The 56,182-nt window shown below is 70.8% G+C and carries 55 protein-coding genes, 2 tRNA genes and 3 pseudogenes (1 of these 60 cut by a window edge); 42 read left to right on the forward strand and 18 right to left on the reverse strand.

The features are described 5' to 3' along the window. A partial coding sequence (locus tag AB4030_RS18675; protein ID WP_442280716.1) for a hypothetical protein occupies positions 1–312 on the forward strand: 312 nt, incomplete at its 5' end. 109 nt (positions 313–421) lie between these two features. Here the strand turns inward: AB4030_RS18675 and AB4030_RS18680 are convergent. Then, a complete protein-coding gene (locus AB4030_RS18680; protein WP_442280717.1) occupies positions 422–940 on the reverse strand; it encodes a MarR family winged helix-turn-helix transcriptional regulator in 519 nt (172 codons plus the stop codon). A gap of 25 nt (positions 941–965) precedes the next feature. Here AB4030_RS18680 and clcA point away from each other — a divergent pair, with 25 nt between their 5' ends. Beyond that, complete coding sequence (gene clcA / locus AB4030_RS18685; protein WP_442280718.1) at positions 966–2,456, forward strand: H(+)/Cl(-) exchange transporter ClcA; 1,491 nt, start codon at positions 966–968, stop codon at positions 2,454–2,456. On the opposite strand, the gene AB4030_RS18690 is transcribed toward clcA, so the two are convergent. From AB4030_RS18690 to AB4030_RS18705, 4 genes and pseudogenes are all read right to left on the reverse strand, one after another. Then, positions 2,373–3,680 (reverse strand): cation:proton antiporter, encoded by a 1,308-nt coding sequence (locus tag AB4030_RS18690; protein ID WP_442280719.1) that lies wholly within the window; start codon positions 3,678–3,680, stop codon positions 2,373–2,375. The genes clcA and AB4030_RS18690 overlap by 84 nt on opposite strands. A 28-nt stretch (positions 3,681–3,708) precedes the next feature. Further along, on the reverse strand, positions 3,709–3,843 hold the full coding sequence (locus AB4030_RS18695; protein ID WP_442280789.1) for a hypothetical protein: 135 nt from the start codon (positions 3,841–3,843) through the stop codon (positions 3,709–3,711). A gap of 52 nt (positions 3,844–3,895) precedes the next feature. Then, a pseudogene (locus tag AB4030_RS18700) lies at positions 3,896–4,294 on the reverse strand (GAP family protein); the annotation flags it as partial. A 34-nt stretch (positions 4,295–4,328) separates the two neighbouring features. Next, positions 4,329–4,568 (reverse strand): annotated as a pseudogene (locus AB4030_RS18705) (DUF7144 family membrane protein); the annotation flags it as partial. 596 nt (positions 4,569–5,164) lie between these two features. Between AB4030_RS18705 and AB4030_RS18710 the strand changes: the two are divergent. Continuing rightward, a complete protein-coding gene (locus tag AB4030_RS18710; protein WP_442280720.1) occupies positions 5,165–5,449 on the forward strand; it encodes a hypothetical protein in 285 nt (94 codons plus the stop codon). A 79-nt stretch (positions 5,450–5,528) separates the two neighbouring features. Here AB4030_RS18710 and AB4030_RS18715 read toward each other — a convergent pair whose 3' ends face one another. After that, the gene (locus tag AB4030_RS18715) at positions 5,529–7,379 is read right to left on the reverse strand and encodes a glycoside hydrolase family 15 protein (protein WP_442280721.1); all 1,851 of its coding nucleotides are present in this window, start codon (positions 7,377–7,379) and stop codon (positions 5,529–5,531) included. Positions 7,380–7,767: 388 nt separating this feature from the next. Between AB4030_RS18715 and crcB (AB4030_RS18720) the strand changes: the two genes are divergently transcribed. Both crcB (AB4030_RS18720) and crcB (AB4030_RS18725) read left to right on the forward strand, forming a co-directional pair. Next, positions 7,768–8,211 carry a fluoride efflux transporter CrcB gene (gene crcB / locus AB4030_RS18720; RefSeq protein ID WP_442280722.1) on the forward strand — a complete coding sequence of 148 codons (444 nt, stop codon included), beginning with the start codon at positions 7,768–7,770 and terminating at the stop codon, positions 8,209–8,211. Next, positions 8,208–8,585, forward strand: coding sequence for a fluoride efflux transporter CrcB (crcB, locus tag AB4030_RS18725; protein WP_442280723.1), 378 nt, complete (start codon positions 8,208–8,210; stop codon positions 8,583–8,585). The genes crcB (AB4030_RS18720) and crcB (AB4030_RS18725) overlap by 4 nt, the downstream gene beginning before the upstream one ends. 29 nt (positions 8,586–8,614) lie before the next feature. Here the strand turns inward: crcB (AB4030_RS18725) and AB4030_RS18730 are convergent, their stop codons facing one another. Then, complete coding sequence (locus AB4030_RS18730) at positions 8,615–9,163, reverse strand: universal stress protein (RefSeq protein WP_442280724.1); 549 nt, start codon at positions 9,161–9,163, stop codon at positions 8,615–8,617. 256 nt (positions 9,164–9,419) lie between these two features. On the opposite strand from AB4030_RS18730, the gene AB4030_RS18735 reads away from it, so the two are divergent. After that, complete coding sequence (locus AB4030_RS18735) at positions 9,420–10,934, forward strand: alpha/beta hydrolase (RefSeq protein WP_442280782.1); 1,515 nt, start codon at positions 9,420–9,422, stop codon at positions 10,932–10,934. Between the two features lie 111 nt (positions 10,935–11,045). Further along, positions 11,046–12,182, forward strand: coding sequence for a M24 family metallopeptidase (locus AB4030_RS18740; RefSeq protein ID WP_442280725.1), 1,137 nt, complete (start codon positions 11,046–11,048; stop codon positions 12,180–12,182). Positions 12,183–12,485: 303 nt separating this feature from the next. Here the strand turns inward: AB4030_RS18740 and AB4030_RS18745 are convergent, their stop codons facing one another. From AB4030_RS18745 to AB4030_RS18755, 3 genes are all read right to left on the reverse strand, one after another. Further along, entirely contained in the window at positions 12,486–12,875 is a 390-nt protein-coding gene (locus AB4030_RS18745; protein WP_442280726.1) for an SHOCT domain-containing protein, read from the reverse strand. Between the two features lie 128 nt (positions 12,876–13,003). Next, entirely contained in the window at positions 13,004–13,222 is a 219-nt protein-coding gene (locus AB4030_RS18750; protein ID WP_442280727.1) for a hypothetical protein, read from the reverse strand. Positions 13,223–13,330: 108 nt separating this feature from the next. Next, complete coding sequence (locus AB4030_RS18755; RefSeq protein WP_442280728.1) at positions 13,331–15,931, reverse strand: LuxR C-terminal-related transcriptional regulator; 2,601 nt, start codon at positions 15,929–15,931, stop codon at positions 13,331–13,333. A 130-nt stretch (positions 15,932–16,061) separates the two neighbouring features. Between AB4030_RS18755 and AB4030_RS18760 the strand changes: the two genes are divergently transcribed. From AB4030_RS18760 to AB4030_RS18770, 3 genes are all read left to right on the forward strand, one after another. Next, the gene (locus tag AB4030_RS18760) at positions 16,062–16,292 is read left to right on the forward strand and encodes a hypothetical protein (RefSeq protein ID WP_442280729.1); all 231 of its coding nucleotides are present in this window, start codon (positions 16,062–16,064) and stop codon (positions 16,290–16,292) included. 104 nt (positions 16,293–16,396) lie between these two features. Next, on the forward strand, positions 16,397–16,858 hold the full coding sequence (locus AB4030_RS18765; protein WP_442280730.1) for a DUF6325 family protein: 462 nt from the start codon (positions 16,397–16,399) through the stop codon (positions 16,856–16,858). Positions 16,859–16,919: 61 nt separating this feature from the next. Then, a complete protein-coding gene (locus AB4030_RS18770) occupies positions 16,920–17,207 on the forward strand; it encodes an SHOCT domain-containing protein (RefSeq protein WP_442280731.1) in 288 nt (95 codons plus the stop codon). Positions 17,208–17,286: 79 nt separating this feature from the next. Here the strand turns inward: AB4030_RS18770 and AB4030_RS18775 are convergent, their stop codons facing one another. Further along, entirely contained in the window at positions 17,287–18,117 is an 831-nt protein-coding gene (locus AB4030_RS18775; protein WP_442280732.1) for a class II glutamine amidotransferase, read from the reverse strand. A 115-nt stretch (positions 18,118–18,232) separates the two neighbouring features. Here AB4030_RS18775 and AB4030_RS18780 point away from each other — a divergent pair, with 115 nt between their 5' ends. The 10 genes from AB4030_RS18780 (at position 18,233) to AB4030_RS18825 (ending at position 23,647) form a co-directional block, all read left to right on the forward strand. Beyond that, complete coding sequence (locus AB4030_RS18780) at positions 18,233–18,559, forward strand: putative quinol monooxygenase (protein ID WP_442280783.1); 327 nt, start codon at positions 18,233–18,235, stop codon at positions 18,557–18,559. A 96-nt stretch (positions 18,560–18,655) separates the two neighbouring features. After that, positions 18,656–18,728, forward strand: a tRNA-Gly gene (locus AB4030_RS18785). 102 nt (positions 18,729–18,830) lie between these two features. Next, positions 18,831–19,799 carry a non-homologous end-joining DNA ligase gene (ligD, locus tag AB4030_RS18790; RefSeq protein WP_442280733.1) on the forward strand — a complete coding sequence of 323 codons (969 nt, stop codon included), beginning with the start codon at positions 18,831–18,833 and terminating at the stop codon, positions 19,797–19,799. 61 nt (positions 19,800–19,860) lie between these two features. Then, positions 19,861–20,343, forward strand: coding sequence for a glutathione peroxidase (locus tag AB4030_RS18795; protein WP_442280734.1), 483 nt, complete (start codon positions 19,861–19,863; stop codon positions 20,341–20,343). A 16-nt stretch (positions 20,344–20,359) separates the two neighbouring features. Further along, the gene (locus AB4030_RS18800) at positions 20,360–21,412 is read left to right on the forward strand and encodes a chorismate-binding protein (RefSeq protein WP_442280735.1); all 1,053 of its coding nucleotides are present in this window, start codon (positions 20,360–20,362) and stop codon (positions 21,410–21,412) included. A 52-nt stretch (positions 21,413–21,464) separates the two neighbouring features. Next, the gene (locus AB4030_RS18805) at positions 21,465–22,310 is read left to right on the forward strand and encodes an aminotransferase class IV (RefSeq protein WP_442280736.1); all 846 of its coding nucleotides are present in this window, start codon (positions 21,465–21,467) and stop codon (positions 22,308–22,310) included. Further along, on the forward strand, positions 22,307–22,798 hold the full coding sequence (locus AB4030_RS18810) for a TIGR02611 family protein (RefSeq protein WP_442280737.1): 492 nt from the start codon (positions 22,307–22,309) through the stop codon (positions 22,796–22,798). The genes AB4030_RS18805 and AB4030_RS18810 overlap by 4 nt, the downstream gene beginning before the upstream one ends. Before the next feature lie 111 nt (positions 22,799–22,909). Beyond that, positions 22,910–22,986, forward strand: a tRNA-Val gene (locus tag AB4030_RS18815). A gap of 60 nt (positions 22,987–23,046) precedes the next feature. Next, positions 23,047–23,349, forward strand: a complete 303-nt coding sequence (locus AB4030_RS18820) for a methyltransferase domain-containing protein (protein WP_442280738.1) — start codon at positions 23,047–23,049, stop codon at positions 23,347–23,349. Between the two features lie 94 nt (positions 23,350–23,443). Next, entirely contained in the window at positions 23,444–23,647 is a 204-nt protein-coding gene (locus AB4030_RS18825) for a hypothetical protein (RefSeq protein WP_442280739.1), read from the forward strand. Between the two features lie 93 nt (positions 23,648–23,740). Here AB4030_RS18825 and AB4030_RS18830 read toward each other — a convergent pair whose 3' ends face one another. The 3 genes and pseudogenes from AB4030_RS18830 to AB4030_RS18840 form a co-directional block, all read right to left on the reverse strand. After that, entirely contained in the window at positions 23,741–25,198 is a 1,458-nt protein-coding gene (locus AB4030_RS18830; RefSeq protein ID WP_442280740.1) for a DUF2252 domain-containing protein, read from the reverse strand. Between the two features lie 132 nt (positions 25,199–25,330). Beyond that, positions 25,331–25,912: an EamA family transporter gene (locus AB4030_RS18835; protein ID WP_442280741.1), complete on the reverse strand. Its 582-nt coding sequence runs from the start codon at positions 25,910–25,912 to the stop codon at positions 25,331–25,333. 55 nt (positions 25,913–25,967) lie between these two features. Then, positions 25,968–26,396, reverse strand: a pseudogene (locus AB4030_RS18840) (DMT family transporter); the annotation flags it as partial. On the opposite strand from AB4030_RS18840, the gene AB4030_RS18845 reads away from it, so the two are divergent. The 3 genes from AB4030_RS18845 to AB4030_RS18855 all read left to right on the forward strand — a co-directional run bounded on the left by AB4030_RS18845 (position 26,395) and on the right by AB4030_RS18855 (position 30,651). Next, positions 26,395–27,429, forward strand: coding sequence for a hypothetical protein (locus AB4030_RS18845; RefSeq protein WP_442280742.1), 1,035 nt, complete (start codon positions 26,395–26,397; stop codon positions 27,427–27,429). The pseudogene AB4030_RS18840 and the gene AB4030_RS18845 sit on opposite strands and share 2 nt — an antisense overlap. 129 nt (positions 27,430–27,558) lie before the next feature. After that, positions 27,559–28,209 (forward strand): peptidoglycan-binding protein, encoded by a 651-nt coding sequence (locus AB4030_RS18850; RefSeq protein WP_442280743.1) that lies wholly within the window; start codon positions 27,559–27,561, stop codon positions 28,207–28,209. A gap of 9 nt (positions 28,210–28,218) precedes the next feature. Further along, complete coding sequence (locus AB4030_RS18855; RefSeq protein WP_442280744.1) at positions 28,219–30,651, forward strand: hypothetical protein; 2,433 nt, start codon at positions 28,219–28,221, stop codon at positions 30,649–30,651. A 17-nt stretch (positions 30,652–30,668) separates the two neighbouring features. Here the strand turns inward: AB4030_RS18855 and AB4030_RS18860 are convergent, their stop codons facing one another. Further along, the gene (locus AB4030_RS18860) at positions 30,669–31,556 is read right to left on the reverse strand and encodes a ZIP family metal transporter (protein ID WP_442280745.1); all 888 of its coding nucleotides are present in this window, start codon (positions 31,554–31,556) and stop codon (positions 30,669–30,671) included. Between the two features lie 156 nt (positions 31,557–31,712). Here AB4030_RS18860 and AB4030_RS18865 point away from each other — a divergent pair, with 156 nt between their 5' ends. Together AB4030_RS18865 and AB4030_RS18870 are read left to right on the forward strand one after the other, a co-directional pair. Next, positions 31,713–32,063: a hypothetical protein gene (locus tag AB4030_RS18865; protein ID WP_442280746.1), complete on the forward strand. Its 351-nt coding sequence runs from the start codon at positions 31,713–31,715 to the stop codon at positions 32,061–32,063. Between the two features lie 40 nt (positions 32,064–32,103). After that, positions 32,104–32,625: a flavin reductase family protein gene (locus AB4030_RS18870; protein ID WP_442280747.1), complete on the forward strand. Its 522-nt coding sequence runs from the start codon at positions 32,104–32,106 to the stop codon at positions 32,623–32,625. A gap of 45 nt (positions 32,626–32,670) precedes the next feature. Here the strand turns inward: AB4030_RS18870 and AB4030_RS18875 are convergent, their stop codons facing one another. Next, entirely contained in the window at positions 32,671–34,659 is a 1,989-nt protein-coding gene (locus AB4030_RS18875) for an acyl-CoA dehydrogenase family protein (RefSeq protein ID WP_442280748.1), read from the reverse strand. 22 nt (positions 34,660–34,681) lie between these two features. Beyond that, positions 34,682–35,377 carry a TetR/AcrR family transcriptional regulator gene (locus AB4030_RS18880; RefSeq protein ID WP_442280749.1) on the reverse strand — a complete coding sequence of 232 codons (696 nt, stop codon included), beginning with the start codon at positions 35,375–35,377 and terminating at the stop codon, positions 34,682–34,684. Between the two features lie 98 nt (positions 35,378–35,475). On the opposite strand from AB4030_RS18880, the gene AB4030_RS18885 reads away from it, so the two are divergent. From AB4030_RS18885 to AB4030_RS18940, 12 genes are all read left to right on the forward strand, one after another. After that, complete coding sequence (locus AB4030_RS18885) at positions 35,476–36,771, forward strand: acetyl-CoA C-acetyltransferase (protein ID WP_442280750.1); 1,296 nt, start codon at positions 35,476–35,478, stop codon at positions 36,769–36,771. 2 nt (positions 36,772–36,773) lie between these two features. After that, complete coding sequence (locus AB4030_RS18890; RefSeq protein WP_442280784.1) at positions 36,774–38,093, forward strand: 3-oxoacyl-ACP reductase; 1,320 nt, start codon at positions 36,774–36,776, stop codon at positions 38,091–38,093. Positions 38,094–38,100: 7 nt separating this feature from the next. Continuing rightward, entirely contained in the window at positions 38,101–38,958 is an 858-nt protein-coding gene (locus AB4030_RS18895) for a MaoC family dehydratase (protein WP_442280751.1), read from the forward strand. Between the two features lie 395 nt (positions 38,959–39,353). Further along, on the forward strand, positions 39,354–41,330 hold the full coding sequence (gene thrS / locus AB4030_RS18900) for a threonine--tRNA ligase (RefSeq protein WP_442280752.1): 1,977 nt from the start codon (positions 39,354–39,356) through the stop codon (positions 41,328–41,330). A gap of 373 nt (positions 41,331–41,703) precedes the next feature. Next, on the forward strand, positions 41,704–44,985 hold the full coding sequence (locus AB4030_RS18905) for a GH92 family glycosyl hydrolase (protein ID WP_442280753.1): 3,282 nt from the start codon (positions 41,704–41,706) through the stop codon (positions 44,983–44,985). Positions 44,986–45,414: 429 nt separating this feature from the next. Next, a complete protein-coding gene (locus AB4030_RS18910; RefSeq protein ID WP_442280754.1) occupies positions 45,415–45,969 on the forward strand; it encodes an HIT family protein in 555 nt (184 codons plus the stop codon). A 94-nt stretch (positions 45,970–46,063) separates the two neighbouring features. Continuing rightward, positions 46,064–46,687, forward strand: coding sequence for a phosphatidylinositol phosphate synthase (gene pgsA / locus AB4030_RS18915; protein WP_442280755.1), 624 nt, complete (start codon positions 46,064–46,066; stop codon positions 46,685–46,687). Continuing rightward, complete coding sequence (locus tag AB4030_RS18920) at positions 46,684–47,676, forward strand: phosphatidylinositol mannoside acyltransferase (protein WP_442280756.1); 993 nt, start codon at positions 46,684–46,686, stop codon at positions 47,674–47,676. The genes pgsA and AB4030_RS18920 overlap by 4 nt, the downstream gene beginning before the upstream one ends. Continuing rightward, the gene (locus AB4030_RS18925; RefSeq protein ID WP_442280757.1) at positions 47,673–48,845 is read left to right on the forward strand and encodes a glycosyltransferase family 4 protein; all 1,173 of its coding nucleotides are present in this window, start codon (positions 47,673–47,675) and stop codon (positions 48,843–48,845) included. Before AB4030_RS18920 ends, AB4030_RS18925 begins: the two co-directional genes overlap by 4 nt. Next, positions 48,842–49,393 (forward strand): hypothetical protein, encoded by a 552-nt coding sequence (locus AB4030_RS18930; RefSeq protein WP_442280758.1) that lies wholly within the window; start codon positions 48,842–48,844, stop codon positions 49,391–49,393. The genes AB4030_RS18925 and AB4030_RS18930 overlap by 4 nt, the downstream gene beginning before the upstream one ends. A gap of 77 nt (positions 49,394–49,470) precedes the next feature. Then, entirely contained in the window at positions 49,471–50,409 is a 939-nt protein-coding gene (gene pdxS / locus AB4030_RS18935; RefSeq protein ID WP_442280785.1) for a pyridoxal 5'-phosphate synthase lyase subunit PdxS, read from the forward strand. A 105-nt stretch (positions 50,410–50,514) separates the two neighbouring features. Next, positions 50,515–51,615, forward strand: coding sequence for a DUF4037 domain-containing protein (locus tag AB4030_RS18940; RefSeq protein ID WP_442280759.1), 1,101 nt, complete (start codon positions 50,515–50,517; stop codon positions 51,613–51,615). On the opposite strand, the gene kynU is transcribed toward AB4030_RS18940, so the two are convergent. Next, positions 51,608–52,861 (reverse strand): kynureninase, encoded by a 1,254-nt coding sequence (kynU, locus tag AB4030_RS18945; RefSeq protein WP_442280760.1) that lies wholly within the window; start codon positions 52,859–52,861, stop codon positions 51,608–51,610. The genes AB4030_RS18940 and kynU overlap by 8 nt on opposite strands. A gap of 127 nt (positions 52,862–52,988) precedes the next feature. On the opposite strand from kynU, the gene pdxT reads away from it, so the two are divergent. From pdxT to ruvB, 5 genes are all read left to right on the forward strand, one after another. Continuing rightward, on the forward strand, positions 52,989–53,693 hold the full coding sequence (pdxT, locus tag AB4030_RS18950) for a pyridoxal 5'-phosphate synthase glutaminase subunit PdxT (RefSeq protein ID WP_442280761.1): 705 nt from the start codon (positions 52,989–52,991) through the stop codon (positions 53,691–53,693). Next, positions 53,690–54,451, forward strand: coding sequence for a YebC/PmpR family DNA-binding transcriptional regulator (locus AB4030_RS18955; protein WP_435985936.1), 762 nt, complete (start codon positions 53,690–53,692; stop codon positions 54,449–54,451). Before pdxT ends, AB4030_RS18955 begins: the two co-directional genes overlap by 4 nt. A 142-nt stretch (positions 54,452–54,593) precedes the next feature. After that, positions 54,594–55,268: a crossover junction endodeoxyribonuclease RuvC gene (ruvC, locus tag AB4030_RS18960; RefSeq protein WP_442280762.1), complete on the forward strand. Its 675-nt coding sequence runs from the start codon at positions 54,594–54,596 to the stop codon at positions 55,266–55,268. Next, positions 55,265–55,867, forward strand: coding sequence for a Holliday junction branch migration protein RuvA (gene ruvA / locus AB4030_RS18965; protein WP_442280763.1), 603 nt, complete (start codon positions 55,265–55,267; stop codon positions 55,865–55,867). The genes ruvC and ruvA overlap by 4 nt, the downstream gene beginning before the upstream one ends. Further along, a protein-coding gene (gene ruvB / locus AB4030_RS18970) for a Holliday junction branch migration DNA helicase RuvB (protein ID WP_442280764.1) crosses the window boundary here: on the forward strand, positions 55,864–56,182 show its start. Its footprint extends 827 nt past the window's final position; only the first 319 of its 1,146 coding nucleotides appear in the window; it begins with the start codon at positions 55,864–55,866; its stop codon lies off the right edge, out of view. The genes ruvA and ruvB overlap by 4 nt, the downstream gene beginning before the upstream one ends.

Raw genomic sequence — 56,182 nt, forward strand, 5'->3', positions numbered from 1 at the left:
CATCGAGGAGAGGATCAGGCCATGGGCTGCCTGTTCGTGCTGTTGGCCGGCGTGTTCCCGCGACTGGCCCTGCTGATCGTCTGGATCGCCCGACCGGCCATGGTCAACGCCGCCTTCACTTCGTGGATCTGGCCGCTGCTCGGTCTGCTGTTCCTGCCGTTCGCGACCCTGATGTACGTCATCCTCTGGCGGGCCGGTGGCCTGAGCGGTTGGGACTGGTTCTGGGTTGCCATCGCCGCGCTGCTCGACCTGAGCCACTGGGGCGCTGGCGCGGCCCAGCGCCGCGCGTCGACCTCGGCCACCACCGCGTAGCCGTGCTGTCCGGCCAGGTCGGACAGCCAGGTCGGACAGCCAGGTCGGACAGCCAGGTCGGACAGCCAGGTCGGACAGCCAGGTCGGACAGCCAGGTCGGACGACCTGGCTACCAGCCGAGGCGATAGGCCTGGTCGGTGCCGGCGGCGGGCTCGTCGGCTGCCGCCGCGAAGGCCTCCAGGGCTGCGATGAGTGCTGGCCGGTCGGCGCCCGGCAGGTCGCGCACGATCCGGGCGATCGCCTCCCTGCGACGCGCGGTGACGGCGTCGACCAGGGCAGCCCCGGAGCCGGTCGTAACGATCACGACCTCACGTCGGTCACTGGCGTTCTCCCGCCGGTCGACCAGTCCCTCCCGGACCAGACGGTCGACCTGGCGCTGCGCGGTGGAGGCGTTCACCCCGAGGCGGCCGGCCAGCTGGACCAGAGTGGTCTGGCCGTGTGCCGCCAGCACCACGAGCACGCGGAACTGGGCGATGGTGACGGTCTCCTCGACGTCCGCCAGAGAGCGCGCCGACACGCCCACGAGGGCCCGGGACGCCGTGAGCAAGGCCGTGACGAACTCGTCCTCCTCCGCGCCGCCGCTACCGCTGTCGGAGGTGGGACGGCCGCCTCGGCGATTTTCTTGCATAGAGCAATCATTGCATAATGCGTGCATGAAGCGAGGACGAGCTGGACGCCGCGGCCGCCCCAGGGCTCTGTGGAACCAGGCCGTCACCGGCCGGCGGTTCCGCACGCGTGGACCGAGCCGCCGCGATCTCCAAGACACCCCCGGAGGGCAGCTGGCGTTCGCTGCGGCTGCGGCGGTCGTCGGCGCGCTGACCGGCCTGACCGCGGGGACGTTCCGTCTCCTGCTCGAGCACGTCGGGCAGGCTCGGATCGACCTCGTGCGCTGGGCCCACGGCAGCCCGGTCCTGGGATTCGCACTCGTCATCCTGTGCTGCGCCGCCGCCACCAGCGCGGCCGCGTGGCTGGTCCACCGCGTCGAGCCGCACGCCGAGGGGAGCGGCATCCCACGAGTCGAGGCGGTCGTCGAGGGGCGCACGCCGCCGGGGCGCTTCCGCATCCTCCCGGTGAAGTATGTCGGGGGTGTGCTGTCCATCGGCTCGGGCCTCGCGCTCGGGCGGGAGGGGCCCTCGGTGCAGATGGGCGGCACGATCGCCGTCATCGTGGGCAGCGTGCTGCGCCGCAACCGGTCGGATGTCCGCCTCCTGGTCGCCGCAGGCGCGGCCGCGGGTCTCGCGACCGCATTCAACGCCCCCATCGCCGGTGGGGTCTTCGTGCTGGAGGAGCTGGTGAAGCGGTTCGACCCACGCACCACCCTCGCCACCCTGCTGGCGTCCGCCGCAGGCTTCGCCAGTGCGCACCTCCTCCTGCATCCTTCTGCCGCAGCCGATTTCCGGGTGCCTGCCCTGGCGGACCCGACCTTGGCCCAGGCCCCCTTGGTCATCGTCGTCGGCGTGACCAGCGGCCTCCTCGGTGTCGCCTACAACGCCGCGGTGATGAAGGGTCTGCGCGTCGCCGACACCAGCCGGTGGCCGGTCGTGGCCCGTGCCGCCCTGATCGGCAGCCTCGTCGGAGCGCTCGGCTGGATCGCCCCCGGGGTCGTCGGCGGCGGGGACAACCTCACCCAGCAGGCCCTGCTCGGCCAAGGCACCATTGCCGCCGTCACCGGCCTGCTGGTGCTGCGCTTCGTCCTCGGAGTTCTTTCGTATGCCGCCTGCACCCCGGGCGGCCTCTTCGCACCGATGCTCGTGCTGGGTTCGCACCTCGGCCTGCTCGTCGGGCTGGTCGGCCACCTGGTGGCGCCACACCAGACGCCCGAGCCGGCCGCCCTGGCACTGATCGCAATGGCGGCCTTCTTCACGGCATCCGTCCGCGCGCCCGTGACCGGCATCGTGCTGGCGACCGAGATGACCGCGTCCACGACCCTCCTGGCGCCCATGCTCGGCGCCTGCGCGCTCGCGATGCTGACGGCCAACGCCTTCAGGTCCACGCCGATCTACGACCAGCTGACCCAAAGGGCCGTCTCCGCCTTCCGAGTGAACACGGTCGAAGCCTCGTCAGTCGGGGCCCGCGGGGCCCGCGGGGGTGGTGTCGTCGACTCGTCCTCTCACCCGGCTGCGAGCAGCGGCCCCCGGGCGTAGCTCTATGACATCGACCGGGCCGCCGGGCTCCGGACCCGCTGCGGCTGCAGTCCTTCCGTATCGCGCGGCCAAGGGGGCCGCACTGACGCCGTGGGCCAGCACACTGAGCAGGACTGTTGTTGCGACGACGGCGACCGCCTCGTCGGCGACCGGCCCGAGAGCCTCCAAGGCGAGCAACGCGAAGACGAGCGACGCCAGCCCCCTCGGACCAAACCAGCCCACGAACAGCACAGTCCGGCGGTCGAGACCGCTGCCGACCAAAGACAGGGCCACTGGCAGCATCCGCACCAGGGTGAGGCTGATGGCGGCATACAGCAGCATGAGCGCGTCGACACGGTCGAGCATGATCGGGATGGCGATGGCTCCGAAGGCCAGCCACACCAGTGCCGAGACGAGTTCACCTGTCTGCTCGAGGTAGACGAGCTCCGCCGGCCCCCGGCGGCCGGCGCAGGCGCCGAAGGCCAGACCACCGCAGAACGCGGCGACGAACCCGTTGCCGCCCAGGACGAGCGCGGCGGAGTAGGCAAGCAGCCCCAGCGCAAGGACTGCGATGCCGGTGAAGTCCTCGGCGGCCAGGTCGCGCCGTCGGGCCAGTCGCAGGAGCCAGCCACCCCCGGCGCCGACTGCAGATCCGACCACGACCCCCAGGGCCAGCTGCACGACGGCGTGGCCGGCACCCTCGTGACCCTCAAGGCCGGCTGCGGCCGCCGCGCCGGCGATGGCGACCGTGACGATCGGGGTGGCGATCCCGTCGTTCAACCCGCTCTCGACCGTGATCAGCTGACGGATGCGGGACGGGACGACGGGATTGGTGACCACCGGGATCCCGAGCGCAGCGTCGGTCGGCGCGAGGGCGGCGCCCACGAAGAGTGCCAACCACAGCCCCAGCCCGGGCCAGAGCCACGCGGCCAGAGCCCATCCGAGCAGGACCGTCAGGGGCAGTCCGACGGCGAGCAGACGCAGGTAGCGCCACACGTCGCGGCGCAGCTCGCGCATCGGCAGGTGGGCAGCATCCGAGAAGAGCACCCAGACCAGAGTGATCTCGACGAGCGGGGTGAGCGTCGCCGACTCGTCGGGCCCGTCGACCAGCCCTGCCCACGCGAGCGCGGCGCCGACGACGACGAAGACGATCGGCGCCGTCAGATCGGCGCGCGCCAGCCGCTTGGAGACGAGCCCCCAGGCGAACAGGGTTGCCGCGATGAAGGCGATCGCGCTGACGTGCATGGCCGTTCCTTCTGCGGGAGTCGAAACATCACGTGAGGGGCGGGATGCCCTTCGAGACGAGGTTCACGCCCAGCACGAGGAAGAGCACCGTGTTGACGGCATCGTTGTGAAGCGCGAGCCATTCCTTGGTCGCGTCGAGGGTGGTGCGGGCGGGACTCACCACCGACCAGGTAGTAGGTCACCGGGCCGGCGATCGTCAGGCTCGCGACGACGACGAAGACCAACAGGGAGAGAACGGCGTTCGTCGTCGGCAGCGCCAGACCGGCAACGGCCGCACCAGCGCCGGCGGCGAGAAGGAGGTTCTTCGGGTTGACTCCCGCCAGCAGCAGCCCGAGCGTGAGGGCCTTGCCAGGTGAGAACGAGTCGATGCCGGCCATCCACTTCGGCGGCTCGTGCTGCGCCCCGGGCGCCGGGCCCTTCTTCCACGTGCGGGCCGCCAGGACCAGGAAGACGGCGCCGAAGAGAATCTGGGACCACGAGACCCCGACAGTGGTGGCGCTGTCCGATGCCGCGTCGCCGGCCACGACGACGATCCCGCTGACGACAGCAAGTGCCACGGCCCGGCCGAGGGCGAACATCGGACCGTTGACCTTGGCTCGGCTCGAGAACAGCATCAGGATCACCGCGATGATCGGGGCCGAGCAACAGATGCGCCCATCCCCACGTCGTGTAGCTCGCGCCAACGAGCAGCCCACTGGAATCGACTGCGTAGTACGTGTGACGGAAGAGTGCGGTCAGTCCTTCGATCGCCTGGAAGATTCCGAGCACGATCATCATCAGGCCGGCGGACACCACCCAGCCCGTCCAGCGGCTCTTGGCCGCTGGCGGGACAAAGACTCTCTCGCCCATGGAGTTCGGCGAAGCGTCGCCCTGACCGGTCTGGCTCATCCCAGTCTCCTTCTCCGACCGTCCCCGTCACGTTCAGGCTAGGTAGGCCGTGGATGCCGCGCCTCATCCGCGCGGGATGACCAGTGGAGGTGCTCCTCGGGAAGGGCCGGCGCGCACTCGCAACAGCTGCGGTCGGGCCGATCGCACGGTTGCCGAAATCGCCTCCCTTGAGACGTCCCTCTGGTCGATTGGTGGAGAGCCCTTCCGCCAGGGCGGGCCGGACTGTGCAGGAGGCGCACCGTGCAAGGTCCTCGTGGCGGTCGTTTCTCCCGCGCGCCCCTGATGGATCAGGTGGTCAGCAGACACAGGCTGTACGACCGGCTGGCCGCTCGTTCGACCGTGCTCCTTCTGGGACCGGCGGGATATGGCAAGTCCCTGCTCCTCTCGTCGTGGCTCGCTGAGTCCCCACCGCAGGGAACGGTTGCCTGGCTGACCTTGGACCCGTCGGACCGGGACCCCGGACGGCTGGCGGCGGACCTCCTGACGGCCCTGCGAAGATCCGCCGCTGGGACCCTCGGGGGTATGCTCGAGCGACTGGAGGACCCACCTCTCTTTGCGACCATCTGGCCTTCGTCGACGCCCTCCACCAGGTGTTCGTGGACGAGGAGATCGCGCTGACCCTCGTGCTCGACGACCTCCAGCACCTCGATGGCTCAGGGCGCGCCCTGGAGATGCTCGACCACTTCATGACGTGGGCGCCGCCTTCCTCGAGGGTCCTGCTCGCGTCACGGTCGATGCCTCGACTCCGGCTGCAGAAGCTGCGTCTCGATAGCACCCCTCCCACGACGGTCAACGACTGGGGAGACACCCTCACCGAGCGCGAGCAGACCATCCTGCGCTACCTCGGGCTGCCCACCGCCGAGGCACACGGCGCGCTCTGAACCCGGCGATCGGCCCCCGGCCGGAGCGGCATGGGGGCAGCGAACGGCATACGGGCTCGGACCCCGCTGGGCGTGTCACTCAGCGTCGGGACGGTGCCTGCGCCGCGTCGAGCTGCCGGTCGAGGGTGATGGCCGCGTCGATGAGCGCGAGGTGCGTGAACGCCTGCGGGAAGTTGCCGATCTGCTCACCGGTGAGCGCGATCTCCTCGGAGTAGAGGCCGACGTGGCTGGCATACGTCAACATCTTCTCGAACGTGATGCGCGCCTTGTCGAGCTCGCCGGCCCGGGCGAGCGAGTCGACGTAGAGGAAGGTGCAGAGCGAGAACGTGCCCTCCGAGCCGCGGAGCCCGTCCGGCGAGGCGGCGGGGTCGTAGCGGTAGACCAGGCTGTCCGTCACGAGCTCGGCGTCCATCGCCTCGAGGGTCGAGGTCCACCTCGGGTCGGTCGGGCTGATGAAGCCGACCGACGACATCCGCAGCAGGGAGGAGTCGAGGACGTCCGTCTGGTAGTGCTGCACGAAGGCCTTTCGGTCGGTGCTCCAGCCCCGGGTCATGATCTGGCCGTAGATCCCGTCACGCTCCTCGCGCCACCGGTCCATGGGGGCAGGCCGCCCGTGCTTCACAGCCAGCCGGATCCCGCGGTCCAGGGCCACCCAGCTCATGAGCCGGCCGTACGTGAAGTCCTGCCTCCCGCCCCGGGTCTCCCAGATCCCCTCCTCGGGCTGGTCCCAGTTGGCGCAGAGCCAGTCGAGCATCTCGGACAGCTTGAGCCATCCGGCGTGGCTGCCGGGCAGTCCGTGCTGGTCGCCGAAGTAGAGGCTGTCGACCGCCTCGCCGTAGATGTCGAGCTGCAGCTGGCCGGCCGCGCCGTTGCCGATGCGCACCGGTTTCGAGCCGCGGTAGCCCTCCCAGTGCTCGAGGACCTCCTCCGTGAGGTCGCTCGAGCCGTCCACCCGGTACATGATGTCGAGCGGCGTGCCTCCCGCGCCGGACCTCTCCCGCACGCGGTCGGCGAGCCAGCCGGAGAAGGCGGCCGCCTCCTCCCGGAAGCCCATTCCGAGCAGGGCGTAGACCGAGAAGGAGGCGTCCCGCACCCACGTGTAGCGGTAGTCCCAGTTCCGCTCCCCGCCGACCTGCTCCGGCAACGCTGCCGTGGGTGCGGCCACGAGACCCCCGCTCGGCGCATACGTCATGAGCTTGAGCGTGATAGCCGAGCGGTGCAAGGTCTCGCGCCAGCGCCCCGTATAGGTGGACTGCGCCAGCCATCCCTTCCAGAAGGCGACCGTGTCGTCGAACATCCGCTGGATCTCGGCAACTCTGATCTCGCGAGCCGGGCCGGCCGTCCCGGTCTCCAGGAGCAGGCCGCGCATCATGCCGGCCCGCAGGGTGACCTCGGCACGGACGTCGCCGCGGTCGTCGACATGGGTGTGCGCGAGGCGCTCGTCCTGCGGCTCGCGCACCAGGTGGATCGTCATCGAGGTGCGCGGGCCGGCGAACACGGCACCGCTGTCCGAGAGGTGTGTCTCGTGCTGCTCGCGCCCGTAGTCGAAGCGTGGTGCCACGTGCAGGGCGAACGTCATCTCGCCGCGCACGCAACGGACCATCCGTGCGATGCGGTGCGTGTCGGCGGCGATCGTGCTGTTGCTGGTCGGCATGAAGTCGACGACCTCTCCGACGCCGGCCTCCGTGAGGAAGCGGGTCACGAGGATGGCCGTGTCGGGGAAGTACAGCTGCTTGCTCGTGAAGACCTCGGCGGTGGGCCGCAGCCGGAAGTGTCCGCCGCGTCCGTGGTCCAGCAGCGCCCCGAAGATGCTCGGCGAGTCGAAACGAGGAGCGCAGAACCAGTCGATCGCCCCCTCCGTCGTCACGAGTGCTGCGGTCTGGAGGTCACCGATCAGCCCATGGTCTGCGATGAGTGGGTAGTCGTCCATGTCGCGTCGTCCCTTCTCGTTGCCCGGGCCCGGAGCGGGCCGATGGGCGCCGTCCGGCGCGGAGGCGCTCCCTTCCTTGGTATCGACCCACGCATCCCGGCGCGTCATCCGGCGCGGGTGATGCCAGCCCTCGTCCGGCGAGCGAGGGCTCGTGAGTGAGCCAGGGATCGAAGACGTGGCGCGCACCGACCAGGAACATGCGTCAGTCCGGCTCGGCAGGTGCGCTGCCCCGACGGCTCGGTCCGGGCCCGACGCGATGGCGCTGAGCGTGTCACGATGTCGCCTGCGTTTCTCGAGTCGGTATCGTGGCGGTCGATGGCGGTGGGGCTCGCCGACAACCGCGACATCCCGTCGCCAACAGTCCCTACCTGAGACAGGTAGGAGAGCCATGCCCGCAGACCGGCCCAGGGCGCCGCGTCTCTTCCGGGGACGCGGAGACGTGCTCGCGGTGATCGCGCTCGGAGGCGCGGTCGGCAGTACGTCCCGGTATGCCGTGGCCCTGCTCCTCCCGCATGCGCCGGACCGCATCCCGTGGTCGACCGTCACCGCGAACCTGACCGGAGCCTTTCTGCTCGGCGTGTTGATGGTCTTCGTCAACGAGGTCTGGCCCACGAACCGGTACGTGCGCCCGCTGTTGGGCGTCGGTGTCCTCGGCGGGTACACGACCTTCTCGACGTACATGCTCGACGCCCACGCCCTCGCCGCGGCCGGCGCGCTCGGAGCCCTCGCCGCCTACGTTCTGGTGACCCTGATCGGCGGCCTGATCGCGGTACGGCTCGGCGCAGCCTTCGGTCGCCTCCTGACGCGACCGCGTGGCAGGGAGACGACGTGACGTTCCTCTTCGTGGTCATCGGCGGCGCGGTCGGCGCGCCCCTGCGCTACCTCACGGACCTGTTCGTGCAGTCGAAGCACGACACCGCCTTCCCGTGGGGCACCCTGACGGTCAACGTCGTCGGCTCAGCCGTGCTCGGTGGGGTCCTGGCCGCGGGGTCGGTCGGACACCTGTCCCCGGATCTCGTCGCGCTGTTGGGGACCGGGTTGTGCGGCGCGCTGACGACCTTCTCGACGTTCGGGTTCGAGACCGTACGCCTGATGCAGGAGGGTTCCGCCGTGGCGGCGGGGCTCAACGTGACCATCAGCCTGGCTGCGGGCTTCCTCGCCGGCGCCGGGGCGTGGGCGCTCACCCTCGCGCTGATCGCCGGCTGAGGAATCCGCCGTTCGCACCGGTCGCGGGGTCACTCCCACGGCGCGGGTGCGTGCCAGTCGACGACGGTCAACGGCACTACGATCACGGGGCGGTGCTGGCGGTGGGCCAACTGCATCGACAGGGACTGCGCCGCGAAGTCGTGCATTCGCTGGTGACGACGCCGCTGCGTGCCGACGACGAAGGCAGCGGCGTCGACGGCGCGGGCCAGGTGCGTCAGCGCCCGGTCGGCGCGTCCGGCCAGATACCGGAAGTGCCACGGCACGTCGGTCCCGCGCAGCTCCTCGTCCAGCCACGCGAGGATGCGCTCCTGGCGTTGCGGCCACAGGTCGTCATCGCCGAGGTCGGGGTCGACGGGGTGGTGGCGCACGGTTCCGTCCGGGTGCTCCTCGTCGACGAACCGGGCGGGGTCGGCGAAGGCGAAGTACAGTGCCGGCGCCCTGGTGGCCCGGGCCAAGGACAGGGCGGTGAGGACCACGAGCGGCTCGGGATCCGGCGACACCGCGACGACCAGGGGGTGCCCGGCGAAGTTCGTCATCCGCGACGGGTCCGGTTGCGGTGGCAGGTCGGGACGGGGCATGTGCAGCTCCCTTCCGGAAGGATCCTTCGCCCGCACCCACAGTAGCCAGAACGGCTGCCGCCAGCTGCTGATCTGGCCCTCAGAGGACGATGCGCCGTCAGTCCCCAGGCAGCACCGTGAGACGGGTCAGGGACGAGGATCCCGGTGACCCAGCACTCACGCCGACTGGAACGAGCAGGCATGACTGAAGAGGTGTCTGACCCTCCACTCACCAGCGACCGGCAGGTCGCAGCCGAAGCGGCGTCGCCGGAGCGGGATCACTGCCGCCATCGGCTACGGCCTGGGGGTCCTCGTCGCATGGCTCTGGCGCGCCTACGCAGACCGGGACGCCAGAGTCCCGAAACCGTCGTCCTGGCGCGCCTTCCTCATCATCGCCGGCGTCCTCATTGTTGTCTTCTTCGCACTCGGGCAGTACTGGCAGCACCAGATCCGGGCGCTGATGGGGGTGACGGAGTACAACATCGCGCTGGTCGTGCTGTCGCCCTTCGTCGCGATGTTCTTCTTCGCGCTGTTCCTCGCCGTCGGCCGGGGCATCCGGCGCGCCTACCACTGGGTCGCAGACCTGCTCGCCCGCCACGTCGGCCGGCGCGCAGCCGCGGCGACCGGCTGGGTGCTGGTGACCGCGACCGTCTACCTCGTCGTCAGCGGGGTGCTCATCGACGGGCTCGTCAGCGCGATGGACGAGGTCTTCTCGGTGAACAACACGATCACGCAGGAGGGTGTGGTCCAGCCCACGACCGGCCTCCGCTCGGGCGGCCCCGGCTCGAAGGTCGCCTGGGACTCCCTCGGCCGCGAGGGACGGACCTTCACGGGCACGGGTCCGACACCGTCCGACATCGAGGCCATCGTCCACCACTCCGCCAAGGAGCCGATCCGCGCCTACGCGGGTCTCGACTCGGCGGACGACACGGAGCAGCGTGCGGCGCTCGCCGTCGACGACCTCGAGCGGGCGGGCGGCTTCCAGCGGGCGAACCTGCTCGTCGTGACGACGACGGGCAGCGGCTGGGTCGACCCGGCACTCGTCGCACCCTTCGAGTACCTGAGCGGCGGCGACGCGGCCAGCGTGGCCATCCAGTACTCGTACCTGCCGTCGTGGCTCTCGTTCCTCGTCGACCAGTCCAAGGCGCGGGAGGCCGGCCGGGCGCTCTTCGACGCGGTCTACGACCGGTGGTCGAAGCTGCCCCCGGACCAGCGTCCGAAGCTCTACGTCTCGGGCGAGAGCCTGGGCACGTTCGGCGGCGAGACCGCTTTCAGCGGCGAGTACGACCTGCGAAACCGCACCGCCGGCACGGTCTTTGCGGGGCCGCCCAACTTCAACACGCTGTTCCGCGAGTTCAGCGACCACCGCGATCCCGGCACCCCCGAGATCCAGCCGGTCTACAAGAACGGCCGGACCGTACGGTTCGCGAGCGACGCAGCCGCCTCGATCCCGCCCGAGAGCCAGCCCTGGGACGGCACCCGCGTCATCTACCTCATGCATCCCTCCGATCCCATCGTCTGGTGGTCCCCGCACCTGGTGTTCACCGAGCCCGACTGGATCAGGGAAACCGCCGGGAAGGACGTGCTGCAGGGCATGTTCTGGATGCCGTTCGTGACGTTCTGGCAGGTCACGGCCGACCTGCCGTTCTCCACCGGGGTCCCGGCCGGTCACGGCCACAAGTACACGACGGAGTACGTCGACGGTTGGTATGCCGTGATGCGCCCCTCCGGCTTCACGCCGGCTGACCTTGCCGCGTTGAGGACGGCGATCGCCGCCCTCAACATCCCGTGACAGGCGCCCGGTGGAGCGGGGACAACACCGCCGCCGAGGTGTCACCCTCATCGGATGACCATCACCTGGCACCCGCGGTCCTAGCCTGAACGGGACCGAAGGGAGACCGCCATGAGCTCTGCAGCGGTGCAGGCGCCACCACCGTTCACCGTGGACGACTACCTCGCGCGGGCGCGCCGGGTCGTCGAGGCCGCCTCGGAGCGTGGCCTCTCGGGCGTCCTCGTGACGCCCGGACCCGACCTCGTCTGGCTCACCGGCTACCAGCCCACCGCGATCACCGAACGGCTGACGATGCTCGTGCTCGGGCCCGACCAGGAGCCGACGCTGGTCGTGCCGGCCCTCGAACGGCCCGATGCCGTGGCAGCGGAAGGGGTGCGCGGCATGAAGGTCGTCGACTGGGCCGACGGCACCGACCCCTACCTGGCGGTCGCCCCGCGGCTACGGCCCGACGGCACCTACGGCATCTCGGACTCTGCGTGGGCCATGCACCTCCTCGGCCTCCAGAAGGGTCTGCCCGGCACGACGTACCAGTCGCTGACCGTGGGGCTTCCGATGATGAGAGCAGTGAAGGGACCCGACGAACTGGCGCGGCTCACCGCCGCAGGGGCCGCGGCCGACGCGGCATACGGCGAGATCGTCAAGGTCCGTTTCGCCGGACGGCGGGAGACCGACGTGGCCGCCGACCTCGCTGGGTTGCTGCGCCGCTTCGGGCACGAGCAGGTCGACTTCACCGTCGTCGGGTCCGGGCCCAACGGGGCCAATCCCCACCACGAGGCCGGCGAGCGGGTGATCCAGCCCGGCGACGCGGTCGTGCTCGACTTCGGGGGCCTGATGTTCGGCTACGGCTCCGACACGACCCGGACGGTCTGTGTGGGCGAGCCGACACAGGAGATCCGCGACGTCCACGAGATCGTGCGGCGTGCCCAGGATGCCGGTGTCGCGGCGGTCCGACCCGGCGCGACCTGCCAGGACGTCGACCGTGCCGCCCGGGCGGTCATCACCGATGCGGGCTACGGCGACGCATTCATCCACCGGACCGGCCACGGGATCGGGGTCACGACCCACGAGCCCCCCTACATGGTCGAGGGGGAGGAGCAGCCGCTCGTTCCGGGAATGTGCTTCTCGGTCGAGCCCGGGATCTATCTCGCCGGGCGATTCGGCGTGCGCATCGAGGACATCGTCACGGTGACGCAGGACGGGGGCCTGCGGCTGAACAACACCGACCACGGGCTGGCGGTCGTCGAGTGACGTCACACGCCCGGGAATAGCCCTTTCCGAGCGACGCCGACCACCCGCGCCCGCCGCAGTCTGGTGACAGGCGGAGTGAGGTCGTCGAGGGAAGGCGCGGTCGTGATGGCTCTTGACCTGAGGGTTCGAGGCACACCACGGGACCCCCGCCCCGGTGGGTGTGCTCCCGCGAGACATGGTCGGACTCCTTCCGCCGGGCACGGCCCCGGCGTACTCCCCGGATCCAGGAGCAGCGTCACGGCACGAGAGTCACTCGTCGGTCGACCACGCCCGTCGGCCGCAGGGCGGCGGCGGGGACCGGCGTCACGCGAGAGCCTTGGCCTTGATCGCGGCGAACTCATCCTCGGTGATCGCACCGCTGTCGAGCAGTGCCTTGGCCTGGGACAGCTGCTCCACGGTCGAGGACGTCGAGTCGGATGTGGCCGTCACACTGCGGATGTAGTCCTCCTGCTCGGCCATCCGCCGGCTGGTGCTTTCCATCTGCCGCTCAGCCATGCCCTTGCCGCGGACGATGATGTAGACGAGCGCGGCCAGCAGTGGGAAGACGAACAGCGCCACGACCCACACGACCTTGGCGAACCCGCCGAGCTCCCGGTCCCGGAAGATGTCCCCGAAGATGTGGAAGAGCATCATCAGGTAGGCCACGAACAAGAAGGACCAGACGAGAAGCCAGAAGAAGCTCCAGAAGTCCATGGTGGGCCGTTCCTTTCGTCGTCGCGACTCGTCGCGATGGAGTGGCAACCCTCGTGCCGAGGCCTAGACTCGTCCGACTGCCGAACGCCGGCATCGCTCTCTGCGAGGGAGATCCGCGGACGGACCCCTCATGCGGTGCCGCCCTTGGCGCCCGGCTCGTCGACGAGGTGCGTGGAGGTGACCTCCAGCCCGAGGTCGGTCAGAGCAGCGAGGACACCGACGAGCTCCTGGCTATCGTGCACCCGGACCGTCAACGTGGTGCTCGTCCCGTTGCTGTCGGACCACACGGCATACGGCCAGACGTCGCGTTCGTCCACTTCACCGGCTACGACAACGACGGCTCGCATACCTGTCCGCCTCGGGTGAGTAGGGAATTCACGTCGCGTCCAGCATGTCGCCGTCGGGGACGCGAGCGCGTCACTCCTTTGGGAGGAGACGAAGCGTCGGGCCAGGCCTCAGTAGAGCTCCAGCTCGGCGGCGCGACGGATCGCGGCTCGACGGCTGCTGACACCCAGCTTCTGGTAGATGTGGGCGATGTGGGTCTTGGCCGTGTGGAGCGAGATGTACTCCGCCTCGGCGATCTCCGCGTTGGTGAGGTTGGTGGCGAGGTACTGGAGGATCACTCGTTCCCGGTCGGTCAGCCGCTCGCCCCAGCCGGTGATGTTCTGGTGCTGTCCCTCGACGATGCGTCCGAGCACGTGGGTCACTGCTGTGGGATGAGCAGTGCCGTGGCGCAGGTGGGTCTTGAGCAGATCCGTCATGGCATCGCCGGCGCCGAGGAAGGGCCCGTAGAGCTGGTCCGGCTCGGCTGCCGCGAGGGCGAGCTCGAGTGACACGTGGGCCGCGTCCACGTGCCCCAGGGCTGCATGCGCCTGTGCCCCGATGCACCGCGAGAGGCACTCGATCTGCACGAAGCCGTCGGGGGCCGGGACCCGGTCGAGCTCGGCCAGTGCCAGCTCGGGGCGGCCGGCAAGCAGGAGCACCTTGGCCCGGAGGGTGGGTGCCAACCGGTACTCCGGTGAGCTGGGGGGCCGGGTGGCGAGAGCCACCGCGTCGCTGATGTCTCCCTTCGCCAGGAGGATGAGCCCCTCGAGGCCAGCCAGCATGGAGGGCCACGACGGTGCCAGGTGACCGGCCTCGATCATGGACGCGATCTCCGCTGCGTTGCGTCGCGCTGTGCGCAGGTCGCCCAACGACAGGGCGGTCTTGGTGAGGAAGTTCAGGACGAGTCCCCGCAGCTCCCAGTCGAAGGGGAGCACCATGGACAGGCTTCGCTGCAGCAGGACCTGCGCGTCGCGCAAGTTGCCACGCCAGTACTCGAACCAGCCGAGATAGGCGACAGCAGGGGCCAGCGTCACGAGGCCCACCCAGCCGCGTTCTTCGGCCCGCGCGAGCACGCCGGCGGCGAGGTCGTGGACCTCGGTCAGGTTTCCCTCGCCGATGGCAGGGATGCACGACTCGGCGAGGGCTGTCAGCTCGAGGGCCAGCAAGCCGGCCTCGTGTGCCGTGGCGGCTGACGATCGGAGCATCTCCAGGGGGAGCTTGGGATGGCTCTGCAGCCGCGCTTCTCCCATACCGACGAACACCTGGACGGTGGCCCGGATGGCAGGATCGGGCGCTCGTTGACTCCGGTCCAGCCGGTCGAGCAGAGCGGCACCGGACTCGACCGCGGAGCCGAGCCCCCGGTCGTACCCGGCGCGGAGCAGCTCGACGATCGCCATTCGGTCCTCGAGTCGAGCCCGTGCGGTCTCGGGAAGGAGGTCTGCGGCACGCCGCGCGGAATCGAGCTCCGAGCGGGCAGCGTCATGGCTGCCACGCTGTCCGAGGATCAGGGCCTTCGCGAGGTGTGCCTCGCTGGAGTAGACAGCAACCTCCGGGAGCTGGTCCACCGCGTCGAGCACCGCGTCGACGCGTCCCTCGAGAAACAGATCGGACCAGCGGTCCGCGAAGATCCTCGAGGCCGTCTCCTCGTCGCCGGCCGCCATCGCATGTCGGATCGCGGTGGGCGGGTCGACAGGGGCCCACCACTCCGCAGCAGCCGCGTGCAGTGCCACGGCACGCTCGGGCAGATCGGTCGCCAGTCGACGACGGATGTGCGCCGCAAAGAGCGGGTGCCAGTGGTACCAGGCTTCCTCGGCCGAGACGTCACCCCGGGTGAGGAACAGACCATCAGCCAGACACTGTTCGAGGTAGGTCTCCGCGCCGAACGTGCCCCGGATGGTGTCGATGAGCGACGGGCACACCTGTTCGTCGAGGCAGCTGTCGAGGACGAAGCTGCGGAGGTCCTCGCTGAGGGAGGCGAGAACTTCCGTGGCGAGGTAGTCGGCCAGCGCCTGGTCCCGTCGCAGCTCCATCGGGACCTGACGGGGTCTGCCGCTCTGGCGGGCGGCGAGGATCGCCATGCGGACGCCCGCCGGCCAACCGTCCGTCACACGGTGGATCGTGTCGATCGTGTCGGCGTCCAGGCGCAGGCCGGCGGCCCGGACGGCCTCAGCAGACTCCTCCCGACTGAAGGCGAGCTCGTCGTGCGCGATGTACTCGAGTCGGTCCTCCAGACGAAGACGTTGCACCCGCAGCGGAGGGACCACCCGTGCCGCGATCGCGATCCGCATGTTGGCGGGTGCCCACCGGAGGACGTGGTCGATGACACGCACCGAGGCCTTCGACTCGGCGAGGTGCTGGAGGTCGTCGAGGATCAGCGTCAGCGGCACAGCGGTGTCGTAGAGCAGCTCGAGCAACGAGTCGACGAGGGTCAGTGGCTCCGCCCGCAGCGCCGATGCGCGCAATGGCTCGAGACCTGCGCCGAGCTCGTCGAGCCCCGACAGGCTGGCTGCGGTCAGGAGGTCCGAGACGAGACGCACGGGCTCGCGGTCGGACTCGTCGACGGTCAGCCACAGTGCTGCGCCACGGGCGGCGTGCCGGCGGGCGGCGGCGGCGAGGAGCGTCGACTTGCCGTAGCCGGCCATGCCTGCGAGCACGACCACCGGTCGACGGTCGACCAGGGACAGCAGGTGCGGACGATCGATCAGCCCCGGCGACGGCGAGGGAGTCGACATGCGAGCGTGACGCGGGCCGACCATGTCACCCCCGTAGGTGGATGCGTATTGGCCCCTGACACTTCGAGGCTAGTCATGGGTGGTCGGGGGCGTCAGCGAAAACTCAGGGTTCACAAAAGTGAGGTGTGCCATGCGGGAGTACGAGGTCATCCTCGACGGCGAGCTGGCCACGGATCTGACCGACTCGCCGGTGCCGTTGCAGCGCCGCAACATCGGCGGAGCGACGATCCTGCGCTTCCCCATGGGCCCCGAGGACACCCTGTCGCTCGTCCTCTCCCTGCTGGAGTCCTTGGGCATCGGCGTGACCGCCGTCCACCAGGTGGACGACGCCGACGCCCCTGACCAGCGCAGCGGGATCTAGGCGTCGCCGCCGTGGCGTTCACTCATCCTCGAGGAGCGATGCGGCCGCCACCCGCCGGCGGCGAGGGTCGAGGTGTCAGTGGAGAGCCACCAAGGAGGCAGGACATGAGCGTCAACGTCGATGTCGGACCGATCGACTACCTCGCACTGGAGTTCCCCGGTGCCAGGCTGACCGGCGAGGGGTTGGCCGTCCTCGTCGACCTCGTCGACCGAGGGATCATCCGCGTCCTCGACATGAAGGCTCTCGTCCGGGCGGATGACGGGACCGTCACCGCCATGGCCATCTCCGACCTCGACGGTGACGGCACCCTCGATCTGGCGGTCTTCGAAGGTGTCGAGTCCGACCTGCTCGACGAGGACGACCTCAAGGAAGCAGCCTCCCTGGTCGAGCCCGGGAACGCCGTGGCCCTCCTGGTCTACGAGAACACGTGGGCCGGGCCCTTCGTCTCGGCCATGCGCCGGGCGGGTGCCGAGGTCGTGGCGAGTGTCCGCATCCCGGCTGACACCGTCATCGCCCGCCTCGAGGAGCTGGAGGCGGCCGAGGCGTCGGCGGGTGCCGCCCAGTAGCTCCGATCCCGATCCGAGCGTCGACCTGAACGTCAATCACGTACGTACGAAGGAGCACACGATGGGACTCATCGGTGGAATGGCCAGGACTGCCGTCGTCGCCGGGACGGCCACGGCGGTGTCGAACCGCGTGTCGCGCCGTCAAGCTGGGCGCTGGGCGGCCAAGGAACAGCAGCCGCCAGAGGAAGCGTATGAGCCGGCGCCGGAGCAGGACTCCGCCCCGCCACCGCCACCTCAGGACACTGGTGTCGACCTCGACAAGCTCAAGCAGCTCGGGGAGCTCCGGGACTCCGGCGTCTTGACGGACGCGGAGTTCCAGACACAGAAGGCCCGCATTCTCGCCGGCTGATTGCCGGCTGGTTGCCGGCTGGTTGCCGGCTGGTTTCGGCTGGGCATCGTCCGCGCGGACGATGCCCATCCGACATGACTCAGGCGACGTGAACGGGAGGGATCGGCGCGAACGCACGGATCTCGTCGTCGCCGGGCTGGATGATGCCGCAGGACGACTCCGGCACCTCACGCCACGCCCCCGGCAGGTCACGGAGTGGTTCGGACACGACGAGGCGTGCCTCGGGACTCAACGTCCTCAGCATCTCCACCTCGGGGTGCAACGCGCGCAGCTGGGTCACGTCCGTCGAGTGGAACAGCGTCCGGCTCTGGTGCTGGGTGGAGTACCGGAACGCCCAGACGGACTCACCGTTGCTGGTCGCCATCGTCGCCTGTATCGGATTGGCCACACCGCGCCGCTCGGCGAGGTCCTCGACGAAACCGACGGCCCGGGCCACGCCCGTCAGGGGGTCGTCCTCCAGGCCGAAGGTCAGGGCGAGGAAGAAGAGCGTCTCGGAGTCGGTCGACCCCTCGACGTCGGCGTAGAGCGACGGGTCCACCGCGAACATCAGCTCCCGCTTCAGCTGGTGGAAGCCGAAGACCGCCCCGTTGTGCATCCACAGCCAGTTGCCGTGCCGGAACGGGTGACAGTTGCTGCGTTGCACCGGCGTTCCGGTCGAGGCGCGCACGTGGGCGAACATGAGGGGGGTCCGCACCTGCTTGGTCAGCTCGCGGAGGTTCTCGTCGTTCCAGGCGGGGTCCACGCTCTTGAAGATCGCCGGGACGGGACCCTCGCCGTACCACCCGATCCCGAAGCCGTCGCCGTTCGTCGTCGTCGCCCCCATGCGTGAGTGGAGACTCTGCTCGATGAGCGAGTGCTGGGGCTTGAAGAGGAGGTCCTCGGCCAGGACCGGGTCACCTGAGTACACCATCCATCGGCACATACGCCCATCGAACCGGCGGCCGGAGGAGCAGGTCATCACTCGTTCGGGATGACGACCCTAGGCTGTCGACGAAACCATCCTCGAGCCTCCAGGAGTGATCCCCTTGATCTTCATCACCGCGAAGTTCCCCGTGAAGCCCGAGCACGCCGACGACTGGCCCGAGATCTCCCGGGCCTTCACCGAGGCCTGCCGCGCCGAGGAGGGCTGCCTGTGGTTCGACTGGTCGCGCAGCCTCGACGACCCGAACGAGTACGTCCTCGTGGAGGCCTTCCGTGACGAGGACGCCGGGGGTGCCCACGTGCAGAGCTCGCACTTCGCCGAGGCCACCTCGACACTGCCCGCCTACCTGTCCGCGACGCCGAAGATCGTCAACACGACGGTCGAGGGGACGCAGTGGTCCGAGCTCGGCGAGATGGCTGTCCAGAAGTAGCCGAACGGCCACTCGGAGAGTGGGTTTCACACTCCGGTCGACCGTCCGCTATGGTCTACCTCGCACCCACGGGGCTCCGGCTCCACGGGGTGGCAGGCGGACGTAGCTCAGTTGGTAGAGCGCAACCTTGCCAAGGTTGAGGTCGCCGGTTCGAGCCCGGTCGTCCGCTCCGCTGGAAGGGCCCGTCGACTCACGTCGGCGGGCCCTTCGGCTCGTTCCCCTCGTCGGCCGAAGGCCGTATGCCGTCCCGGGTGTCCGTAGGCTGTCGCTCATGGCTGCGGCGAGCAAGGCACCGGCGGTGGAGATCGAGGTGGGCGACCACACCGTGCGCCTCTCGAGCCCGGACCGGGTCTACTTCTCCGAGCGCGGCGAGACCAAGCGCGACCTCGTCGACTACTACCTCTCCGTCGGCCCGGGCATCGTCAACGCGCTGCGCGAGCGGCCGTGCATGCTGCACCGGTTCCCCAAAGGCGTCGACGGACCCAAGGTGCACCAGAAGCGCCTCCCCGCCGGGGCTCCGCCCTGGGTGGAGACCGTGCGGCTGCACTTCCCCCGCTACGGCCTGCACGCGGACGAGCTGTGCGTGACCCGTCTCGCCGACGTCATCTGGGCCGTGCAGATGTCGACGGTCGAGTTCCACCCGTGGAACAGCCGCCGGGCCGACACCGAGAGTCCCGACGAGTGGCGCATCGACCTCGACCCGATGCCCGAGTGCGGGTTCGAGAAGGTGCGCCGGGCCGCGGCCACGACCCACGAGATCCTCGACGAGCTCGGCGCCGTCGGCTGGCCCAAGACGTCGGGCGGCTCGGGCCTGCACGTCTACGTCCGGATCGCCCCGGACTGGGGCTTCAAGGACGTGCGCCGCGGCGCGCTCGCCTTCGCCCGAGAGGTCGAGCGGCGCCTGCCTGACGACGTGACGACGACGTGGTGGCGCAAGGACCGCTCGCCGAAGGACCTCTTCGTCGACTACAACCAGAACGCCCGCGACCACACCATCGCCGCGGCCTACAGCGTGCGGGGCAACCCGCGTGGCACGGTCTCCGCGCCGCTCGCGTGGGACGAGATCGCCGACGCCGAGCCGCAGGACTTCACCATCGCGACGATGCCCGAGCGCTTCGGCCGCCTCGGTGACCTCCACGCGGGCATCGACGACGCGGTCTTCGACTTCAGGGCGCTCCTCGAGTGGGCAGACCGCGACGAGCGCGACGGAAAAGCCACGCCGCCCGAACCCGACGAATGACCCATCTCGACCGAGCACCGCTCCGAACCAACCACCGACACCGGACCACAGAGGAGACACCGTGACCGCCCTGCACGACTTCAAGGCCACCGCCATCGACGGCAGGGAGGTGTCGCTGGATGAGTACGCAGGCGACGTCGTCCTCGTCGTCAACACCGCGAGCGCGTGCGGCTACACCCCCCAGCTCGGTGGCCTCGAGCAGCTCTACGAGACCTACCGCGCCCAGGGCCTGACGGTGCTCGGCTTCCCGTGCAACCAGTTCGGCGGCCAGGACCCCGGCAGCGACGAGGAGATCGGGGCCTTCTGCCAGAAGAACTACGGCGTCACCTTCCCGATGTTCTCCAAGATCGACGTCAACGGCTCCGACGAGCACCCGGTCTACACGTGGCTGAAGTCCGAGCAGGGTGGCCTGCTCGGCAAGAAGATCAAGTGGAACTTCACGAAGTTCCTCGTCGGGCGTGACGGCACCGTCCTCGGCCGCTACTCGCCGACGACCGAGCCCGCCGACCTCGCCGGCGACATCGAGCAGGCCCTCTCGGCCTAGGCCCTACGATCTGCGGGTGGACCACGCCCGCTTCGCCGACCGGGACGCGCGCGGAGTGCTCGACGTCCGCCACGGCCCCGAAGCCCTGGACGCGATCACGCGCGAGGGCTTCTGGGCCGTCGTGGCCACCTTCGAGGGCGCCGTCACCGCGGTCCGCTTCGCCGAGGTCACCCCGAGGTCGTATGCCGTGGGCCCCGGCCTCGCGCGGCCGCCGGCTCCCGCCGTGGGCTGGGAACCGCTCGACCGCCACTGGCGCACCTCACTCGACCGGACGGCATACGTCGGCGCCGTGGGGGAGGTGCGAGAGCGGATCGCTGCGGGCTCCGTCTACCAGGTCAACGTGTGCCGGGTGCTCAGCCACCAGCTGCGCGACGACGCTGACCTGGACGGCCTCGATGCTCTTCTGCGACAGGGCAACCCGGCCCCGCACGCGGCTCGTGTCCGGTGCGACGCCGCTGACCTCGATGTCGTCAGCGCGTCTCCCGAGCTGTTCCTCTCGCGTCGCGGCGGCCGCCTCGTGACACGGCCGATCAAGGGCACGGCGACGACGGCGGAGGAGATGCTGCCCAAGGACTACGCCGAGAACGTCATGATCGTCGACCTCATGCGCAACGACATCTCCGGTGTCTGCGAGCCCGGCACCGTCTCGGTCGACGAGCTCTGCGCACTCGAGACGCACCCCGGCCTCGTGCACCTCGTCTCCACGGTCAGCGGACAGCTCCGGGACGGCGTGGGCTGGGCGGACATCTTCGCGGGCGCCTACCCGCCCGGCTCCGTGTCCGGCGCCCCGAAGTCCAGCGCCCTGGCCGCCATCCGCGACCTCGAGACGGTGCCCCGCGGTCCCTACTGCGGCGCCGTCGGCTGGGTCGATGCCGATGCCGGCGAGGCGGACCTGGCCGTCGGCATACGCACGTTCTGGGCCGAGCGCGACGAGGCCGGCCGGCGCTGGTTGCGGTTCGGGACGGGCGCCGGGATCACGTGGCAGTCGGACGCCGCGGGGGAGTGGGCCGAGACCGAGCTCAAGGCCGCGCGGCTCATCGGGCTGGCGGCGGGCACTGTGACACCATGAGGGCTCCCGTCGGGCGCCTTCCGGGCGGCCGCCGAGCCACCGGGAAGGGACCATGAGCACCACCACGCGCGTCTGGGTCAACGGCGATCTCGTCGACCCGACCGGCCCCTCCGTCTCCGCCCTCGACCACTCGGTCACGGTCGGCGACGGGGTCTTCGAGACCGCCAAGATCGCGGCCGGGCAGCCCTTCGCCCTGACCCGCCACCACCGGCGACTCGAGCGGTCCGCGGTCGGGCTCGGCCTGCCCCCGCTCGACTTGGCCATCGTCGACAAGGGCGTGGCCGCGGTGCTCGACGGGCCCGCGATCGACTTCGGCCGGCTGCGCTACAGCGTCACCGGCGGCATCGGGCCACTGGGATCGGACCGGCATGAGGCCTCGCTCACCTACATCGTGGTCGCGGCGCCGCAGGCGCTCCCGCCTGTCAGCGGGAAGCTCACCGTCGTCCCGTGGACGCGCAACGAGCGCTCGGCCGTCGTCGGCCTGAAGACGACGTCCTACGCGGAGAACGTCGTCGCCCTCGCCCGCGCCAAGGAGCAGGGGGCCATCGAGGCGGTCTTCGGCAACACGCGGGGCGAGCTCTGCGAGTGCACCGGTAGCAACATCTTCGTCGTGGTCGACGGCGTCGTGCTGACGCCACCGGCCGAGTCGGGCCCGCTCCTCGGCATCACCCGCGAGCTCACCATCGAGTGGGGACGGGCCGCCGGCATCGAGATCCGTGAGGCCACCCTCCCGCTCGACGTGCTCGAGAATGCCGAGGAGGTCTTCATCACCAGCTCGACGAAGGACGTCCTGCCGGTCCACGCCGTCGACGACCGCACTCTTCCGGCTGACCGGCCCATGTCGACCGAGCTTCAGCGCATCTTCCGGAGCAACGCCGAGCGGGACTCCGACCCGTGACCGAGCCGAACCGCGCTGGCGACCCGCGACCCGACGGGGCGCCCAACCCGGTGGACTACTCGGACCGCAATGCGACGCTCGACGCCGACGAGGACCGATGGGCGTGGCGAGCCCGACTGCGCCGCAACCGCCTCACTCACGCCATCTGGCGCACGGTCGTCGGAGTCGTGGGCGGCGTCGTGACGATCGCGGGCCTCATCATGGTCCCCGCCCCCGGTCCGGGCTGGCTGGTCGTCTTCTTCGGACTGCTCATCCTGGCCAGCGAGTTCGAGTTCGCGCAGCAGTGGCTCGATGTCGCCAAGCGGCAGGTGGGCCGGTGGAACGACTGGATCATGCGACAGGCGATCTGGGTGCGCGGCGTCGTCGCGCTCGGAACCCTTCTCATCGTGTGGGGCGTCATCTGGGGATACCTCGCCTGGGCTGGGATCCCGCACTTCGTGCCCCAGTGGGCCGAGCAGCTGCTGACACGGGTCCCGGGGGTCGACTGACCCGCTCGTTCGGCGCCGATCGCACGGAGAGGGCGCCGATTACCGCCACGGCGCCCGCACCGGCTATTGTTCCCTGCGTCACCCCGACGGCCTGTGGGCACAGGGGTGCCCGGACGTGTAGCTCAGTTGGTTAGAGCGCTCGCTTCACACGCGAGAGGTCAGGGGTTCGAGTCCCTTCACGTCCACCACACCGAGGGTGTCGCCTGGTTCCAGCTCACCCCGCCGCCGTCATGGCACAGTGACCTGACATGACGTCCGAACTGCAGGCCGCTGCGCAGCAACCAGACCACTACGACGCCTTCGCTGATGCGTACGCACGGGCGAACGAGAACGGCCTGTTCAACCGGTGGTACGCCCGCCCGGCGGTGCTGAACCTGCTTGGCGACGTCGCCGGAAGGCGGATCTTGGACGCCGGCTGCGGTTCCGGGCCGCTCCTGGCCGACCTGACCGCGCGAGGCGCAAGCGTGGCTGGTTTCGACGGGAGCCAGGCGATGATCGCGCTCGCTCGGGAGCGGTTGGGAGAGGAGGCTGGGAGCGGTACCAGATCGTGAGTGTGGCGCAGACTCCGTCGAAGTCGTACTCCTCCGACTTGGGCACGGTCGCGAAGTAGTTCATCTCCGGATACCCCACCGGCGGGATCGTCGGGTGGTTGACCACCACGACCAGCCGACCGCTGGGCTTCACCTGAGCGCGATGTCGGAGTCGTTCACCGCCGCGGGCTTCAGGATCTCGGCGATCAGCGAGCCCCCAGTGGCGCCCGACACTCCGCCCGAGCTGCTGCCGACGAGCGAACTCGACCCCACCCGCTTCATCGGCTTCATCTTCTTCGCGCTCGAAGCCGTCGCCTGAACATCGCCCGCGAATCGTGCGCAGCTGGTCACAGCTGAAGGTGTCGTGGGCTCGACATGGGCGAAGTCGCCTCTCGGTGGAAAAATCCGGAAGTCACAGCCCCATCTCGGCCTCCAGTCGGCCGGACTTCACGGCTTGGACGACGGCGTCGTAGTCACGCTCGTTCTGGTCTGCGTAACTGACCGCGAAGTCGGCGATGGCCCGGTCGAAACTGTCACCCTTGCCGAGGTAGGACGCGATGGCGATCCGGTCGCCGGAGCGAGCATGGGCGCGGGCCAGGGTCGCCCCGCACATCCGCGAGTAGGCGGTCATCCCCGAGGGAACCATGGCCTCGATGTCCGCCGACCCTTTCCAGTCGCGCAGCTGGCGGACATAGAAGTCGCGCTCCTCGCCGTCGAAGCCGGTCACGTGCTCCCAGCCCAGGAAGATGTCGCTCACCGCCTGCATCAGGCGTTGCCCTGCGACGACGCGCTGGCCGTGGTTGCGGTACTTGCTCTTGCCCACGAAACGCTCGAGCACCGACTCCTGTGCCTCCTTGGCCTGCAGGAACAGCGGGTCCTGGCCGTCTCGGCCCAGCAGCAGCAGGATCCAGGCGCGAGTGCCGACACTGCCGACGCCGACGACTTTGCGGGCCGCGTGCACGTACTGGAAGCTCTCGAGCAGCTCGCGCCGGTCGGTCTCCAACGTGCGGCGGTAGGTCCGGATCAAGGCATGGAACTGCTCGTTCAGGGCATTGCTGTCCGACTCCGACGTCATGAGATCCTCGACCGGTACGACGAGGGGAGGGTCGGACACGATCCTGCGTTGGCCGTCGACCACGTGGGTCAGCTTGCTGAAGGCCTGCATGCTGTCCCGGGTCCGGGCCTTGGCGACGTTGGCCTCGGCCCTCTTCCGTTGTTTCTTGGTGACGCTGCCCGAGAGCTCCTCGAAGAGCTTCGAGATCTCGATGTGCGCGTACCACACGTCGAGGTTGCGGGCGGCGGCGAGCTGGAGCATGCGAGTGCGGTATTCGGCGACACCGGACTGGACGACGCTCCGCCGGTCCTCGGGCGCGAATCCGCGGTCGCGACCGGCGATCTCGAAGCTGGCCGCGAGCCGTTTGACGTCCCACTCCCAGGGGCCCGGGAGCGTCTCGTCGAAGTCGTTGATGTCGAACATCAGCTGCCGCTCAGGTGAAGCGAACACGCCGAAGTTGGACAGGTGGGCGTCACCGCACAGCTGGGCGTTGAGTCCCGAGCGTGCGGTGGCCGCGAGGTCCGACGCCATGATCAGGGCGGCCCCGCGGTAGAAGGTGAACGGCGAAACCAGCATCCGCCCGTAACGCAGCGGCACCAGTTCGGGGACCCGGGTCGCCGCCTGCTCCTCGAGCAGCGCGATCGGGTCGGGGCGGCTCGTCGCCGGACTCCAGTGTCCGTGCCCACTGCGAGGGCATTCGTTGCGGGCGGCGTGGCCCCGGGCCTTCCGCTCTTCCGGGGTCAGCCGGTTGATCTTCCTCGGGCCGGCCGGAGCCCTGCTGCGGCCGTCGCGGGGGGTGAGTCGTTCATCGGTCATGATGCGCTCCTAGGTCGGACGCCTCGTGCCGGCACGCGTCGCCTGCACCCGCCGACCGTCGCACCGCCGGCCCGGCCGCGCACCACTCGTTGCGAGCGATGTTCGTCCATCGCTGCGACGAAGGTCCAGCCCTCAACAGCACTCCAGCCGCGGCGCAGCGGCGTCGCAACAGGCGCGCGGTCCGAGCTCAGCCACGCCCATCGCGACCACCAGGACCACCCCGCCGAGCCAGGCGGTCAGGCCCAAGGACTCACCGCCCAGGCCAACGGCCAGCAGGGCGGCGAACACCGGCTCCATCGTCATGATCACCGCCGCCGACACGGCGGACAGTGCCGCCTGCGCCCAGGCCTGGATCGCGAGTCCGAGGCACGTTGCGACCAGGGCCACGTAGACCACCGAGGTCCAGGCCTGCGTCGACGGTGGCGCCGAGAGGTCGCCGGTGACGGCGGCCGCCAGTGTGCACACCACCGCCGCGACCGTCACCGACACGGTCGTGATGCCGACGGAGTTGACCGGCGTGGCCCACTCACTCAGGGCGGCGATGTGTCCCGCGAAGCCGGCTGCCCCGGCAAGGGTCAGCAGCGCACCGGCAGTCAGGGGAGCGCTCGGCCCGCTCGTGAGGAGCACCAGACCCACGCCACTGAGCCCGACCGCGATCCAGCCGGTCCGGGTCACCGGACTCGCGAAGGCCGCGGACGCCGCGATCGGCACCATCACGACCGACGAACCGGTCAGGAAGCCCGACAGCCCGGCCGAGGTGTGCTGCAGCGGTGGTCTGGAGGAGAAACCCGACCCCGAGGAAGAGACCCAGCGCCGCTCCTCGCCGTAGCTCCCTCGGATCCAGGGCGAGCGTCCGGCGGAGGGACGCGAGCAGAAGGACGATCGCGGCGATGCCGAAGCGCCACGACAGGAACGACGCCGGGGCCAGAGCGTCCAGCGAGGACTTCGTGACGACGAAGGTGGAGCCCCAGGCAGCTGTGGCCAGCAGGAGGGCACCGGATGCGGCCAACCGGTTGGGCAGCGCGACCGTCGCAGCGGGCACACCCCCATTCTGCTCGCGGTGTCGGCGGGTGCCGAGCGCCTGGGGCGCGTAGTGGGTACGAGTCACCAATCGACGGGGTGGGCACACTCCAGCGGCACCCCGCCCCTGGGGGAGAGCAGCCCACGTTGCCCCGGTGGACCAAGGAGGCGGCCCCATGAGCTCCAGCACCGGTGACCGGCCCGCGGGCCCTTCCACCTGGCTCACGACAGCGGCCGCCGTGCAGGCGGCCGCGATCGGGTGGCTGGTCTCCCTCGGTCATGCTGGTGCATCCGTGTCGCGTCCGATAGGAGGGCCGCGCACGGCGGGCGCTATCACCTCGGCCTCGGCCACGGCACACGTGAGCTTCGGGGTGCCGGTGACGCACATCACGGCGCTGGAGGACCTCGTGGCCGACGCGCGCAGCCCTGAGCTCGGGTTGATCCACTTCACCTCCGGCAGCTACTCGGAGGAGGCGCTGGAGTATGCCGACAGGTTCGGCCTGGCCCTGTTCACCTACGACCGTGCCGGGCGAGTGAGCCACGCGAACGCTGCGGCCATGTCGGCGATCATCGCCGCCCCGGCCCCACCACCAGACCCGACCGACGGCCAGGACGGTGCGGACACGCGTTCCGAGGGCACCCCCACCGGTGCTGGCCCATCTCGGTCGCGCGCCAACGGACGGGCCGAGCTGAGGACGTGGGCTAAGGCGGCCTGGCGCGCCCGGCACGCTGCCGTGCCCGCGTCAGGGCCACTGACATACGTGCCGCTCGGTGCCAGCCTGCTCATCGGCCTCCTGACCCTGCCCATCGTGCGGGCCTGGCAGACGGGCGCCGAGCCTGCCCTTCGGGGCGAAGCCGTCATTGTGCCCGTCGCGGTGTTCCTGGCGATGTTCGTGTGGGGGGTGTGGCGGGTCTGGTCCCACCGCGAGCAGGTGCGGCGGCACCGCCACAACGTCCAGCGGGCGTGCTCTCCTCCGCCCCAGGCCCGAGCGCTCGTGGACGCGGTCATGCAGATGTCGGGGCACGGCGTCCCGGGTGACCGGGAGGACTTCGTGCTCCTGCGCAACGACGTGATCGACCTGTCCGGTGTAGACCCGTTCACGGCGGGCGTCCTCGTCTGGGAGGCCACGATCGGAGCCGCTCGACCCGCCGACCGACACGACTGGCTCGACGGTCCCCCCGACGTCGACGGGGCCACGCAAGCCTGCTGAACCGGGCCCGCGAAACTGACACGTGGGACAACTTCACCCCACCTGTCAGTTTCGCGGGCGAGATGAGTGGGTATGCCCGGTTGCCAGCTAAGTCGATCGGCATCCACGGGTGCCGGGATGGAGTGACCGATGAGTGCCGCTGATCTGCCCCCCGTTTCCGCCGACGAGCTCGCCGCGGAGAGCGGGACGGCGCTGCCCGACAAGGAGGTCATGTCGCTTCTCGACCTCAACGCCGACCTCAACCTCGCCCTCGACGTGGCGTCGCCCATCGACCTGGGCGTCGCCGCCAACGCCAACGTCGCCGCGCCGATCAACGGAGCGGTCGGCGCCAACATCCTCTCGGTCGGTTCCGCGGACGCCGCCGTGGCCCACCAGGGCGTGAACATCGACCAGGGCCTGTCGGGCTCTGCCATCGCCCATGCGCCGCAGCACAGCTCCATCGACCAGGCCGCGCCGGCCGCCGGCTCGACCGCCCCGGCGACGGACCCGGCCCCCGCACCGGCGCCCAGTGCGACCCCGACGCCGACCTCCGCCCTGAGCGGCAACCTGCTCGACATCAATGTCCACGCCGCAGCGGACGCCAAGCTCGCCGCCCCCATCGATGGCGCGGTCGCCGCGAACGCCAACGTCGCGGCACCGATCGACGCCTCGGTCTCGGCCAACGTCGGCTCGGTCGGATCGGAGGCGACGTCCATCGCCGACCAGCAGGGCTCGATCACCCAGCACCTGGACGGCACCGCCCAGGCCACTGCCGACCAGACCTCCGCGATCCAGCAGTAACGGGTCCTCATGAGTCTCACGTCAGCGGGCGGCAGGGCTCCGGGGCCGGCCACCACGTCCACACCCCACGCCCTGTCGCCCGTCGACGCGAGCCTCGACGGCCCAGTCCACCGACCGGCACCGACCACGGGGATCGAGCTGCTCGGCGCGCTGACCGGCTCGGGCTACCGCAACCCGCCGTCGCTCGTCCGCCGCCCCGACGGACAGACGGTGCAGCTCACGCCCCTGCTCTACCTCGTCCTCGAGGCGATCGACGGCGCGCGAACCTACGCCGACGTCGCCGAGACGGTGAGCACGGCATACGGGCGGCGGATCGCCCCCGATGACGTGCGGAGGCTGACCGAGGCGCAGCTGCGCCCTCTCGGCCTCGTCCGCGGGCCCGACGGGTCGGAGCCCGAGCTCAAGAAGGCCAATCCGCTCCTCGCGCTGCGTTTCCGTTGGATCGTCTCGGACCCCGAGGTGACCCGACGGATCACGGCGCCCTTCGCTGCCCTCTTCACGCCCCTCGTGGTCGTGGTCGTGGTCCTCGCCTTCGCGCTCATCTCCGGTTGGGTCCTCTTCACGAAGGGACTCGGCTCGGCCACCCACCAGGCCTTCGACCAGCCGATCCTTCTCGTCGTCGTCTTCGCCATCACCATCTTCTCGGCGGGCTTCCACGAGTTCGGCCACGCCTCGGCCTGTCGCTACGGCGGGGCGACGCCGGGCGCCATGGGCACCGGCCTCTACCTCGTGTGGCCCGCCTTCTACACCGACGTCACCGACAGCTACCGCCTCGGCCGGGCGGCCCGCCTACGCGTCGATCTCGGTGGGCTGTACTTCAACGCCCTCGTGACCGTGGCGATGTTCGTCGTGTGGCTCCTCACCGGGTGGGACGCCCTCCTGCTGATCCTGGCCGCGCAGCTGCTCCAGATGGTGCGCCAGCTGGCGCCCATGGTCCGCTTCGACGGTTACCACGTCCTCGCCGACCTGACCGGGGTCCCCGACCTCGCCTCCCGCATCGGCCCGACCCTGCGCTCGCTCGTGCCCGGCCGCGAGCCCGAGGCCCGCGCCGCCGAGCTCAAGCGTTGGGCCCGGGTCGTGGTGACCACCTGGGTGCTCGTCATCGTGCCGCTGCTGCTGGCCACCCTCGTGCTCATGGTCGTGGCGCTACCTCGCGTGGTCGGCACCGCCTGGAGCAGCGTGCTCAAGCAGGAGCACGCCCTCACCCTCGACTGGGCTGGCGGCGACCTCGTCGGCGTGGCGATCAGGGTGCTGTCGATCGTGGCCGTGTCCCTGCCCGTTCTCGGCTCGCTGTTCGTGCTCGCCCGGCTCGTCAAGACCGTGACGACCTCGCTCTGGACGAAGACCGCCGGGCGCCCCGGTCGTCGGGCGCTCGCCGCGCTCCTCGTCGTCGCCGTGGCAGCCGCGCTGACATGGGCCTGGTGGCCCGACGCCAACCGCTATCGCCCGGTTCAGTCCTTCGAGAAGGGCACCATCGTCGAGGGGCTGTCCCCGGCGAGCTTCGTCGGCGGGTCCGCCCGCCTCCAGGACGGCCAGATCCGCGAGGGCCAACGCTCCGTGTGGGCCTCCACCACGGCGCCTCCGACGAAGGACCACCCCCAGCTGGCCCTGGTGCTGGTCCCGAGATCGACCTCGTCGGCCAGCGCTGACGGAGCGGCACCGGCCTGGGTCTTCCCGTTCAACCGCCCCGGCGCGCCGGCAGCGGGGGACAACCAGGCCCTCGCCGTGAACACCACCGACGGGTCGACGACCTACGACGTCGCCTTCGCGCTCGTCTGGGCCGACGGCACCAGTGTCACCAACAGCAACTCGGCCTACGCCTTCGCCAGCTGTCGGCAGTGCAAGACCGTCGCCGTGGCCTTCCAGGTCGTCCTCATGACCGGTGACGCGCATGTCGCCATACCCCAGAACATCTCCGGCGCGGTCAACTACTCCTGCGTCCAGTGCATCACCTACGCCTTGGCGCAGCAGCTCGTCCTCACCGTCCCGGGCGAGCTCAGCCCGACGACCCGACAGCGGCTCGACACGCTGTGGCAGCAGATCAACACCTTTGCCACCACCGTCCAGGACCTTCCCCTCGACGAGATCCGCACCCGGCTGCTGGGCTACCAGAGCCAGATCCAGGCGCTGGTGACCGGGGAGCAGCCGGCGACGACTCCCGCGCAGGGGGCGACTCCCACCACCGCCTCCACCACGAGCGCCACCCCCGCCGCGACCGCGACGGGAACGGCGACGGGAACGGCGACGGGAACGGCGACGGGAACGGCGACGCCCGCCGGCACCGAGCCGGCGGCCCCGGCGGACTCCGGTGCCTCGTCATCGGCCACGGCCCCCGTGCAGGCGCCGACGACGGCGCCTCCGTCGCCGACGAGTCCTGCGACGGCAACCAGCCCGGACGGCACCCAGTCAGGCTCGGCGTCCAGTCCGAGCACGACCCCGTAGGCGGGGGCGTCGCCGGATCAGGCTCCGGCCGCGACGAGCACGCCGTCGGTGATGAAACCGAGCAGCAGGCCGCCGAGGATGCACCACGTGGTCAGCTCCTTGAGCCCGGCCCGGCGCGCCACGGCGAGCAGCTCGATGACGACGTAGAGCACCGAGCCTGCTGCGAGCCCGAGGAAGGCGATCGCGACGGTGTCATTCACGACGCTGCGTCCGACCAAGGTGCCGACGAAGGTCGGACCACCGGCGATGAGCCCCAGCAGGGCGAGTCGGCCCCACGAGGGTCGCTCGCGCCCACCGGCGAGCGGCGCGACGATGCCGAAGCCCTCGGTGGCGTTGTGCAGCGCGAAGCCGATGACCAGGAGCACGGCGAGCGAGAGCTCGCCGCTGGCGGCCGAGTTGCCGATGGCCAGGCCTTCGGCGAAGTTGTGCAGACCGATCCCCACCGCGATCATCATCGACAGGCTGGCCGCGTCGACGACGCCAGCCGCTGGCATGGCGCCGGTCTGGGCGCCCCCGGCACCCGGGGCGCCCGTCGCACCCAGGGAACCTGCCGGTGCGCCGACCGGCACCGCGACCGGATCCGGGCGCAGGACCCGGGCCGCGCGCCGCGCAGCGATGAGCTTGTCGTAGTGGACCAGGCCGGCCAGCCCCACGGCCAGACCCACCGCGAGCACGAGGCCCCCACGCACCGCGACGCTCCACTCGTGGTGGGCGAGCGCGGCGTCGGTGGGCTCCCAGGCGTGGGACAGGATGTCCCACAGGAGGAAGAGCAGGATGCCGATGGCGACGCCGTTGAGGCCGGCCTTGAGGCGTGGCGCGGGGCGACGCACGCGCCCGAGCGGCAGCCCGATGAAGATGGTCAGCCCGGCAATGGCCCCCAGCAGCGCGATCTTGGTGGTGGACATGGCGACTTCCGGTCGAGGGTGTGCAGGCAAAGGTAGGCTACCCTAACCAACCGGCGACGCGGCGACGGTGACCGAAGCCCGAGGCCCGAGGACCGCCGCCGGACCGGTCGTCGTGGCGCGCTCCAGAACGCCACGTCACGGACTAGCGTTGGCGTCATGATCGCCACGGTGTCGAGTCTCTACATCTACCCCGACTCCGACGAGCCGGGACAGGAGCTGGACTCCGTCGAGGTGACCGAGACCGGGCCCAAGGGAAACCGTTCGAAGAAGCACGCCGTGCACCTCGTGACGGTGGACGACTTCGTCGCGACCCACCCCAAGGCCAACATCGTCCTCGACATGGACCCGTCGGTTCTCGACAAGCTCGTCGGACGCGTGGTGCGCCTCGGCGAGTGCACGCTCGAGATCACGCAGACACCGTCACAGTGCGCCGGCGTCTACGCCCGAGTGGTCGAGCCCGGCGAGATCGCCGTCGACGATGCTCTCCTCGTCGCCGAGGCGGAGTGAGCGTCCTCGCCTCACCGACGGTGTCGTGCGGGAGCCTCCCGTGACGATCCACTCCGAGCACCCGTTCGACACGCCCGAAGGCGACCGTGACCAGGTGCGACGGCTCCGCGGTCGCATCGGCGGCACCGTCTCGCTGTGGACCTCGGGGGAGGGGGTCGACCGGGCAGGCCTTACGGTCTCGTCCTACCTCGTGGCTCCGGGCGAGCCCGGCCGGGTCGTGGGTCTCGTGCACCCCGACGCGGACCTGCTCGACCAGCTCGTGGAGACCGGGACGGCGGTCATCGCCCTGCTCGGGGCCCGTGACCAGCGGCTCGCGGACGCCTTCGCCGGCACCATGCCGGCCCCGGGTGGGCCGTTCCGGCTCACTGAGTGGGTACAGACCACCTGGGGACCGCGCGCGGTAGCGGCCACGACCTGGATGGGCGTGCGCCTGGACCCGGGGAGCCGTCACGACGTCGGCTGGTCGGTGCTCGTCGAGGCCGAGATCGAGCACGTCGAGGTCGGTGTGGACGAGGCGCCCCTCGTCCACCGCCGCGGTCGCTACCAGCGCCCGTCCTCCTGACGACCCAGCGCCCCACAGGCCACCCGGCCCACCGGGCGCCGGCGGTCAGGTGGTGCCCGACATCTCCGTCGTCAGCAGGCCCGCCGGGATGCCGAAGGCGTCGACGAGCGTCTGCGCGTGCGGTCGCAGCTCCGCGCAGACCTCGTTGACGAGGGCGGTCAGCGCCTTGGCGCGGGCAGGGCTCAGCCGGTCGTGCTCGAGGTACCACGCCTTGTGCCGCTCGATCGTCGAGAGCAGATGCAGGTCGCAGACCCTGCTCAGCACCGCCCGTGCGTCCTCGTCGGCGCAGCACTCGACAGATGCGGCGAACGTCTCGGCGACCACTCGCTCCACGTGGGCCGTGCCGGCATCGACGAGGTGGTCCTGCGTCGCGTTGAAGACGGCGAACGCGTCGACGCCGGGTGCAGTGGCCCGCCGCAGCCGTCGGGCCAGGCCCTCGATGAGGTGCTCCTCGCGCTCGCGCAGCAGCCGCAGCTGGGTGCCGCGGATGCCGAAGGTGACGTCTTCCTCCCGCCCGGGGGCCGCGTCGACGAGCCGCTGGACGATGCCGCGCGCCGATGACCGTTCGATGACGGTGCCGCCCACCAGACGCGCGCCGAAGCGCACGATGCCCGCCGTGTCGAGGTCGCCGAAGGTCGCCTGGTACTCCGTGAGGAGGGACTTCGCCACGAGCTGGAGCAGGACCGTGTTGTCCCCCTCGAACGTCGTGAAGATGTCGGTGTCGGCCTTGAGCGCGGCCAGGCGGTTGGACCAGAGATAGCCCGCGCCGCCGCAGAGCTCGCGGCACTCCTGGATCGTGTCGGTCGCGTGCCGCGTCGTCAGCACCTTGATGCCGGCAGCCCGCGTCTCGAGCTGCCGCTGGTCCTGCTCGGACGTCGTGCGCCCGGCGAGCACGTCGTCCATCGCCGAGACCAGCTCGTGCTGGGCGAGCTGGAGGGCGTATGCCGTCGCGATCCTCGGCAGCAGCCGCCGTTGGTAGGTGCGATAGTCCAGGACCGTCGTCTCCACGTCGCTGCCGGGGGCCGCGAACTGACGCCGCCCAACGGCATACGTCGTCGTGACGGCCAGGGCGGAGCGGGCCGCGGCACCCGCTCCGCCCGCCACCGAGATGCGACCACGGACGAGCGTGCCGAGCATCGTGAAGAAGCGGCGGCTGGGGTTGTCGATGGGACTCGAGTAGGCGCCGTCGTCGTCGATGTCGCCGTAGCGGCCGAGGAGGTTGCTGCGGGGGACCCTGACGTGGTCGAAGAGGAGGCGCCCGTTGTCGACGCCGTCGAGGCCGAGCTTGGGACCGCAGTCCTCGATGGTGACCCCGCGCGCGGGAGCGCCGGCGCCGTCGCGGATCGGGACGAGCACACAGTGCACACCGTGGGACTCGCCGTCGACGACGAGCTGGGCGAACACGGCTGCGAGGCTGGCGTCGCGCGCCGCATTGCCGATGTAGTCCTTGCGCGCGGCTGGCACGGGGGAGTGGACGACGATCTCGTCGGTGGCCGGGTCGAAGGTGGCGGTCGTCAACAGGCTCTGGACGTCGCTGCCGTGGCCGGTCTCCGTCATCGCGAAGCACCCTTGCAGCTCGCCCGAGACCAGCCGCGGCACGAGGTGGTCGTGGCGGCTCGTGCCGAGCAGCGACACCGCGCCGCCGAACAACCCCCACTGGACGCCCGCCTTGACGAAGAGCGACAGGTCGCTGTGGCCGAGCATCTCGAACGCGGCCACCGCCTCGCCGTAGCGTGCGGTCCCGCCCTGGCGCTCAGGGAAGCCGGACGCGGCATACGGCTGCTGGGCCAGCGCGCTGAGCTGGGAGGTGACTCGGGATCGGTGCTCGTCCATCGGGAGTGGCACGGACGGCGGTCCGAAGGTCGCGGCGTCGAGGGCGCGACAGTGGTCGCGCACCTCGCCGAAGGGGCCGTCGAGGTGGGCGCGTAGCGCGGAGGCCAGGGCTGCGTCCGGAGCCTTGTCGGGGGTCTTGTCGGGGGTCTCTGTGGGGGTCTCTGCGGGGCTCTGTGCAGAGGAGTCGGTGGCCGTGGACATCTGGTGCCTTCCGGTCTGGACCTCAGGAGGTCGTGGTCGTGGTGGTGGGCGCGAGGACGGGGGCGAGCCCGTGCCACGCCAGGTCGGTCAGGGAGTCGACGACCGACGCCCGGGGGGCGCGGTCACCCTCCGGGGTGGCGAGCCAGTCGTCGGCGACGGCGCGGACCGAGCCGACGAGCGCGATGGCCCAGGTGCGGGCCCGCGAGGGGTCGGTCGTGCTCGCGCGCAGGGCCTCGAGGAGCAGACCGGTGAGCTGGTCCGTGACCTGGTCGACGGTGCCGCCCACCGGGTCGTCCGCCAGCGGCCGGTCGACGAGGGGACGGTTGACGACGAATCGGTAGACCTCGGTGTCGGACTCGACGAGCGCGAGGTAGGCCTCGACGGTGGACGCGACGAGCTCGCGCGTGTCGGCCGCCGGGGTGCTCGATCGGGACAGCGCGGCGCCGACGTTGCGGACGACGCGGCCGTCGATGCGCTCCGCGACGGCGCGGTAGAGGCCGGCCTTGTCGTCGAAGTGACGGTAGATGACCGTCTTGGACGTGCCGGCCTCGGCGGCGATGTCGTCCATGCCGACACCCGCGCCGTGCGTCCGGATGGCGCGGATCGTCGCGTCGACGAGGGCGGCGCGGCGCTCCTCGCGATGGCGCTCCCAGCGCGAGTCCCGGCCGTCCCGCGGGGCCGTGGACGGTGCCGGCGGCGGTTCGGGGTCGTGGTCCATCTCTCGAAAGTAACAGGTACTTGCTGTATCGACTACTGCCAGTTTCGGTTATCTTGGACGAGAACGACCGGTCCCGCAGTCGACAGCAGGAGACACCCATGGCTTCCCAGTCCACCCCGCGCGCACCTCGCCGAGTCGCGGTCCTCGGGGGCAACCGCATCCCCTTCGCCCGGTCCAACGGCCCCTACGCGAAGGCGTCCAACCAGGACATGCTCACGGCCACCGTCGACGGGCTCGTGGCGCGCCACGGACTCGCGGGGGAGCGCCTCGGGGAGGTCGTGGCCGGTGCGGTGCTCAAGCACAGCCGTGACTTCAACCTCACCCGGGAGACCGTGCTCGGCACGCGGCTCGACCCGACGACCCCGGCCTACGACATCCAGCAGGCGTGCGGCACCGGGCTCGAGGCCGCCATCCTCGTCGCCAACAAGATCGCCCTCGGCCAGGTCGACGCCGGCATCGCCGGCGGGGTGGACAGCGCGAGCGACGCCCCCATCGCCGTGAGCGAGGGCCTGCGCCGGACGCTGCTGGCCGCGAACCGAGCCCGCTCCGCGGGGGAGCGCGCCAAGGCGCTCGCCGGACTCCGTCCCGGGCACCTCCTGCCCGCCATCCCGGAGAACGTCGAGCCACGCACCGGACTCTCGATGGGCGAGCACATGGCCCTCACCGCGGCCCAGTGGGGCATCACCCGCGCCGGCCAGGACGAGCTCGCTGCCGCCAGCCACCAGCACCTCGCGGCCGCCTACGAGCGCGGCTTCTTCGACGACCTCGTCACGCCCTACCTCGGCGTCTCACGCGACACGAACCTGCGCGCCGACTCGACCGTCGAGAAGCTGTCGACCCTCAAGCCGGTCTTCGGCAAGGGCGAGGGCGCGACGATGACGGCCGGCAACTCGACACCCCTGACCGACGGCGCGTCAGCCGTCCTCCTCGCGAGCGAGGAGTGGGCGGCGGAGCACCGACTGACCCCGCTCGCGTGGTTCGTCGACGCCGAGACCGCGGCCGTCGACTACGTCCACGGTGACGAGGGTCTGCTCATGGCGCCCGCGTATGCCGTCCCCCGCCTTCTCGCCCGAAACGGCTTGAGCCTCCAGGACTTCGACTTCTACGAGATCCACGAGGCCTTCGCCGCGACCGTGCTCACGACCCTCAAGGCCTGGGAGGACCCCGACTTCTGCAAGGCTCGCCTCGGTCTCGACGCACCCCTGGGCTCCATCGACCGGGCCAAGCTCAACGTCAACGGCTCCTCGCTCGCCGCCGGCCACCCCTTCGCGGCAACGGGCGGGCGCATCGTCGCCTCGCTCGCCAAGCAGCTCAAGGAGGCCGGCGGAGGCCGCGGCCTCATCTCCATCTGCGCTGCCGGTGGGCAGGGCGTCGTCGCGATCCTGGAGGCGTGAGCATGAGCGATCTCTTCACGACCATCGTCCGCTCGCCGGTGGCCAAGCGGGTGGGGGTGCCCCAACCGACCCGGTTGCGCCGCTACGAGCCCGGTCTGCCGCTGTGCGAGGGGCCGGTCCTCGTCGCCGGTGGTGGTCGGTTCGCCGACGGCGTCGCGTCCTGGCTCGCCGGCGCCGGAGTCACGACTGTGGCGACCGCGACCGACGCCGAGGACAAGGTCGGTGCCGTCGTGCTCGACCTCAGCTCGGCCGTCGACCCGGCCGAGCTCGACCAGCTGCGCCTGCTGGGTGCGCCGGCCGTCAAGGCGCTGAGGCGCAACGGCCGCGTCGTCGTCATCGGCACCGACCCGACGACCCTGACCGGCGTCACCGAGGTGACGACCCAGCGCGCACTCGAGGGCGCGGTGCGGTCCCTCGGCAAGGAGCTGCGTGGGGGCGCCACTGCGAACCTCGTTCTCGCACAGGGGGACGCACCCGACGGAGTCCGTTCGGCGGTCGAGTTCTTCCTCTCCGGCCGTTCGGCCTACGTCGACGGTCAGGTGGTCCGGGTCGACGAGTCGACGAGTGGTGACGTCGACGTGCTCCGTCCCCTCGCCGGCAAGGTGGCCGTCGTCACCGGTGCCGCCCGCGGGATCGGAGCCGAGATCGCCCGCGTGCTGTCCCGCGACGGCGCGACCGTCGTCGCCGTCGACGTGCCCGCAGCCGGGGACGCCCTGGCCGCGGTGGCCAATGGGGTGATGGGCACTGCCCTCCAGCTCGACGTCACGGCCGAGGACGCCGGTCGGCGGATCGTCGAGCACGCCACGGCGCGTCACGGCGGCCTCGACATCGTCGTGCACAACGCCGGCATCACCCGCGACAAGCTCCTCGTCAACATGGACGACGACCGCTGGCGCAGCGTCATGGAGGTCAACCTCCGTTCGATCCTGCGGATGAACGAGGCGATCCTCGGTGACGGCGGCCTCTCCGACGGTGGCCGCATCGTCTGCGTCGCGTCGATCGCCGGGATCGCCGGGAACCGTGGCCAGACCAACTACGGCGCGAGCAAGGCCGGTGTCATCGGTCTGGTCTCGGCGCTCTCGCGCCAGGTCGCGGACCGGGGCATCACGGTCAACGCCGTCGCCCCCGGTTTCATCGAGACCGAGATGACAGCGCGGATCCCGTTCGCCACGAGGGAGATCGGCCGTCGGATGAACTCGCTGCAGCAGGGTGGTCACCCGAAGGACGTCGCCGAGACCATCGCCTGGTTCGCCCAGCCCGGGGCTGCTGCCGTCACGGGCCAGGTCGTCCGCGTCTGCGGCCAGAGCCTGCTCGGGGCGTGAGGTCGCGATGACCAAGGAGATCACCCTCGAGGGGGCCCCGGACCTGCGTCGCATCTACGCCACCGCGGCCCTCCGCCGGGGCAACGCCAGCCGCACCCTGCCCGACGTGCGCTACTCGCGAGCCGGCATACGCGTGGCCGTCGACGACCTCGTCGGCTACTCGCACGTGTGCCGCTTCCCCGTCGCCGGCACCCTTCCGCCGACCTACCCGCACCTCGTCGCGTTCCCGCTCCAGATGGCGGTCATGAGCGGCGACCGTTTCCCGCTCCCGCTGCTCGGCGCCGTCCACGTCGAGAACCGGATCGAGGTCGTCCGCCCCGTCGACGTCGGCGAGCCGCTCGACGTGTCCGTGTGGGCGCAGGACCTGCGGCCGCACCGCCGCGGGCGGCAGGTCGACCTCATGTCCGAGGTGAGCGTGCGCGCCGAGGTGGTGTGGCGTGGGGTGAGCACCTACCTCTCACGGGGCACGGAGCACGTCGACGCCGAGCCGTCTGACCCGCCGTCGACGGAGGCCCTGTCGGCGGTGACAGCGGGTCCGCTGTGGCGCCTCGGCGAGGGCACCGGCCGGGCGTATGCCGCCGTGTCGGGTGACTGGAACCCCATCCATGTGCACGCCCTCACGGCGAGACCGCTCGGCTTCCCGAGCGCCATCGCGCACGGCATGTACTCCTACGCAAGGGTGCTCGCATCGCTGGGTCCGAGACTTCCTGAGTCGGGGCTGACGAGCCGCGTGTGGTTCCGCAAGCCCGTCCGGCTGCCGTCGACCGTCCGCCTGCGCACCGCCTTCGAGTCGTCGCGCACGCTCTCGGTCCTCGAGAACGCTAAGGGCGAGATCGAGCACGCGGTCGTCGAGAACACCTGGTAGCCCCCAACCCGGCCCACCCCTCCCTCACCTCAACCGTCGAGAGGCCACGTGTGGCCGCCTCGACGCCGTCGAGTGGCCACCGGGAGTTGGCCGGACGTGGCCACTCGACGTCAGTGGAGCGGCCATTCGTGGCCTCTCGACATCACTGGAGCGGCCATTCGTGGCCTCTCGACGTCAGTGGAGCGGCCATACGTGGCCTCTCGACGGTGAGTTTGGGGCTGCTGGACTCGGCGGGGCCGGCTCGGCGCGGCAGGTCGCGGCGCCCCGGGCGGCCGGTCATCCCAAACCGCGTCGCCCGGCCCTTCGGTGTCTCGATACCCTTGCCGAGCCGCACCGTGCGGCGCCACCCGACCTGCCGGCCGCCGGCGGGTCCTGTCGAGCGAGGAGCACCAACCGTGTCTGCACAGATCACCGTCACCGTCGCCGGAAGCGAGCGATCGGTCTCGGAGCAGACGACGGCGGGTGAGCTCTTCGAGGGTGACCGCTCCGTCGTCGTCGCGCGCGTCAACGGTCAGCTCCGCGACCTCTTCCACGTCGTCGCCGAGGGCGACGACGTGGAGCCCGTGACCGTCGACAGCGAGGACGGCCTCGCCGTGCTGCGGCACTCGACCGCCCACGTGCTCGCGCAGGCCGTCCAGCAGCTCCACGCCGACGCGAAGCTCGGCATCGGGCCACCCGTCCGCGACGGCTTCTACTACGACTTCGACGTCGAGGCCCCCTTCCACCCCGATGACCTCAAGGCCCTCGAGAAGGCCATGCAGAAGATCATCAACGAGGGCCAGACCTTCGTTCGTCGCGTCGTCACCGACGCCGACGCCCTCGAGGAGCTCAAGGACGAGCCGTACAAGTGCGAGCTCGTCGGTCTCAAGGGCGGCAACGCCGAGGAGGCCGCAGAGGGCGCGGGAGTCGAGGTCGGCGCCGGCGAGCTGACGATCTACGACAACGTCCGGCGCGACGGCACCCGCGCCTGGGGCGACCTCTGCCGGGGCCCGCACATCCCGAGCACCAAGCTCATCGGCAACGCCTTCAAGCTCATGCGGGTGGCCGCCGCCTACTGGCGCGGCTCGGAGAAGAACCCGCAGCTCCAGCGCATCTACGGCACCGCGTGGCCCACGAAGGACGACCTCAAGGCCTACCTCGACCGGCTCGCCGAGGCCGAGCGCCGCGACCACCGTCGCCTCGGCGCCGAGCTCGACCTCTTCTCGTTCCCCACCGAGCTGGGTCCGGGCCTGCCCGTCTTCCACCCGAAGGGCGGCGTGATCAAGCGCGAGATGGAGGACTACGTGCGCGCCCGGCACATCGAGGAGGGCTTCCAGTACGTCGGCACCCCGCACATCTCCAAGGAGGAGCTCTTCTACACCTCCGGGCACCTGCCGTACTACTCGCAGGGGATGTTCCCGCCCATGGACGTCGACGGCCAGAACTACCGCCTCAAGGCGATGAGCTGCCCGATGCACAACCTCATCTACAAGTCGCGGCAGCGCTCCTACCGCGAGCTGCCCCTGCGTCTGTTCGAGTTCGGCACGGTCTACCGCGACGAGAAGTCGGGCGTGCTCCAGGGCCTGACCCGAGTGCGGATGATCACGCAGGACGACTCGCACTCCTACGTCACCAAGGAGGAGGCCGCCGGCGAGGTCAAGCACCTGCTCGACTTCGTGCTGGGCCTGCTCAAGGACTTCGGGCTCGACGACTACTACCTCGAGCTGTCGACGCGCGACGACGCCAAGGACAAGTTCATCGGCAGCGACGAGCAGTGGGTGGCCGCGACGAAGGTCCTCGAGGACGTCGCGACGGCCTCCGGCCTCGAGCTCGTGCCCGACCCGGGTGGCGCCGCCTACTACGGCCCGAAGATCTCGGTCCAGGCCCGCGACGCCATCGGGCGCACCTGGCAGATGTCGACGATCCAGTACGACTTCAACCAGCCCGAGCGCTTCGGCCTCGAGTACCAGGCCGCCGACGGCTCGCGTGAGCAGCCGGTCATGATCCACTCGGCGAAGTTCGGCTCCATCGAGCGCTTCATCGGCGTGCTCACCGAGCACTACGCGGGTGCGTTCCCGGTGTGGCTCAGCCCGGTGCAGGTGCTCGGTGTGCCCGTCGCGGAGGACTACGCCGACTACCTCAATGACGTGCTGAACCGCTTGCGCGCCAAGGGAGTTCGCGTCGAGCTCGACGACAGCGACGACCGCTTCCCCAAGAAGATCCGCAATGCGAGCAAGTCGAAGGTGCCGTTCACGCTCATCGCCGGGGAGGACGACCGTGCCGCGGGCGCCGTGTCCTTCCGTTACCGCGACGGTTCCCAGAAGAACGGCGTCCCGGTCGACGACGCGATCGCCGAGATCCGCGCCGCCATCGAGAGCCGCACCCAGGTCTGAGACCGCAGACCACCGACGGCGTATGCCGCGTGGTGACGGCGAGGAGGTTCGGCGTGGCCCGCCCACGGGGGGTGGGCGGGCCACGCCAAGAGCTCCAGTGGCCGGGGGGTGTCACTGGGTCACGGCGCCTGCCGAAATGGGAAGAACCTGCAAGCGCCACCGTCCACGGTGTCACCGGCGACTGGACGCACCCTGCACCCCAGCCCCGAAGAGCGTCAGAGTCCACCCTGATCACGGGCAGGGGCTACGGCATACGTCTGTTTTTGTCCGATGTCGCGTGTCCATCGGACAAACACCGGCCCCCGGTTGCCGGAGGTGGCGGACATCAGGAGTCTCGGGCAGGACACCGTCGTCGCCCCTGAAGGAACGCCACATGCGCACCGTGCTCCGCTCGCTCGGCACCGTCGTCCTCGCCGCCACCGCTCTGGGCCCGGTGCTGCCACCGGGAGCCCCTCCGACGGCCGCGGCAGCGGAGTCCCTCGCCCGGTCCGTCAACCCGTTCATCGGCACGCAGGACAACGGGAACACGTTCCCGGGTGCCAGCGCGCCCTTCGGGATGGTCCAGGTCAGCCCGGACACCGGGGGAGAGGGTGGCTACGACTACTCGCAGAAGTCGATCTACGGCTTCAGCCAGACCCACCTGTCCGGTGTCGGCTGTCCCGTCGTCGGCGAGCTTCCCGTCATGCCGACGTCCGGGGCGATCACGACCGTCGATGCCTCGCGGTACGCCTCCGCCTACTCGCACACCGACGAGGAGGCGAGCCCCGGCTACTACCGCGTGGGCCTGCCGACCTACGGCGTCCAGGCCGAGCTGACGGCGACGGACCGCACGGGGTGGCAGCGGTTCAGCTTCCCGGCCGACAAGGCCGCCAACGTGCTGCTCAACACCGGCAAGGCCAACATGCGCGTCTTCGACTCCGAGGTGCACGTCGTCGGTGACCGCGTCGTCGAGGGCCGCATCCACGACGGCAACTTCTGTGCCGGCAAGGACGAGCACACGGTGTACTTTCGCGCCGAGTTCGACCGCCCTTTCAGCTCTTTCGGCACCTGGAGCGGCTCCACCCTGACCGCCGGCGCACGTGACGCGTCGACCAAGGACGGCGGCAACGGTGCGGCCCTGACCTTCCCGACCGGCACGACCGCCGTGACGATGAAGGTCGGCCTCAGCTACACCGGCCCCGACGGCGCCCGCGCCAACCTCGCCAAGGAGACCGGCGGCGGCTTCGACTTCGACGCCACACGTGCTGCGCTGACCCAGCGCTGGGAGACACAGCTGGGCCACGCGCGCATCACCGGCGGCTCGGACGAGCGGCGCACGGCGTACTACACCGCGCTCTACCACTCGCTCATGCACCCCAACCTCGCCTCCGACGTCGACGGGCGCTACCACGGGTGGGACGGGAAGAACCACGTCGCCGAGGGCTACACCCCGCGTCAGAACTTCTCGTTGTGGGACACCTACCGGCCGCAGAACCAGCTGCTCGAGGTGCTGGCCCCCGACGTGGCCCGTGACTCCTACCTCTCGGTGCTCGCCATCGGCCGCGAGGGTGGCTGGCTGCCACGCTGGGCCCTGGTCAACAGCGAGACCAACATCATGACCGGCGACCCCGTGACGCCGTTCCTCGTCGAGGGTTGGAGCAAGGGCTTCCTCGCCGGGCACGAGACGGAGGCGTACGCCCTGCTCAAGCAGAATGCGACCGAGCAGCCCCCGGCCGACAGCCAGTACAACGGACGCTCGGGCCAGCACTGGTACGAGAAGCTCGGCTACATCCCGTTCGGTCTGCGCGTCGGCACCGACTGCGTCTCCCACGGCGGGGACAACGACTGCGCCCACCCGGCGTCCGCGACTATGGAGTACGCCGCGGCTGACGCGTCCCTCGCGATCATGGCGAAGGCGCTCGGGCACACGACCGACGCATCGATGCTCACCGAGCGCAGCGGCTGGTACAAGAACCTCTGGGACGCCGGCACCCAGAGCTTCCGCCCCCGCATGAGCGACGGCACGTGGCTCGACCCGTACGACCCTGTCGAGGCCGCGCACGCCTTCCACGAGGGCGGCTCCTACCAGTACCAGTGGCTCGCCCCGCAGGACCCGTCCGGCCTCGTCAGGCTGATGGGTGGCCGCGCCGCGACCGAGAAGCGCCTCGACGACTTCTTCGCCTACGACAAGCTGCTCGCCGACCCGGCCGGCACCGCCCGGACCGACTGGATCGAAGCGACGTACGCCTACTACAGCAAGCCGACCTACAACCCGAACAACGAGCCCGACCTGCTCGCTCCCTACGTGTACGCCTGGGTGCAGCAGCCGGCGAAGATCGCGACCGTGGCCCGTGCCGCCTTCACTCTCTTCACCGACGGCGCCGACGGCATGACCGGCAACGACGACCTCGGCACGATGTCCGCCTGGTACGTCTTCTCCTCCTGGGGGCTCTACCCGACGATGAGCGGGGCGAACTACTTCGTCGTCAGCTCGCCCCAGTTCGAGCGCGTCGACATCGACGTGGCAACACCGACGTCGGTGCGCACCGGCCAGGGCGGTCGCCTGACGATCACGGCGCCGGGCGTCTCCGACGACCGCCGCTACGTGCAGACGTTGACGGTGGACGGACGCAAGACCACGAAGAGCTGGGTCGGCTGGGACGCGCTGCGGGGCGGTGGCACCGTGGCCCACACCGTCGGCACGACGCCGAGCCGCTGGGGGACGACGCCCGCGGACGTGCCGCCCTCGGCGGTCCAGGCGGGCCGCGACCCGCGTCTGTCGCTGTCGATGACGGCGCGCCCCAACCCTGTCGTCGTGCCGACCGGTGCCCGCGAGGCGCGCCTGTCCGTCGACCTCGTCGGCCAGGCCCCAAAGAGCCTGCCGGTCACCGTCGCCGTCACGACGCCGCAGGGCTGGTCCGCGTCGGTGGGTGCGAGCGGCGAGGGATCGACGGTCCTGCACAGCGACGGCATCCCGGCGAGCGCCTCGGTGCCGGTGACCCTCAGGCTGCCGGCGGGACTCGGTGCCGGCTCCCACGAGGTAAGGGTGACCGCCTCGGCGCCCGGCGTCGAGCCAGTGGTCAGGACCGTCACCGTGCAGCTCCAGGAGGCCCTGGCCTGCGTCGCCGGAGCGACGGGCTGCGCCGTGGACCTCGCACCGGTCCGCAACCACGACGGGACGGCGACGGTCGCCGGCCCGAGCGAGGGCAACTTCGACAACAGCGGGTGGAGCTACGACGCCGCGCTGCTCCCGGCCGCGGGGACATGGGACTGGAACGGCGTCACGTATGCCGCGCCGGTCACGTCGGGCACGACGCCGAACTTCGTCGAGGGGCGCGGTCAGACGATCCTCGTGCCCGCCGCCAGCCGAAGCGCCATCCACGTCATCGGGTCGACGCACAACGGCGACGTGTCGACGGCGCTGCGCCTGACCTACACGGACGGCAGCGTCCAGTCCGTGCCGATCTCGCTCACCGACTGGGCGGCCGGCAGCGGCCACAACGGCAACCAGGTCGCCATCGCCATGGACCACCGGATCAGGGGTGGTGCCGGCGTCGACGGGCCGCCGGTCCAGCTCTTCGGCACGACCGTTGCGGCGGACCCGTCGAAGCAGCTCCAGTCGGTCACGCTGCCCGGCGACGACCGGTTCGAGGTGTATGCCGTGTCGCTCGGCTGAGCGGTCGACCCGACCACGTCAACCGTCCCGGACGGCTCCGTCTGCCGGTCCGGCAGTTTGCTGAAAGTGGTTGCGCGCAGGGCCAAGCGGGGATACAACTGAGGGACCGAACCGCTTCGGCGGAACGGATTCCGAATCGCTTCGGCGATGACGAAAGAGAAGGCCTGGGAACTCATACTTCCCGGGCCTTCACCTTCCGCTCGACCCGCTCCGGCCATGGCGAGCGGTACCGGCCCTGCGGCTCTCACACCCGCAGGGTCGTTCCCTGTCCGCAGCGGGACACGTCAAAGGCCCTGCGGTCTCACACACCGCAGGGCCAGCCTCCATTGAACCCAACGTCGGGCTCCCTGTGAAATCGACACGCTGACAGCCGGCGCGCCCAGGGGGCACGCCCGATGTGGCGCCGGGGCCGCCCTAGGATCTGTCACCATGACGACGCAGGGCAGTGGCACCGAGTCGGCGGCGGACTTCGCGCAGGTCGAGGACGGCTTCGAGAGACTGTGGACGCCGCACCGGATGGCCTACATCCTCGGTGACAAGCCGACCGATGAGGAGGGCCACGGCTGCCCGTTCTGCTCGGCGCCGACACGGTCCGACGAGGAGGGGCTCATCGTCCACCGCGGTGAGCACTGCTTCGTCGTGATGAACCTCTTCCCGTACAACCCGGGCCACGTGCTCGTCTGCCCCTACCGGCACGTCTCCCTCTACATCGACCTCACCGACGAGGAGACCGCCGAGTTCACCGCTCTGACGAAGCAGGTGGTCCGCGTGCTGCAGGCGGCGTCGGAGCCGCACGGGTTCAACCTCGGCATGAACCAGGGGGCTGTCGCCGGTGCCGGCGTCGCGGCCCACCTGCACCAGCACGTCGTGCCGCGCTGGAGCGGCGACTCCAACTTCCTGCCGATCGTCGCCCAGACCAAGGCGCTGCCGGTGCTCCTGGAGGACACCCGCTCTCGACTGGTCGCGGCCTGGCCGCAGGGCTGAGCGCGTCCCCGGCCGGGTGCGACGGGTCACGGACGCGCCACGTTGGGGGCGGTGGACCCGGGCACAGCCGCCCGGTCAGTACGCTGGTCCCACCATGCTCAACAGACTCCTGCGCGCGACGATGACCAAGATCCTGGCTCCCGTCGCCCATCTCTTCCTCCGGTTGGGCATCAGCCCCGACGTCGTGACCGTCGTCGGCACCGTCGGCGTGTGCGTCGGCGCCCTCGCGTTCTTCCCGCGGGGGCAGCTCTGGGTCGGGTGCCTCGTCATCACCGCCTTCGTCTTCTCCGACACGGTCGACGGCATCATGGCGCGCGAGTCGGGTCGTTCGAGCAAGTGGGGCGCCTACCTCGACTCGACCCTCGACCGGATGGGCGACTCCGCCATCTTCGGCGGCCTCGTGCTCTTCTACGCCGGCCCCGGTGACAACCGGTGGATGGCGGGACTGGCGCTCGCCTGCCTCATCCTCGGATCGGTCGTCTCCTACGCCAAGGCACGGGCAGAGGGGCTCGGTTACACGGCCGACGTCGGCATCGCCGAGCGCGCCGACCGTCTGGTCGCGGTGCTCGTGGCCGCGTTCTTCGCCGACCTGTTCAACTCCACGCTGCTGCTGGGCATCGTGCTCGGGCTGCTCGCCGTGGCGAGCTTCGTGACGGTGCTCCAGCGCATGCTCACCGTGCGCCATCAGGCGCTGTCGTCGGGCGAGGTGGCCAGTTGAGCCGCACGGGACTCGTCGGCCGCGTGACCGACACCGTCAGCGTGCTCGGGTTCCGGCTCGGGTGGTCGACGGTCGCCGCGCTGCCCGAGGCTGCGGCATACCGGCTCTTCAACGTGGTCGCCGACCTCGCGGTCCGGCGCCGGGGCAAGGGCATCCAGCGACTGCGCGCGAACTACCGTCGCGCCCGCCCCGAGCTCGACGACGCCGCCCTCGACGCCCTCGTGCGGGAGGGGATGCGGTCCTACATGCGCTACTACTGCGAGGCCTTCCGGCTGCCGTCGATCGGCCGCGAGCGCCTCGACGCCGCCGTGCGGGTGACGGGGCTCGAGGGTCCCAAGGCCGTCGCGGACACCGGACAGGCGGTCGTCGTGTTCGTGGGCCACCTCGGCAACTTCGACCTCGCCGCAGCGTGGGCAGCGACCAACCTTGCCCCGGTCACGACCGTCGCAGAGCGGCTCGAGCCCGAAGAGGTCTTCCAGGAGTTCGTCGCGTTCCGCAACAGCATCAACATGGACATCATCCCGCTGACCGGTGGTGTCGACCCCTTCGCGGGACTTCTCGCAGCGACGCGGGCCGGTGGCCGCGCCATCGCGCTCGCGGCCGACCGCGACCTCACCCAGAACGGGATCGAGGTCGACCTGCTCGGCCACCGGGCACGGATGGCCAAGGGCCCGGCGGTGCTCGCGCTGATGACGGGCGCGCCCCTCTTCTGCGCCTCGATCCACTACGAGCCGGCGCCGGCCGGCACCGGGCTCGGCGGCTACCGCACCGTCATCGAGTTCAGCGACCAGCTGCGGCCGCGCGTCGAGGGCCCGAGCAGCGTCAAGGCGCAGGACCTCATCCAGCAGTGCGCCGACCATCTGGCCACGACGATCCGCACCCACACGAGCAGCTGGCACATGCTGCAGAAGGTGTTCGTCGACGACCTCGACCCGGCCCACGACCCGGGCCGTGACCCAGGTCGCGCGCCCGCCGGAGCGCGACCGTGAAGATCGGCATCGTCTGCCCGTACTCGTTCGACGTGCCGGGCGGGGTGCAGTTCCACGTCCGCGACCTCGCCGAGCACCTCATCGGCCAGGGTCACGACGTGTCGGTCCTCGCACCGGCCGACAGCGAGACCGAGCTCCCCGACTACGTCACGTCGGCGGGTCGCGCCACGGCCGTGCGCTACAACGGATCGGTCGCGCGGCTGAACTTCGGCCCCGTGACGGCGTCCAAGGTGAACAAGTGGCTCGAAGCGGGCCAGTTCGACGTGCTGCACCTGCACGAGCCCGTCACGCCCAGCATCAGCGTGCTCGCGCTGATGGCGGCCGACGGCCCCATCGTCGCCACCTTCCACACCTCCATGCTGCGGTCGCGCACGATGCAGACGGCATACCCCATCATCCGGCCGGCCCTGGAGAAGATCGCCGGGCGCATCGCGGTGAGCGAGGACGCCCGCCGCACGGTGACGACGCATGTCGGGGGCGACGCGGTCGTGATCCCGAACGGCGTCTACGTCGACCGGTTCGCGAGTGCCCCACGCCGGTCGGCCTGGATCGGCACCCCGGCCTCGCCCACGATCGCCTTCCTCGGACGGATGGGGGAGCCGCGCAAGGGCCTTCCCGTCCTCGCGGCCGCGCTGCCTGACGTGCTCCGCGCGATCCCCGGGCTGCGCGTCCTCGTGGCTGGACCCGGCGACCCCACCGAGGTGACCGAGGGCTGGCCGAAGGAGGTCGCCGCGGCCTGCGTCTTCCTCGGCTCCGTCTCCGACGAGGACAAGGCCTCGTTGCTCGCGTCGGTCGACGTCTACGTGGCGCCCAACACCGGGGGAGAGAGCTTCGGCATCATCCTCATCGAGGCCATGAGCGCCGGGGCCTGCGTGCTGGCCAGCGACCTGCCGGCGTTCTCGCGCGTGCTCGATGGCGGCTCGGCGGGTGCGATGTTCGCCAACGAGCATCCGGAGGACCTCGCCCGCACGCTCGTCGACCTGCTCCGACGGCCCGATCGCCGCGCCGAGCTCGCGGCGGCGGGTCAGCACCGCGCGCGGCTGTTCGACTGGTCGGTCGTCGCCGACGAGATCCTCGCCGTCTACGAGACGGTCATCGAAGGCCGCGCGGCGGCTCACCTGGAGCCCCAAGGGCGCTGGAACCGCTTCCTGCGCGGGGGTGCCCGATGAGCGAGGTCTTCTCCTGGATCTTCGGTGTCCTCTTCGTCCTCGTGCTCGCCGGGTGGTACCTCTCCTACACCGCGGCCCGCCTCGACCGTCTCCACGTCCGGCTCAGCGGCACGCTCGCGGCCCTCGACGCGCGCCTCGTCCGCAGGGCCGAGGCTGCCGTCGAGCTCGCCAACAGCGGCCTGCTCGACGGGGCCACGTCCCTCCTCCTCGCCAACGCCGCGGCCGGCTCCCTCGAGGCGCCCGCCGAGCACGGGGAGGAGCGGGAGCTCGCCGAGAACGACCTCACGGAGGCCCTTGACCTCGCGCTGACCCCCGTCGCCGTCGCGGACCTGCGGTCGACCCCGCTCGGCCAGGATGTGCTGTCCCGAGTCGGCTCGGCCTGCACCCGCGTGCAGCTGGCCAGACGCTTCCACAACGACGCGGTGACCGACGTGCGCCGGGTGCGCCGCAAGTGGGCCATCCGCATCTTCCACCTCGCCGGCTACACGCAGATGCCGCACACGGTCGAGTTCAACGACGAGGCCCCGGAGCACCTCACGCCCGTCTGACCCGACCGCGTCGTGCACCGGCCTCGCGGGGGCCTACCCTTTGTGCAACCCCACTCCAGAACACGGGAAAGCAGGACATCGTGAGCACCACCCCGACCTCGGGCAGCACCCCCGCGGCTGACCAGCACACCACGGGCTCCACCGGCACGACCCGCGTCAAGCGCGGCATGGCCGAGATGCTCAAGGGCGGCGTCATCATGGACGTCGTCACCGCCGAGCAGGCGAAGATCGCCGAGGACGCCGGCGCCGTCGCCGTCATGGCCCTCGAGCGCGTCCCGGCCGACATTCGCGCCCAGGGCGGCGTCTCGCGCATGAGCGACCCCGACATGATCGACAGCATCATCGAGGCCGTCTCGATCCCCGTCATGGCCAAGGCCCGCATCGGCCACTTCGTCGAGGCGCAGGTGCTCCAGAGCCTCGGCGTCGACTACATCGACGAGTCCGAGGTGCTCACCCCCGCCGACTACGCCAACCACATCGACAAGTGGCAGTTCACCGTGCCCTTCGTCTGTGGCGCGACCAACCTCGGCGAGGCGCTGCGCCGCATCACCGAGGGCGCGGCGATGATCCGCTCCAAGGGTGAGGCCGGCACCGGTGACGTCTCCAACGCGACGACGCACATGCGCACCCTCCGGGCCGAGATCAACCGCCTGCACTCGATGAGCCCCGACGAGCTCTACGTCGCGGCCAAGGAGCTGCAGGCCCCCTACGAGCTCGTCAAGGAGGTCGCCGAGGCCGGCAAGCTCCCCGTGGTGCTCTTCACCGCCGGCGGCATCGCGACCCCCGCCGACGCCGCCATGATGATGCAGCTCGGCGCCGAGGGCGTCTTCGTCGGCTCCGGCATCTTCAAGTCCGGCAACCCGGCCCAGCGCGCCGAGGCCATCGTCAAGGCGACGACCTTCCACGACGACCCCGACGTCATCGCCAAGGTGTCGCGCGGCCTCGGCGAGGCCATGGTCGGCATCAACGTCGACGAGATCCCGCAGCCGCACCGGCTCGCCGAGCGCGGTTGGTGACCTCCGGCCACCCAGCCATCTGCTGACGTATGCCGTCGTGCCCCACCGGGCGCGGCGGCATACGTGCTCACCCGGCCGACGGGCCGGGACTGGCACCATCGTGCCGTGGCCCCGTCCGGATCCGAGCTCTCCAGGTCCTACTTCGAGCACGTCGTGCGTCCCGCCGTCGCAGCGCGCTGGCCGAGGCTTCCGTATGCCGCCGCCCGCCTCGGGAGCGGATCCGACGTCCTCGGCCTCGACGACGCGATGTCGCGCGACCACGACTGGGGCCTGCGCCTCAACCTCCTCGTCCCGGGCGGGCTCGTCGCGGCGGTCGACGCGCACCTCGGCGAGCACCTCCCCGAGTCGTTCGCGGGTCACCCGACCCGGTTCGCGACGACGTGGGACCCGGTCGTGCGCCACCGCGTGCAGGTGGAGACGGCCCGCGAGCTCGCCGTGTCGCGGCTCGGCGTGGACCCCACGACCGACCTCACCGTCGGCGACTGGCTGTCGCTGACCGGACAGGCCGTCCTCGAGGTCACCGCGGGCGACGTGTTCGCCGACGGCGCGGGGGAGCTGGACCGCATACGGCGAACGCTCGAGTGGTACCCCGACGACGTCTGGCGCCACGTCGTCGCGACGGACTGGGCGCGTCTCGCGCAGGAGCTCCCGTTCATCGGTCGGACCGGCGAGCGCGGCGACGACCTCGGCTCACGGGTGCTGACGGCGCGGCTGGCGGGGATCGCCATGCACCTCGGCCACCTGCTCGAGCGCCGGTGGCCGCCCTACGCCAAGTGGCTCGGCACGAGCTTTGCGCGACTCCCACGCGCGAGGGTGGCGGCCGGCCCGCTGGATGCAGCCCTCACCGCGAACCACTGGCACGAGCGCGAGTCCGGCGTGGTCGATGCCCTGCGAGCGCTCCGCCGGCTGCAGGCCGACGCCGGACTCCCGACCGTCGACGATCCGGTCGAGCGGTTCTGGGACCGTCCCTACCTCGGGGTGCGCGACACCGCCGTCACCGTGGTCGCCGAGAGCATCCGCGACCCGGCCGTGCGATCGCTGCCCCGAGGGGTCGGCTCCGCGGAGCAGGTGAGCGACAACGTAGACGTGCTCGTGCACCCTGGCCGACGGCGGCCACCACGGGATCGAGTGGCCGATGATGCCGCACCTGGTGGGGTGATCACCCCACCGGACGCAACATCATCGGCAACACGACGCGTCAGGTGACGGCGCCGCGCTGGGCGAACTCCGCGCGCTCGAACTCGCGGCTCTCGAGCACCTGCGCCACGTGGACGGCTGCGCGCACCGCGTCCACGTGCGTCACGTAGAGCGGGGCGAAGCCGAGCCGGATGATGTCGGGCTCGCGGAAGTCACCGATGACGCCGCGCGCGATGAGCGCCTGGACGACGGCGAACGCCTGCGGGTGGCGCAGCGACACCTGCGACCCGCGCCGCTCCGGCTCGCGCGGGGTCGCCAGCGGCAGGTCGACACCGAGCGCGTCGAGCGCCTCGATGAAGGTCCCGGTCACCGAGAGCGAGGCGGCCCGGACGTCGGCGGGGGAGAGCCCGTCGTATGCCGTCAGCGCAGCCTCGAGGGCGAGCACCGAGAGCAGGGGTGGGGTGCCGACGCGGGCGCGGGTGATGCCGGGGGCCGGCTCGTAGTCGGGGCGCATCTCGAACGGGTGGGCGTGTCCCTGCCAGCCGGTCAGCGGCTGGTCGAAGTCGTCCTGGTGCCGGGCTGCCACGTAGAGGAAGGCGGGCGCGCCCGGACCGCCGTTGAGGTACTTGTAGCCGCAGCCGACGGCGAGGTCGGCGCCCCCGGCATCGAGGCCCACCTCGAGAACGCCCGCAGAGTGGCAGAGGTCCCAGCACGCGAGCGCGCCGACCGCGTGAGCTGCCTCCGTGATCGCGCGCAGGTCCCAGAGCTCGCCGGTCCGGTAGTCGACGCTCGAGTAGGAGGCGAGCGCGAGGGCGTCACCGACCTCGGCGATGGCGTCCACGGCCTCACGAGGGTGCACGCGCCGCACCTCGAGGCCGGCCAGCGCGGCGGCCGACTCGGTCATGTAGAGGTCGGTCGGGAACGAGTCCGGATCGGTCAGCACGACGCGGCGGCCGGGCCGCAGCCGCCCGGCCCCGATGACGGCCTTGAAGAGGTTGACCGAGGTCGAGTCCGTCACGACGACCTGACCCGGCGCCGCTCCGACCAGACGACCGACGCGGTCGCCGACCCGGGTCTGGGCGCCCCACCAGTCGGCCTCGTTCCACGAGCGGATGAGGCGCTCTCCCCACTGCCGGCGCATGACGTCGTCGACGACGGCGGCCACGGCGCTCGGCAGCGCCCCGAGGGAGTTGCCGTCGAGGTAGATCACGTCGTCAGGAAGCGTGAAGAGGTCTCGCGTGCCGCGCAGCGGCGAGTTCGCGTCGGCCGTCGTCGCGCGGGCGGTCAGGTCCTCAGGAGCGGTCACCGTCGTCATGGCCGCAACGTATCCGGTGGCGCGGAGCCGATGTCAGGGCGGTTCCCGCCCAGGTCTCGGATCCGAGACGGTTCCCGCACGCCGACCCGTGGCACGGCCGGCGGGACACGCGCTCTACGCTGACCCGGTGAGCATCACCAGCACGACCCCCAGAGCGACGACCGGCCCGGCCACGGCGCCGCGCATCGGCGTCCTCGCCGTCCAGGGCGACGTCCGCGAGCACCTGGCGGCACTCACCGCGCTCGGCGCCGAGGCCGTGCTGGTCCGGCGTCCGGCCGAGGTCGAGGGGATCGACGGTCTCGTGATCCCCGGGGGCGAGTCGACCGTGATGGACAAGCTCGTCCGGGCCTTCGACCTGCGGGAGCCGCTGCTGCTCCGGATCGCCGAGGGGATGCCTGTCTACGGCTCGTGTGCCGGCATGATCATGCTCGCCGACCGCATCGCCGATGCCCGGCCCGACCAGCAGACCCTCGGTGGCCTCGACATCACCGTGCGCCGCAACGCGTTCGGCCGCCAGGTCGACTCGTTCGAGCAGGACCTCGACTACGCCTGGAGCGACCCGTCCGACACCGGCACCGTCCATGCCGTCTTCATCCGCGCCCCATGGGTGGAGGAGGCGGGACCAGCCGTCGACGTGCTCGCCCGCGTGAGCGAGGGCGCGGCCGCCGGTAAGATCGTCGCGGTCCGGCAGGGCAACCTGATGGCCACCTCCTTCCACCCGGAGGTGGGCGCAGACCGCCGGATCCACGCCGAGTTCGTCTCGATCGTCAGAGAGCACCGACTCCAGCAGTCGGGTGCACGCCAGTCACCGGAACGCGAGGACACTGCATGAGCGGCCACTCCAAATGGGCCACCACGAAGCACCAGAAGGCGGCCAAGGACGCCAAGCGCGGCAAGCTCTTCGCCAAGCTCATCAAGAACATCGAGGTCGCGGCCCGTCAGGGCGGCGCCGACCCCGCCGGCAACCCGACGCTCTACGACGCCATCCAGAAGGCGAAGAAGACCTCGGTGCCCAACGACAACATCGACCGCGCCGTCAAGCGCGCGTCGGGTGCCGAGGCGGGCGCGGCCGACTGGCAGACGATCATGTACGAGGGCTACGCCCCCAACGGTGTCGCGGTCCTCATCGAGTGCCTCACCGACAACCGCAACCGCGCCGCCGCCGAGGTGCGCACGGCGCTGACCCGCAACGGCGGCCAGCTCGCCGACCCGGGCTCGGTGTCCTACGTCTTCAACCGCAAGGGCGTCGTGACCGTCCTCAAGGACGCCGGCTCGGAGGACGACATCCTCGAGGTCGTGCTCGAGGCGGGCGCCGAGGAGGTCAACGACAACGGCGACACGTGGGAGATCATCTCCGAGGCCACCGACTTCGTCGCGGTCCGCAAGGCGATCCAGGACGCCGGCATCGACTACGAGTCGGCCGAGGCGTCGTTCGTGCCGAACCTGCAGGTCCCGCTCGACCTCGACGGGGCGAAGAAGATGATCCGGGTCATCGAGGCCCTCGAGGACAGCGACGACGTGCAGAACGTCTTCGCCAACGGCGACATCCCCGACGACGTCCTCGCCCAGCTCGACGACGACGAGGACTGAGCCCACATCAGCCGGCGCCAGCCGCAGCACGGGAGGCACGCCGGGACCGGCGTGCCTCCCGTTCTTTCGGGGGAGGGCGGTTAGCGTTGTCCCGAACACCTGTTCGGATCATCCGCCCCGCCCACAGACCTGGAGGTATGCCGTGCGCGTCCTCGCGGTCGACCCCGGGCTCACGCGGTGCGGTGTGGGCGTCGTCGACGGCGTGCCGGGCCGCAAGCTCGCCCTCGTCGACGTGGGCGTCATCCGCACCCCGTCGGGCGACCCCACGCCGCGACGTCTCGTCGCGGTGGAGGACGAGATGCGGCAGTGGTTCGCCCGGCACCGTCCCGAGGCCGTGGCCATCGAGCGCGTCTTCGCCGACACCAATGTCTCCACCGTCATGGGCACCGCCCAGGTGACGGGGATCGTCATGATCATCGCCGAGCGACTCGGCCTTCCGGTCACGCTGCACACGCCGACCGAGGTCAAGGCCGCTGTCAGCGGCAGCGGCCGGGCGGACAAGGCGCAGGTCACCACGATGGTGACCCGCCTCCTCGGTCTCGACACCCCGCCGAAGCCGGCCGACGCGGCCGACGCCCTCGCCCTCGCCATCTGCCACGTGTGGCGCGGCGGCACGCAGAACCGGCTCGAGGAGGCCCGGCTCGAGGTGCTCGCGCGCACCGGCAAGCGGGGGAGCGGCATCCCCCGCCGGGTCCCGCCGGGCGCCGCGCCTCCCGTGCAGCGGCTGCGGGCCGCGTCGACCCAGACCTCCAGGGCCGCCCGGCCCACCTCGCCCGACCGCACCCCACCACCGCACTCTGGAGCCCAGCCCCGATGATCGCCTCGCTCTCCGGCACCGTCCTCAAGGTCGGCCTCGACTCCGTCGTCGTCGGCGTCGGCGGCGTCGGCATGCTCGTGCACACGACGCCTGCGACCGCCACGTCCGTCCGGCTGGGTCAGCCCACCGAGCTCGCCACGAGCCTCGTCGTGCGCGAGGACTCCCTGACGCTCTACGGCTTCGCCACCGACGACGAGAAGCACGTCTTCGAGACGGTCCAGACCGTGTCCGGCGTCGGTCCACGTCTCGCCCTGGCCGTGCTCGCCGTGCACTCGCCGGATGCCGTCCGCGTGGCTCTCGGCACCGGTGACCTCGTCGCGCTGACCAAGGTGCCGGGCATCGGCAAGAAAGGCGCGGAGCGGATGGTCCTCGAGCTCAAGGACAAGCTCGGCGCGCTGCCCGGATCGGCCGGCCAGTCCGACCCCGTCCACCTCGACGGCGGCGAGGCCTGGCGCGAACAGGTCCGTGAGGCCCTCGTCGGTCTCGGCTGGACCGCACGGCAGGCCGACGACGCCCTCGACAAGGTCGCACCGTTGGCCGCCGAGGGTGCCGGCGTCTCGGCGCTGCTGCGCGCCGCTCTGCAGGAGCTCGGCCGATGAGCGTCGACCGCTCGGACGGCACGTGGGAGCTCGACACCGGCGCTGAGCCCGAGGTCTGGGACGACGGGTCGTTCGACGCGACCGCGCGCATCGTCGACGCCGTCGGCGACACCGACGAGCGCCAGGTTGAGGCAGCGCTGCGCCCCAAGCGCCTCGACGACTTCCCCGGGCAGACGCGGGTCCGCGACCAGCTGGGGCTCGTCCTCAAGGCCGCGAAGCGACGCGGCACCCCACCCGACCACGTCCTGCTCTCCGGGCCACCCGGGCTCGGCAAGACCACCCTCGCGATGATCGTCGCAGGCGAGCTCGAACAGC

It is taken from the genome of Terrabacter sp. 2YAF2 (assembly GCF_052114705.1).
GTDB lineage: Bacteria > Actinomycetota > Actinomycetes > Actinomycetales > Dermatophilaceae > Terrabacter.

Coding starts and splice junctions, on each gene's coding strand:
- AB4030_RS18680 (WP_442280717.1), bottom strand. CDS start 940: ATGCAAGAAAATCGCCGAGGCGGCCGTCCCACCTCCGACAGCGGTAGC.
- clcA (WP_442280718.1), top strand. CDS start 966: ATGAAGCGAGGACGAGCTGGACGCCGCGGCCGCCCCAGGGCTCTGTGG.
- AB4030_RS18690 (WP_442280719.1), bottom strand. CDS start 3,680: ATGCACGTCAGCGCGATCGCCTTCATCGCGGCAACCCTGTTCGCCTGG.
- AB4030_RS18715 (WP_442280721.1), bottom strand. CDS start 7,379: ATGGACGACTACCCACTCATCGCAGACCATGGGCTGATCGGTGACCTC.
- crcB (WP_442280722.1), top strand. CDS start 7,768: ATGCCCGCAGACCGGCCCAGGGCGCCGCGTCTCTTCCGGGGACGCGGA.
- AB4030_RS18730 (WP_442280724.1), bottom strand. CDS start 9,163: ATGCCCCGTCCCGACCTGCCACCGCAACCGGACCCGTCGCGGATGACG.
- AB4030_RS18740 (WP_442280725.1), top strand. CDS start 11,046: ATGAGCTCTGCAGCGGTGCAGGCGCCACCACCGTTCACCGTGGACGAC.
- AB4030_RS18745 (WP_442280726.1), bottom strand. CDS start 12,875: ATGGACTTCTGGAGCTTCTTCTGGCTTCTCGTCTGGTCCTTCTTGTTC.
- AB4030_RS18750 (WP_442280727.1), bottom strand. CDS start 13,222: ATGCGAGCCGTCGTTGTCGTAGCCGGTGAAGTGGACGAACGCGACGTC.
- AB4030_RS18755 (WP_442280728.1), bottom strand. CDS start 15,931: ATGTCGACTCCCTCGCCGTCGCCGGGGCTGATCGATCGTCCGCACCTG.
- AB4030_RS18760 (WP_442280729.1), top strand. CDS start 16,062: ATGCGGGAGTACGAGGTCATCCTCGACGGCGAGCTGGCCACGGATCTG.
- AB4030_RS18765 (WP_442280730.1), top strand. CDS start 16,397: ATGAGCGTCAACGTCGATGTCGGACCGATCGACTACCTCGCACTGGAG.
- AB4030_RS18770 (WP_442280731.1), top strand. CDS start 16,920: ATGGGACTCATCGGTGGAATGGCCAGGACTGCCGTCGTCGCCGGGACG.
- AB4030_RS18775 (WP_442280732.1), bottom strand. CDS start 18,117: ATGGTGTACTCAGGTGACCCGGTCCTGGCCGAGGACCTCCTCTTCAAG.
- ligD (WP_442280733.1), top strand. CDS start 18,831: ATGGCTGCGGCGAGCAAGGCACCGGCGGTGGAGATCGAGGTGGGCGAC.
- AB4030_RS18805 (WP_442280736.1), top strand. CDS start 21,465: ATGAGCACCACCACGCGCGTCTGGGTCAACGGCGATCTCGTCGACCCG.
- AB4030_RS18820 (WP_442280738.1), top strand. CDS start 23,047: ATGACGTCCGAACTGCAGGCCGCTGCGCAGCAACCAGACCACTACGAC.
- AB4030_RS18830 (WP_442280740.1), bottom strand. CDS start 25,198: ATGACCGATGAACGACTCACCCCCCGCGACGGCCGCAGCAGGGCTCCG.
- AB4030_RS18835 (WP_442280741.1), bottom strand. CDS start 25,912: ATGGTGCCGATCGCGGCGTCCGCGGCCTTCGCGAGTCCGGTGACCCGG.
- AB4030_RS18845 (WP_442280742.1), top strand. CDS start 26,395: ATGAGCTCCAGCACCGGTGACCGGCCCGCGGGCCCTTCCACCTGGCTC.
- AB4030_RS18850 (WP_442280743.1), top strand. CDS start 27,559: ATGAGTGCCGCTGATCTGCCCCCCGTTTCCGCCGACGAGCTCGCCGCG.
- AB4030_RS18855 (WP_442280744.1), top strand. CDS start 28,219: ATGAGTCTCACGTCAGCGGGCGGCAGGGCTCCGGGGCCGGCCACCACG.
- AB4030_RS18860 (WP_442280745.1), bottom strand. CDS start 31,556: ATGTCCACCACCAAGATCGCGCTGCTGGGGGCCATTGCCGGGCTGACC.
- AB4030_RS18865 (WP_442280746.1), top strand. CDS start 31,713: ATGATCGCCACGGTGTCGAGTCTCTACATCTACCCCGACTCCGACGAG.
- AB4030_RS18875 (WP_442280748.1), bottom strand. CDS start 34,659: ATGTCCACGGCCACCGACTCCTCTGCACAGAGCCCCGCAGAGACCCCC.
- AB4030_RS18880 (WP_442280749.1), bottom strand. CDS start 35,377: ATGGACCACGACCCCGAACCGCCGCCGGCACCGTCCACGGCCCCGCGG.
- AB4030_RS18885 (WP_442280750.1), top strand. CDS start 35,476: ATGGCTTCCCAGTCCACCCCGCGCGCACCTCGCCGAGTCGCGGTCCTC.
- AB4030_RS18890 (WP_442280784.1), top strand. CDS start 36,774: ATGAGCGATCTCTTCACGACCATCGTCCGCTCGCCGGTGGCCAAGCGG.
- AB4030_RS18895 (WP_442280751.1), top strand. CDS start 38,101: ATGACCAAGGAGATCACCCTCGAGGGGGCCCCGGACCTGCGTCGCATC.
- AB4030_RS18905 (WP_442280753.1), top strand. CDS start 41,704: ATGCGCACCGTGCTCCGCTCGCTCGGCACCGTCGTCCTCGCCGCCACC.
- AB4030_RS18910 (WP_442280754.1), top strand. CDS start 45,415: ATGACGACGCAGGGCAGTGGCACCGAGTCGGCGGCGGACTTCGCGCAG.
- pgsA (WP_442280755.1), top strand. CDS start 46,064: ATGCTCAACAGACTCCTGCGCGCGACGATGACCAAGATCCTGGCTCCC.
- AB4030_RS18930 (WP_442280758.1), top strand. CDS start 48,842: ATGAGCGAGGTCTTCTCCTGGATCTTCGGTGTCCTCTTCGTCCTCGTG.
- kynU (WP_442280760.1), bottom strand. CDS start 52,861: ATGACGACGGTGACCGCTCCTGAGGACCTGACCGCCCGCGCGACGACG.
- AB4030_RS18955 (WP_435985936.1), top strand. CDS start 53,690: ATGAGCGGCCACTCCAAATGGGCCACCACGAAGCACCAGAAGGCGGCC.
- ruvA (WP_442280763.1), top strand. CDS start 55,265: ATGATCGCCTCGCTCTCCGGCACCGTCCTCAAGGTCGGCCTCGACTCC.